The following is a 52,369-nucleotide window of genomic DNA, read 5'->3' as shown; positions in this document are numbered from 1 at the left end:
ACCCACCGCGACGGAACCGACCTGGATCTGCCGGCTCTTGCGGCGCTCGGCGATCTTGGTCGGAACGGACGGCATGCCGAGAGAAATCGCAGTCATCTGCTGTGCAACCCCAAGTCGTGGATCAAGGTCCGGTCCCGTGTCAGCGGCGGGCTCCGAGTCCCGAGATTACGGCACGGTCCTGGACGCGAGCACATCACGCCACCGAAACCCACTCATTGGAGGACGGCCCGGCAGCAGCCTGCCGGGCCGTCGGAAACGCCGTGCGGCTAGGAGATTCTCACCGGGTTAACGACGTCCGCGATCAGCACGAGGATCGTGAAGCAGACGAAGATTCCCGCCACCACGTAGGCCACCGGCATCAGCTTCGCGACGTCGAACGGGCCCGGGTCCGGCCGGCGGAGCACCTTGGCCGCGGTGCGGCGCACGGACTCCCACAGGGCGCCGGCGATGTGGCCGCCGTCCAGGGGGAGCAGGGGGAGCATGTTGAACAGGAACAGGGAGAGGTTGAAGCCGGCCAGCAGCATCACGAAGTTGGCCAGCTGCTGGGACGCGGGGATGTCGAGCGTGGCGATCTCGCCGCTGATCCGGGCGGCGCCGACGATGCCCATCGGGGAGTCCGGTTCGCGCGGGCCGTCGCCGAAGGCCGCGTCCCACAGGGCGGGGATCTTGGAGGGCAGGGCCGCCAGGGAGTCGAGCGCGTCGCCGACCCGGTCGGTCATCCAGGTCACGGACTGGCCGAAGTCCTGCTGGACGACGCCGGTGGCGGAGGTGAAGCCGAGGAAGCCGGCCTGGACGTACTTGCCCTCGACGTAGGCCCCCGCGGCGTCCTTCTTCACGACCCAGTTGGTGGCGATCTTCGCGTGCAGGGTCACCTCCCGGCCGTCGCGCTCGACGACGATCGGTACGTCCTTGCCGGCGCTGTCGCGGATGAGGTCGGAGACCTTGTCCCAGTCGTCGGTGCGCACCCCGTCGAAGGCGACGATCCGGTCGTGCGCCTTCATGCCGGCCGCGGCGGCCGGGGACTTGGCGTCGGAGGGCCTGCACTCGTCGCGGTGCTCGGTCTGGGCGATGACGCAGGGGGAGACGGAGCTGACGGTGGTGGTCTGCTGCGGGATGCCGAAGCCCATGAGCACGGCGAGGAACAGCCCGATGGCGAGGACCAGGTTCATGAAGGGCCCGGCGAACATGACGACGACCCGTTTCCACGGCTTGCGCGTGTAGAACAGGCGGGTCTCGTCGCCGGGCTGGAGTTCCTCGAAGGCGGCCGAGCGGGCGTCCTCGATCATGCCGCGCCACGGCGAGGTGGAGCGGGCCACCAGTCGGCCGTCGTCACCGGGCGGGAACATGCCGATCATGCGGATGTAGCCACCGAGCGGGATCGCCTTGACGCCGTACTCCGTGTCGCCCTTGCGGCGCGACCAGACGGTGGGGCCGAAGCCGACCATGTACTGGGGGACGCGGATGCCGAAGAGCTTGGCGGTGGACAGGTGCCCCAGCTCGTGCCACGCGATCGAGACCAGCAGGCCGACGGCGAAGACCACTATGCCGATGAAGAACATCAAGGTCGTCATGCACGGGCCTCCGCCGTCTGTGCCGCCAGTTCCCGGGCTCGTGCCCGGGCCCAGGTCTCCGCTTCGAGGACGTCCGACACGGTGAGCGAGGTTCCCGCGCCGGGGGTGCCGTGCTCCTCGACCACCCGGGTCACCGTCTCCATGATCCCGTTGAACGGCAGCGCGCCCGAGCGGAACGCCTCCACGCACTCCTCGTTGGCGGCATTGAACACCGCCGGGGCGGTGCCCGCGAGCTCGCCCACGTGCCGGGCGAGGTTCACCGAGGGGAACGCCTCGTTGTCGAGCGGGAAGAACTCCCAGGTGGAAGCGGTGCTCCAGTCGAACGCGGGTGCAGCGTCGGGGACCCGTTCGGGCCAGCCGAGGCCGATGGCGATCGGCCCGCGCATGTCGGGGGGCGTCGCCTGGGCCAGTGTCGATCCGTCCGTGAACTCAACCATCGAGTGGACATACGACTGCGGGTGCACGACCACCTCAATGCGGTCGAAGGGAATGTCGTAGAGGAGGTGCGCCTCGATGACCTCCAGGCCCTTGTTGACGAGGGTGGCGGAGTTGATCGTGATCACCGGGCCCATCGCCCAGGTGGGGTGGGCGAGGGCGTCCTCGACGGTGACCCGGGCCAGCTGTTCCTTCGTGCGGCCGCGGAAGGGGCCGCCGGAGGCGGTGACGACGAGCTTGCGGACGTCGGCGCGGGTGCCGGCGGCGAGGGCCTGGAAGAGGGCCGCGTGCTCGGAGTCCACGGGGATGATCTGGCCGGGTTTGGCGACCGCCTTCACCAGCGGGCCGCCCACGATGAGCGACTCCTTGTTGGCGAGCGCGAGGGTGCGGCCCGCCTCCAGGGCGGCGAGGGTGGGGGCGAGGCCGATGGAACCGGTGATGCCGTTCAGGACGGTGTGCGAGTCGGAGGCGGCGAGCTGGGTGGCGGCGTCGGGGCCGGCGAGGATCTCGGGCAGCGGCTCACCGCCGTACTCCGCGCGCAGCGCCTCGCGCAGGGCGGGGACGACGTCCTGCCGCGCGACGGCGACGGTCCGCACCCGGAGCTGGTACGCCTGCTCGGCGAGGAGGGCGACCCGGGCGCCGTGCGCGGACAGGCCGGTGACCCGGAACCGGTCCGGGTTGCGCAGCACGAGGTCGATGGCCTGGGTGCCGATCGACCCGGTGGAGCCGAGGATCACCACGTCCTTCGGGCCGTCGCCCGCGACGGGGTCGTAGAGGAGGTGCGGGTCGGCGAGGGGGGCAGGACTGTCGCTCATGCCTCCCATTGTGTCCACAACGGCCGCGCCGCAGGACAGGGTGTCCCCCCGACGGGGACACCCTGCCGTGGCGCGGGTCACCGGATCGGGCGGTGGACGTTCTGCTCGGTGGACGGGCCGGGGGTGGTGTCGGCGATCCAGGGACCGTCGTCGGAGGGGTCGATGACGCCGTCCTCCAGCCAGGTGTAGGTGCCGGACAGGACGCCCTTGACGACCTTGCGGTCCAGGTCGTCGGTGTTGGCCCACAGACGGCCGAAGAGTTCGTCGACGCGCAGCCGGGCCTGGTGGCAGAAGGCGTCGGCGAGCTGGTAGGCCTCGCGGCCGTTCTCGCCGCGGGAGCGCAGCAGCTCGGCGCGGACGCAGGCGGCGCTCATCGCGAAGAGTTCCGCGCCGATGTCGACGATCCGGCCGAGGAAGCCCTGCTTGGTCTCCATGCGGCCCTGCCAGCGGGACATGCCGTAGAAGGTGGAGCGGGCGAGTTTGCGGGCGTGCCGTTCGACGAAGCGCAGGTGCGGGGAGAGGTCGACGTGGTGTTTGAACTCGGCGTAGGAAGAGGGCAGCTGCCCCGGTCCGGCGACCAGTTTCGGCAGCCATCTGGCGTAGAAGGCGCCGGCGCTCGCGCCCGCGCGCGCCTTGTCCTGGAGGGACTTGTCGGGGTCGATGAGGTCGCCGGCGACGGTCAGGTGGGCGTCGACGGCCTCGCGCGCGATCAGCAGGTGCATGATCTCGGTGGAGCCCTCGAAGATGCGGTTGATGCGCAGGTCGCGCAGCAGCTGCTCGGCGGGGACGGCGCGTTCCCCGCGGGCGCGCAGCGACTCGGCGGTCTCGAAGCCGCGGCCGCCGCGGATCTGGACCAGCTCGTCGGCCATGGTGTAGGCGAGTTCGGAGGCGTAGAGCTTGGCGAGCGCGCCCTCGATGCGGATGTCGTTGCGGTCCTCGTCGGCCATCTGGGCGGCGAGGTCGGTGACGGCCTCCAGGGCGAAGGTGGTGGCGGCGATGAAGGAGATCTTGGTGCCGACGGCCTCGTGGCGGGCGATGGGCTTGCCCCACTGCTCGCGGGCCGCCGACCACTCGCGGGCGATCTTCAGGCACCACTTGCCGGCGGCGACGCAGGACGCGGGCAGGGAGAGCCGTCCGGTGTTGAGGGTGGTCAGGGCGATCTTCAGGCCGGCGCCCTCGGGTCCGACGCGGTTGGCGGCGGGGACGCGGACCTGGTGGAAGCGGGTGACGCCGTTCTCGATGCCGCGCAGGCCCATGAAGGTGTTGCGGTTCTCCACGGTGACGCCGGGCGAGTTGGTCTCGACGACGAAGGCGGTGATGCCGCCCTTGTGGCCCTCGGACCTCGGCACCCGGGCCATGACGACGAGGAGGTCGGCGACCACGCCGTTGGTGGTCCACAGCTTCACCCCGTCGAGGACGTAGTCGTCCCCGTCCGGGACCGCGGTGGTGGCGAGGCGGGCCGGGTCGGAGCCGACGTCGGGCTCGGTGAGCAGGAAGGCGCTGATGTCGGTGCGGGCGCAGCGCGGCAGGAAGCGTTCCTTCTGCTCGGGGGTGCCGAACATCTTCAGGGGCTGCGGGACGCCGATCGACTGGTGGGCGGAGAGGAGCACGCCGATGGCGGGGCTGGCCGAGCCGGCCAGGGCGAGGGCCTTGTTGTAGTACACCTGGGTGAGGCCGAGTCCGCCGTACTTCGGGTCGATCTTCATGCCGAGGGCGCCGAGTTCCTTGAGCCCGTTGATCACGTCGTCCGGGATGCGGGCGTCGCGTTCGATGCGGGCCGCGTCGACCTTGGTCTCGCAGAAGTCGCGCAGCTTGGCGAGGAACTCCTCGCCGCGCTGGACGTCGTCGTCGGGCGGGAGGGGGTGGGGGTGGATGAGGTCGAGCCGGAAGCGGCCGAGGAAGAGTTCCTTGGCGAAGCTCGGCTTGCGCCATTCCTGTTCCCGGGCCGCCTCGGCCACCTCGCGCGCCTCGCGCTCGGTGACGGCAGGACCAGAGGAGGGGGTTGGTGCGGACATGAGGTTCACCTCGCCGCGAAGAGGGATCAACGGGACCGTCGGTACCGACCGGAGTTACTGGATCGTTGGTACCCGAAACCGGGCGGGGCCACCACCCCGCGCGCGGCCGTTCGGCGGAACCGGCGGCGGGTACCTTGCCGCGTGTCCCGTGCGGCTCCCCCGGCGGCGCCGACCGCGGCAGAAAACAGTCGAAGCGCTTCGACAGCCTATGGACACCCACCGCCACTGAAGCTACTGTCGAACCACCCTCACTCGCCCCCGTTCACCACGCGCACTGTCGAAGCGCTTCACAAAGCTTGGAGAGCTGGATGGTCACCCTCGCCGAGGTCGCCCAGCACGCCGGAGTCTCGGCGAGTACGGTGAGCTATGTCCTCAGCGGCAAGCGGTCCATCTCCGCCACCACCCGGCAGCGGGTCGAGCAGAGCATCCGGGAGCTGGGGTACCACCCGAACGCCGGAGCCCGCGCGCTCGCCAGCAGCCGGTCGAACATCATCGCGCTGATGATCCCGCTGCGCACCGACATGTACGTACCGGTGATGATGGAGATCGCCATCGCGGTGGCCACGACGGCGCGCACCCACGGGTACGACGTGCTGCTGCTGACCGGCGAGGAGGGGCCCGACGCGGTGCGCCGGGTCACCGGCAGCGGGCTGGCCGACGCGATGATCCTGATGGACGTCGAACTCGACGACGAGCGGCTGCCGCTGCTGCGCGGCGGGGGCGCACCCGCCGGGGCGAAGTCGAGAGCCGGGGACGAGCAGCCGTCGGTGCTGATCGGCCTGCCCGCCGACACCTCAGGGCTGACCTGCGTGGATCTGGACTGGAGCGCGACCGGTGCGCTGTGCGCCGAGCACCTGGCGCGGCTCGGGCACCGGGACGTCGCGGTCATCGGCGAGGCCCCCGCGGTCTACGAGCGGCACACCGGGTTCGCCGAGCGCACCCTGGACGGTCTGCGCGCCGCGGCCCGCGAGCTGGGTCTGCGGGTGCTGCACCGGGCGTGCGAGGGCGGCTACGACGCGATGGCCGCGACGCTCGCCCGGGTGTTCGACGAACGCCCCGGCACCACGGGCTTCGTGGTGCAGAACGAGTCCGCCGTCGAACCGCTGCTCGCGCTGCTGCGCCAGCAGGGCCGGGCCGTTCCGGAGGACGTGTCGGTGGTCGCGATCTGCCCCGACCAGGTCGCCGTCCAGGCGTCGGTGCGGCTGACGTCCGTCGGCATCCCCGCCCAGGAGATGGGGCGCCTCGCCGTGGAACGGCTGGTGGCCAAGCTGAACGGGCGGGGCAGTGACGAAGTCGTGCTCATCGCCCCCGAGTTGACGGTCCGGGCGAGCTCGGGACCCGCCGCCCACTGACCCGTAGGTACCCCGGTGGCCCCCCGCGGGGGCACCTCCCTGTCCTCATCCAGGAGTACGCCTCGTGAACCAGCCTGCCGCACCGCAGCCCAAGGTCAGCCTCGCCCAGTCCTCCCCCACCGTCGGCACGTTCCGCGAGCGGGACGGGGCGCTGGAGTGGACCGGCCGTCAGGAGACCCTCCGGATCGAGCCGTGGGGCCCGGACGCAGTCCGGGTCCGGGCCCGGCTCGGCGGCCCCGTGCTCACGGGCCTGCCCGGGGCGCTGCTGGACGCGGCCCCGGCGGCCGCCTCGACCGTGAAGGTGGAGGACGGCACCGGCCGGCTGACCGTGGGAGCGCTCACCGTCGAGGTGTCGGCCGAGGGGACGGTCCGCTTCCTGCGCACCGACGACGGCGGGGAACTGCTCGCCGAGGAGCGCGCCCACTTCTGGTGGCCGGGCCCGCGCCTGTACACGGCCGTCGGCGGCGGCCACCACCGGCTGGAGCAGCGGTTCACCGCCTACGACGACGAGAAGCTGTACGGCCTGGGCCAGCACCAGCACGGCCGGCTGGACCAGAAGGGCCTGGTCCTGGACCTGATCCAGCGCAACGCCGAGGTCGGCATCCCGGTGCTCACCTCCAGCCGCGGCTACACCCTGCTGTGGAACAACCCGGCGGTCGGCCGGGTGGAGCTGGCGCACAACGGCACCCGCTGGGTGGCCGACTCGGCGCGCCAGATCGACTACTGGATCACCGCGGGCGACCCGGCCGCCGCCCAGCGCCGCTACAGCGCGGTGACCGGCCGTACGCCGATGCTGCCGCAGTGGGCGGCGGGCTTCTGGCAGTGCAAGCTGCGCTACCGCACGCAGGACGAACTCCTGGCCGTGGCACGGGAGTACAAGCGCAGGGGGCTGCCGCTCTCGGCGATCGTCTGCGACTTCTTCCACTGGACGCACCTCGGCGAGTGGAGGTTCGACCCCCGGGAGTGGCCGGACCCGGCGGCGATGGTCCGCGAGCTGGAGGACATGGGCGTCAAGCTCGTCGTGTCCGTGTGGCCGTCGGTGTCGCCGCTGTCGGAGAACCACCCGGTGATGGAGCAGCGCGGCTACTTCGTCGGCACCCAGTACGGCCCGATGGCGCACGCCGACTGGCCGGACAAGGGGGTCGCCTCGACGGTCCAGGTGGCGTTCTACGACGCGACCAACCCGGACGCCCGGGAGTTCGTCTGGTCGAAGGTCAGGGAGAACTACCTCGACCCCTACGGCATCACGGCGTTCTGGCTGGACGCCTGCGAGCCGGAGCTGAAGCCGGGCTTCCAGGAGAACCTGCGCTACTGGGCGGGCCCGGGCCTCGAGGTCGGCAACATCTACCCGGCCGACAACGCCCGGACCTTCTACGAAGGGCTGCGCGCGTCGGGCCTCGGCGACGACGAGATCGTCTCCCTGAACCGTTCGGCGTGGGCGGGCAGCCAGCGCTACGGCGCCGCCCTGTGGTCGGGAGACATCGGCACCGACTTCGCGACGCTGCGCCGCCAGATCGCGGCCGGCCTGAACACCGCGCTGTCCGGCATCCCGTGGTGGAACACCGACATCGGCGGCTTCCACGGCGGCGACCCGGACGACCCGGCCTACCGCGAGGTCATGGTCCGCTGGTTCCAGTTCGGCGCGCTGTCCCCGCTGATGCGCCTGCACGGCTTCCGCGACCCCGGCATGCCACTGGGCCCGGACATGACCGGCGGCCCGAACGAGGTGTGGTCGTACGGCGAGGAGGCCGGCGCCATCCTGGAGAAGTACCTGCGGCTGCGCGAACGTCTGAAGCCGTACGTCCTCAAGGTGATGCGGGAGGCCCACGAGGAGGGCCTGCCGGTGATGCGGCCGTTGTTCCTCGAGTTCCCGCGGGACCTCCCGACCTGGCAGGTCGCCGACGCGTACATGTTCGGCGCGGATCTGCTGGTCGCGCCGGTCCTGGAGCCCGGCGCGACGACCCGGACGGTGTACCTCCCGGCCGGGGCCCGCTGGACGGACGCGTGGACCGGCGAGGCGTACGAGGGCGGGGAGGCGGTCACCGTCGACGCCCCGCTGGACCGTATCCCGCTGTTCCTGCGGGACGGGGCGCGGCTGCCGGTCTCCGGCGAGTAGCCGCGCTCGCTGCGGGCCGGGGCCGGACCGCGCCTGACGGTGCGGGCCGGCCCCGGCCGGTGGTGTGGGGTCAGCCGCCGCTGACCGAGTAGCCGTTGGTGCGGAAGTCCAGCCCGCCGGAGGACGAGGTGATCTCGAAGCCGAACTGGAGGTCACCGATGGTCTCGTCGCCCATCCAGCGCTTGGTGTCCTTGAGCCACTTCAGCACCGGGAGGATCTGGACGGTGCCGGAGGTGGAGTCGGAGGTACGCAGGAACGAGAAGACGTCCCAGTAGGTGCCGTCCGAGCGGTACACGCGGCCCTTGTGGACGTTCCAGTTGTGGCCGCCGAGCGACACGTTGCCCTGGTAGCTGCCGAGCGCGCCGACGGCGCCGTTGTAGTTGACCCAGAGCATGATCTCGTAGTCGTGGTCCGTGTCCCAGACGTCGTACGAGGTGTTGTACGCGCCGGCGGACGGGACGGTGACGTTGTAGCTGCTGCTGAGCGAGGAGAGCGAGGTGATCGACTTGTTGACCACCTTCTTGGCGTTGGGGTAGGACTTGATGCCGCCGGTGTTCGGGTGGTCGGCCCAGACGCCCCAGTTGGTGCCGGAGTTGGCCCAGACGCACTGGGCGCCGGCGCCGCCGCCCCAGATGTTGTTGTAGAGCGTGTAGCCGTTGAGGCTGGTGTTGCCCCACTGGTCGCAGGAGCTCCAGACGGCGGCGGAGGCGGGGGCGGAGGCGAGGCCGATGACCGCGCCGAGCGCGAGGCCCGGTGCCGGCAGGGCCCTGGTGATCCTGCCGAGCGTGCGTGATGCCATGGTGTCGTCCTTTCCATGGGTGGGGGGAATGGCGGGGAGTCACCACGTCCCGAGCGTGAGGACGTGGTCTTCTCCGGCGACGAGGTCGAGCGGCTGTGCGCCGGAGGAAGTCCGGAGTTCGATGCGGCGGGTACGGTGCGGCCTGAGGACGGCGCGGGCGCCGTCGGGGCCCCAGGCCAGATCGAGTTCGGCGGCGAAGCGGGTGCGGACGCCGGTGAGGCGGCCGGCCGCGAGCGCCGGCGGCGGTGCGGGCAGCAGCACCAGCCGGTCGGGCGTGGACTGGACGAGCGCCTCGATCAGCACGGCGGGCAGCGTGTGGGCGGCGTCCGCGTTGTAGACGGCGCGCCGGGGGTAGTGCGCGCTCATCAGGGAGACGTGGAAGAAGTCGCCGCCCAGGACGTTCGACAGGGCCCCGGCGACCCGCTCGGCGTCGCGCAGGCGGGCCGCGATCAGCGCGTGGTGGAGGTGGCCGTGCGCGGAGTCGTTCTCGGCGCCGCGCAGTTCGAGGGCGCGGTGGGCGGCCGCGGCGAGGCCGGGGGTGTCGTAGGGGTTGATCTCGTCGAGCGGCCAGACACCGTAGAGGTGGCTGAGGTGGCGGTGGTCGTAGGTGTCGCCGAGGCCGGGCCAGGCCCATTCGGCGAGGGCTCCGTCGGCGTTGATCCGGTGCGGCGGGAGCCGGTCGGCCAGCGCCCGCCAGCGCTCGGCGTCCTCGGTGTCCGGGTGGTGGTCGGCGGCGGTGCGCAGGGCGTGCCGGGCGGCGGAGAGGTCCATGGCGGCGTTGATCGCGCCCCAGCTGCCGCCCGCCGGGCGGTTCTCGGGCGAGTAGGACGGTACGACGACGAGGTGGCCGTCGGCGTCGGTGCGGGTGAGGAAGTCCTCGTAGAAGCGGGCGGTCTCGGCGAGCGCGGCCGCGGTGCGCGGGTCGCGATGACCGCGGGTGTCGTCGTGGTCGACGAGCGGCTTGAGCAGCCAGTCGGCGCCCGCGGTCCACAGGTGCAGGGGGTATGCGCGGCTGAAGTGGTACGCGTGCCCGGACTCGCCGTCGCTGTGGGCGGGGGCGACGACGCCCCGGGTGCCGAAGACGGCACGGGCGTTGTCCCGCCAGTCCGGCAGCTGGCGGTGCACGAGGCGGGCGTGGGCCGCGGTCACCTCGGGGAGGGCGGCGGCCGCGGCGGAGGCGGTCTGGAGGTTGAGGTTGGCGTCGTAGGTGAAGGCGCCCGACCAGGCGGTGTCCCAGTCGCCGGTCCACAGGCCGGTCAGGCGGGGCGGGAAGAGTCCGCTTGCCGACAGCAGGTGGTAGCGGCCGGCCGCGAAGAGGCGTTCCAGCAGGGCGGGGCTGTCCGTCCTGGCGAGCAACTCGGCGCCGGACAGTGAGCGTTCGGCCGGGTCGGCGCACAGGTCGAGGGTGACGCGGCGGTAGGCGGTGCGGTGGGCGGTCAGATGCCGGTCGAGGAGGTCGGTGTACGTCGAGTCCGCGAGCAGGTCACGCAGGACGCGGCTCTCGGCGGTGGTGTCGAGTTCGCCGGGGTGGCGGCGTACCCGGGTGAGCAGCAGGACGGCGTCGGCGTTCTCGATCCGCACGCCCTGGGGGCCCAGGCGGGTGCTGCCGCCGGTGACGGCGGCCACGGTGACGCCGGTGACGGCGAGGTCGCTGTCCGGGTAGCGGGCGCGCAGGGTGAGCTGGGCGCCCTCCGGGGTGAGCAGCGCGCCGTGGCCGACGCCGAGCCCGGCGGGCGCGCCCGGCAGCCGGTGGTCCAGGGCCACGTCGAGGACGGGGCCGGGCGCGGTGACGTACTGGACGATCACGTCGTCGGCGCGGGAGACGAAGACGCGGCTGCGCCAGTCGCCGCGGGTGGCGTCGGTGACGCCGGTGGTGAAGTCGACCGAGCGGCGGTAGCCGGGGCCGTCGTCGTCGGCCTTGCGGCGGGTCAGGCGGATCTGGAAGGCGGGGTGGAAGGGCTTGACCCACTGCAGGCCGCGGCCGTCGGTGAAGCCCTCGGCGGCGGTGAGGTCGCCGGCCAGCAGCCGTTCCTGGAGGGCGGGGAGTTCGGCGGCGAGCTGGGGCGCGCGGGCGTCCTCGGTGCCGTTGGGGCGGACCAGGGTGTGGTGGGTGACGATGACACGGTCGGCGTTCGGATCGCCGAACACCAGGGCGCCGTGATGGCCGTTGCCGGTGAGGAAGGCGTCCTCCCAGCGGGTGGCCGGCTCCGGCTCCCAGGTGGCGTGGACGGGGCTCGCGCTCATGGCCGCAGCACCGCCACGCCGTAGCGGCCGAGGGTGAGGCGGTCGGTGACGTCCTCCCGGGTGAGCAGGTCGTGGTGGCGGCCGGGGACGTCGACGGTGACCGGCTCGCGGCCGTGGTTGAGCAGGAACAGCAGCTCGCCCCGGCGCACGGCCTCCACGCCGGCCGGCAGGCCCTCCAGCACCGGGCGGACCCCGGCGTCGGCGGCGATCCGGGCGAGGAGCGCGCGCAGGGCGGCCGGCTCGGGCAGCGTGGACACGTACCAGGCGCGGCCCCGGCGCAGCACCGCGGGCAGCCCGTCGAGCTCGCCGCCCTTGTACGGGATCGTCTCGTCGGCGGTGTCCGGGTCGGCCTCGATCTCCTCCGACCACAGGGTGCCCTCGAAGCCCTCGCAGGGAGCCGTCTCGCCGGTCTCCAGGGGCCACCACTCGTGCAGGACGCGGATGCCGAACAGCGCGCGCAGCCGGGCGTCCATGCCGCCCTCGCGGACGCGGTCGTCCTGGTCGGCGACGCCGGTGAGGAAGCCGCTGACCAGGGTGCCGCCACCGCGGACGTAGGCGAGCAGGTTGTCGATCGCCGCGTCGGTGAGGGCGTACAGCTGCGGGACGACGACCATCCGGTAGCCGCCGAGGTCGTGCTCGGGGTGGGCGAAGTCGGTGGTGAGGCCGCCCTCCCACAGGGCGCGGTGCCAGGCGTGCAGCAGGTCGGGCAGGTCGAACCGGGTGGACGGGCGGCCCTCCTGGTCGCCGGCCCACCAGGAGTGCCAGTCGTGCAGTACGGCGATCCCGGCGTGCGACCGGGTGCCCGCCACCTCGGCACCGATCGCGGCGAGGTCCGCTCCGATCCGCTTGATCTCCTGGAAGGTGCGGCCCCGCTCCCCCGCGTGGCCGACCATGCCGGAGTGGAACTTCTCCGCGCCCTGGCGGGACTGGCGCCACTGGAAGTAGCAGACGGCGTCGGCGCCGCGCGCCACCGCCTGGAGGGACCACAGGCGGTTCAGGCCGCGCGGCTTGGGGTGGTTGACGCCGCGCCAGTTGACCGGGCCGGCCGCCTGTTCCATCAGCATCCAGGGGCCGCGGGCCTGGGAGCGGGTGAGGTCCTGTACCAGGGCGCCGTGCTGGGCGCCGCGGGGGCCGAGCGGGTCGGCCGGGTCGGGGTAGAGGTCGACGGAGACGACGTCCTCCTCCTCGGCCCAGCGCCAGCCGTCCTGGCCGGCCCACAGCGGCATGAAGTTGGTGGTGACCGGGGTGTGCGGGGTGTGCCGGCGGACGATGTCCCGCTCGGCGGCGTAACACTCCAGCAGCATGTCGGAGGTGAAGCGGCGGAAGTCGAGCGTCTGGGTGGGGTTCTTCAGGTAGTGGGCGTGGCGCGGGGGCAGGATGCCGTCCCAGCTGTCGTAGCCCTGGCTCCAGAAGGCGGTGCCCCAGGCGGTGTTGAGGGCGTCCAGGGTGCCGTACCTCTCGCGCAGCCAGTGGCGGAAGGCGGCGGCGGCCTCGTCGCCGTAGTCGAAGGTGCAGTACTCGTTGTTGATGTGCCACATCGTGAGGGCGGGGTGGCCGGCGTAGCGGGCGGCCAGGTCCTCGGTGATGGCGGCGGCGTGGCGCCGGTAGGCGGCGCTGGAGTGGGAGAAGTGCTGGCGGCCGCCCCACCACTCGGTGCGGCCGTCGGCGTCCCGGGGCAGGGTGTCGGGGTGGAGGCGGCCCAGCCAGGGCGGGGGCGAGGAGGTGGGGGTGGCGAGGACGACGCCGACGCCGTTGGCGTGCATCAGGTCCATCAGGGTGTCCAGCCAGCCGAACTCCCGTGCGCCCGGCTCGGGTTCGAGCTTCGCCCAGGAGAAGACGCCGAGGGTGACGGAGGTGACGCCGGCTTCGCGCATCAGCCGGACGTCCTCGTGCCAGGTCTCCTCGGGCCACTGCTCGGGGTTGTAGTCGCCGCCGAAGAGGATCCGGCCGCGGGTGGTGTCGGCGAGGGTCGGCTTCACGCGGGCTCCCCGTACTGCACGCCGCGTCCGTTGGTGGCGAGGTAGACCCGGCCGTACACGCGCGGGTCGCCGGTGATGGTCTCGCCGGTCCAGCCCCACTGGTGGGCGTCGTCGTTGATGCGGGTCCAGGTCTTCGCGCCGTCGTCGGAGCGGTGGACGGCGGTGACGGTCCCGGTCGAGCCGACCTGGTAGACCGCCGGGTAGTCGGTGCCGTCGGCGGCCTTGCCGAAGCCGAGGGTGTAGGAGGCCCGGCAGCTGTCGACCTTGGTGAAGGCGGCGCCGCCGTCGGTGGAGCGGTACAGGCCGTTCCCCTTGGTGGACAGCCACAGGTCGCCGGTCCGGCCGGGGGCGGCGACCAGCTTGAACTGGGTGTCGCCGGAGGGCAGTCCGGTGGCCCGCGCGGTGAAGGTGAGGCCGCCGTCGGTGCTGGCGAGCAGGGAGCCGGTGTCGGTGTCGTAGGCGTAGAAGCGCGCCGGGTCGGCCGGGTCGGCGACCGGGGTGGCGCCCTTGGGGAAGGTGGGCACCTCGGTCCAGGTGGCGCCGTTGTCGGCGGAGCGGTGGGCGGGGTACCGGGTGCCGTCCCAGTGCACGAACACCCACAGCAGCACGCTGCCGTCGGCGTTCACGGCGATCGGGCCCGGGGCGTCCGAGGCGAGGGCGGGCTGGGCCGGGAAGGGCGACCAGGTCTGCCCGCCGTCGGTGGAGAAGGCGCCGTTGCCGTGGTCGCCCCAGCCGGTGCGCACGACGTACGACGGCTTCGCGGCGGCCTGGGCCAGGCCGGTCGCCGAGCCGAACACCGGGTCGGTCGCCATGCCGCGCGCGGGGGACGCCGTGAGCGACTCGTGGTACATCACGCCGACGTCCCCGTTGCCGCTGATCAGGTGGGCCGTTCCGGTCGGGGGCGAGATCAGCTGGCGGACCGAGGTCTCCTCCAGGCCGCGGATCCGCGGGGCCCAGTGGGTCAGGTCCCGGGTGCCGTAGACGGTGGCGCCGGTGCCGTACAGCACGTTGCGGGAGTCGTACGGGTCGACGGCGACGGTCTGGATCCACCACCCGAACTTGGGCGCGTCGGCGCCCCAGTTGAGGTACGGCGTCTCGGAGACGTCGAGGACGGCGGTGTCCTTCAGGGAGCGCCAGGTGCGGCCGCCGTCGGTGGAGCGGAACACCGTGTCCTGCGCCGCCCAGCGGTTGTTGGTGGACACCACGAGGGTGCCGGGCCGGCGGGCGTCGACGGCCACGCCGCCGTAGCCGAAGGTGTCGGCCGGGCCTTCCCCGTCGGTGGTGCCGCCGGGCTCGACCGGCGTGACGTCGGTCCACCGGCCGCTGAGGAGGCACAGCCGGTGCACGCTGCCGTCGGTCTGGCCGTTGGGGCCCGGCGCGTCGGCGTACGTCACGTACAGCCGGTGGGCGCACCGGTCGTGGGCGGCGCGGATCGGGACCCGGGCGGCGGTGCCGCCCGGCTGACCGGGGACGGCCTGCCAGGTGGTGCCGTCGGTGGTGCGGTACAGGTTGGGCGTCGTGCCGTCGCCGTCGCCCCACCCCGCGTACAGGGCGCGGCCGGCGGCGACGAGCAGGGTGACGCCCTGGCCGGTCGCGCTCGGGGTGGCGGGGAAGCCGGTGGCGGGGGCCCAGGTGGCGCCCCGGTCGGTGGACTTCAGCAGTCCGTCGTGGCGGGTGCCCAGCCACAGGGTGTCGCTGTCGCGCGGGTCGACGAGCAGCCGCTCGCCGGTGCCGCGCCCGTCCTCGTTGGCGCCGAGCCGCACGGTGAGGTCGGTGCGGGCCCAGGTGGCGCCCCGGTCCTCGGAGCGCAGCACCGCGCCGTTGCCGGCCCAGGGCTGGGTGTAGGTGCCGAGCGCCAGGTAGAGGCGGTCGGGGTGGGCCGGGTCGACGGCCATCGCCTCGACGCCGAGCAGGTTCCAGTCGTCCCAGCCGAGGTGGTCGGTCAGGGGGGTCCAGCGGGCGGTGCGGTCGTCCCAGCGGTAGGCGCCGCCGATGTCGGTACGGGCGTAGGCGAGGCCGCGTACGGACGGGTGGAACAGGATGCCGGTGACGAAGCCGGTGCCGCCCATGACGGCGTTGCGCCACCGGTAGGCCGCGCTCGCCGGGCCGTCCGTGCTCTCGGCCGCGCGGGCCGTGCCCTGGAGCACGGGGAGCGCGGTGAGCGTGGTGGCCGCGGTGCCCGCGGCGAGGACGGCACGACGGGACAAGGGGGGCGTGTGCATGACATACCTCGGGGTAGGGGGTCGCGAAATGGATGTGGACAGGTCGAACCCAGGGCGGGGAACCGGGCGACCGGCCCCGCGCACCCGCTGAACGGCGAGAGGACCGGGCACCCCGCTCGAACCGGACCGGCGCCGCGCTTCAGCCCTTGATCGCGCCGGTCAGCATGCCCTTCTTGAAGTGCTTCTGGACGAACGGCGACAGCACGGCCACCGGCAGCAGCGCCAGCACCATCACCGCCATCTGGATCGCCACCGCCGACAGCTGCCCGGTGTTGACCTCGGTCTGCAGCCCCACCGGCCGCTCCCGCTTCTGCACCAGCTGGATCATCACGTTCTGCAGCGGCATCATGTCCTGGTCGGTCAGGTAGATCGACGCGTTGAACCACGCGCTCCAGTACCCGACCGCGTAGAACAGCGCGATCACCGCGAGCACGGCCCGCGACAGCGGCATCACGATCTTCCACAGGATCCGCCAGTCGCCGGCCCCGTCGATCCGCGCGCTGTCGATCAGCTCCTGCGAGATGTTCATGAAGAACGCCCGCAGGACCAGGATGTTGAAGACGCTGACCGCGCTGGGCAGGATCAGCGCGAGATACGTGTCGGTGAGCCCCAGCGCCTGTACCAGCAGATACGTCGGGATCAGCCCGGCGCCGAAGAACATCGTCGCGAGCAGCGCCATCAGGATCCAGCGGTGGCCGAGCGAGCCCACCCGGGACAGCCCGTAGGCGCACAGCACCGAGACCGTCATGCTGAACAGCGTGCCGACCACGGTGATGCCCACGCTGACCAGCGCCGCCCGCTGCACCTGGCCGCCGCTCAGCAGCTCCTGGTAGGCGACGAACGTGACGCCCCTGGGGACCACCACCAGGCCGCCGGCCTCGTCGATGGTCTCCTTGGTCTGGAGGCTGGTGACGATGACGATCCACAGCGGGAAGAGGATCGCGAAACAGGCGAAGAACAGGGCGATGCCCTTGCCGGCCAGGCCGGCCCGGGACGGCTCCTCCTCCCACACCGGGCGGGGCGGCGCCTGCCACCAGCGCGGCGCCGCGGCGGGCCCGCCGCCGGCCGTCCCGCCGCCGTCGGTCCTGCCACCGTCCGTCCTGCCGAGAACCGCGCTCACTTCTTGTACACCCCCTGCTCACCCATGAGATGGGCGACCTTGTTCGCCGTCAGCACCAGCGTCAGGCCCACCACGCCCTTGACGAGTCCGGCCGCGGCGGCGTAGCTGAAGTCCTGGTTGCGGATGCCGTTCCACCACACGTAGGTGTCGAGGACCTCGGAGGCGTCCGGCCCCACCGCCTGCCGCTGCAGGAGCAGTTGCTCGAACCCGACGGTGAGGGCGTCACCGACGCGCAGGACCAGCAGCAGGGCGATCACCGGCCGCAGGGCGGGCAGGGTGATGTGCCACATGCGCCGCCAGCGGCCGGCGCCGTCCATGGCGGCCGCCTCGTACAGGTCGCCCGGGACGGACGACAGGGCGGCGAGGAAGACGATGATGCCCCAGCCCGCGTCCTTCCAGATGGTCTCGCCGGTCACCAGGAACTTGAAGGTCTCCGGGTCGGTCATCAGGTCGAAGCCGGTGTGCCCGTGCTCGCGCAGGGTCTGCGCGATGATGCCGGCGCCGCCGAAGACCTGCATGAAGACGGTGACGACGAGCACCCAGGAGAAGAAGTGCGGGAGGTACATGACCGCCTGGGCGACCGCCCGCACCCTCGGCCTGACCACGCTGTTGATGAGCAGCGCGAGCAGGATCGGGACCGGGAAGTAGAGCACGAGCTGGAGGAAGAACAGCACGAAGGTGTTCTGCACCGCGTGCCAGAAGGCCGAGTCCTCGAAGATCCGCTCGAACTGCTCGAAGCCGATCCAGGGGCTCTCGAAGATCGCGACGAAGCCGTTCTCGCTGAGATACGGGTCGTAGTCCTGGAAGGCGACCACATTGCCCAGGATCGGGATGTAGTTGAACACCAGGACCAGCAGCAGCGCCGGCAGGACCATCAGGAGCAGCGTGCGGTCGCGCCGGAATCTGAGCCGGAGACTCGGCCTCCCGGCACGCTCGGTGCCGCTCGGTGGGGGTCCGCCGGTGTCCCCGGACGCCGTCGACGGATTCATCGTGGTCGCCGCCCCGGCCTTCGACCGGGGCACCGTGCTGTGGGACACGGCCTCCTCCTCGCCTCGGCCGCCGGTCAGCTCGCCGAGCCGTTGTCGTCGAGCAGCTTCTTGTACCAGTCGCGCAGTTGGTCGCCGCCCTTGCTCCTCCAGTCGGACACCGCCTGCTGGACGTCGCCGATCTTCTTGCGGCCGCGTACGACGTCGTCCTCCAGCTGCTCGAAGTCGTCGGCGAGGTTGGTCCAGCGGGTCGGCTCGGTGACGGTGAGGCCGAAGAAGGAGGTCTTCTTCGTGAAGGCGCCCATGCGCTGCTGCCACTCCACCATGGCGCGGGTGATGTCCGGGAAGTCCGGGTGCGCGATGAAGGGCGCCGGGTCGCCGGTGAGGTCGAAGGCGCTGTTGACCTCGTTGACACCCTGCTCGGTCTTGGTCGGCAACCCGTTCTTCATCTCGAAGTCGGTCCCCTCGACGCCGAAGTTGGTGAGCATCCACTCCTTCGTGCCGTACGGGCTGGCGCAGAAGTTCGCGACGGCGAGGAAGTCCTTGATCTGCCGCTCGGACGCCTTGTTGCTGATGAAGGTGAAGATGTTGGCCGGCTGGCCCGCCCACAGCGTCGGGTCGCCGCCGTCGGGGCCGAAGATGTCGAACGCGGCCATGTCGAAGTCCGGCTTGGAGGTGCGCTGTTCGGAGGTGGCACCCCACCAGGCGGAGATGTTGTCGTTGAAGACGAGGCACTGGCCCGCGGTGAACCGGTCCTTGGCGTTGCCGCCCGCCTTCCCGGAGATGGCGTCCGGGTGGACCACCTTCGCCGCGTAGAGCTTGCGGGTCCACTCCAGGGCTTCGAGGTACTCGTCGGTCTCGACGCGGTTGACCAGCTTGCCGTCGACCATGTTCCACCACAGCGCCTTGTCGCCGCCGGGGAAGACGCCGTAGATGTTGAACGCCGTCCACTTCATGTCGTCGCAGGCCCAGACCTTCGACCTGGCGTCGGTGGCCTCCTTGGCCCAGGCGAGGAACTCGTCGGGGCTCCTGGGGACGGAGTAGCCCTTCTTCCCGAAGACGTCCTTGCGGTACATCGGCGCGATGTCGGTGACGTACGAGCCGGGCATCGGTATCGCGCGCAGCCGGCCGCCGAAGATCGCGCGCTGCCACGCCTCGGTGGGCACGGCCGCGAGATTCGGGTACTCCTTGACCTTGTCGCCGGACAGGTGGGGGCCGAGGTCGGCGAACTTGGCGTTGATGGCGCTGGGGATGCGGCCCATCATGTTCCAGCCGGGGACGACCACCGCGTCGGGGATGTCGCTGGAGGCGAGGACGGCGCCGAGCTTCTGGTCGTAGGTGACGCCGTCCTGGTTCTGCCAGGAGACCTCGACGCCGATGGCCTCGTTCATGGCCCGGTAGTACGGGTTGTCGTCCGCGGGCGGGGTCCCCCAGAACGGCGACATGATCTTCAGCTTGCCGCCGCCGCCCAGCTTCTCGGGCACCGCGGTCTTCAGCTGGGCGGTCGGGATGGCCCTGGTGAAGCCGGCCGCCGAGCCGTTCTTGGCCGGGATGTCGGGCGCCACGACGCTGGAGGCCACGAAGGCCGGGAGGATCTTCTGGGCGTCCTTCCCGGACGTGGTCCCCTCCTTGCGGCCCTTCTTGCCGTCGCCGCCGCACGCGGCGAGCAACGGCATGCCCCCCGCCACCGCTGCGGTGGCGACCGCGGTGGAGGCGAGGAAGCTTCTCCGGCTGGGCCCGGAGGAGACGGAAGCGGCGTTCGGCGTCATTGCGTCAACCCTTCGTGGCGCACCAGGACACCCGGCGGTGGCCGTCGGCTGCGGTGTCGTGTCTGGAACTGGCTGAGCCGAAGCGATCCCCTCCGCCCCGGACGTCGGAGGACTGCGCACCCCCGGTGGGCGGTCCTGGTCGAACGAGGCAGTCGAAGCGCTTCGATGTTGCTGCGAGGTTAAGTGAAGCCATGGGGGCGCACAAGGGTCGCCTGCGAGATTCCTCGGAGGTGTCCGGTCATCCACGTTTCATGTGCGGCGCTTGAAGTAACGGTATGGAGTCGGACGCGTTGCGCCGGAATGTCTTGACACCCACCCCCACCCCGAACGAGCATCGAAGCGCTTCGAAAGCGTCTCCCCGCTCCAGTGCAAAGGGAACTCCCACGTGACCGAACCCACGCCGCCCACGCCGCCGTTCCGCGACCCGCAGCTGCCGCTCGCGAAGCGCATCGACGATCTGCTCTCGCGGCTGACCACGGCCGAGAAGACCGCCTTCCTGCACCAGTTCGCCCCGGCCGTCGAGCGTCTCGGCGTCGGCGCGTTCCGGACCGGCCAGGAGGCGCTGCACGGGGTGGCCTGGATGGGGCCGGCGACGGTGTTCCCGCAGGCCGTGGGGTTGGGCGCGACCTGGAACCCGGACCTGGTCCGCCGGGTCGGCGAGGCGGTGTCCCAGGAGGTGCGGGCGATGCGCGCCCGGGACGAGCGGGTCGGCCTGAACGTCTGGTCGCCGACGGTCAACCTGCTGCGCCACCCGCTGTGGGGGCGGGGCGAGGAGGGCTACTCCGAGGACCCCGAGCTGACCTCGGCCATCGCCACCGCCTACACCCGCGGGCTGCGCGGCGGCCATCCGACGTACTGGCGCACCGCCCCGGTGCTCAAGCACTGGCTGGCGCACAACAACGAGACCGGCCGGGACGTCACCTCCTCCTCGGTCCGCCCGCGCGTGCTCCACGAGTACGACCTGCGGGCCTTCCGCAAGACGGTGGAGGCGGGCGCGGTGGCCGGCGTGATGCCCGCCTACAACCTGGTCAACGGCCGCCCCAACCACGTCTCCCCCTACCTGCGCGAACACCTGCGCACCTGGACCGACGAGGAACTGCTGGTCTGCTCGGACGCGGGGGCGCCCTCCAACCTGGTCGACTCCGAGCACTACTTCGACACCCACGAGGAGGCGACGGCGGCCGCCGTGATCGCCGGCGTGGACAGCTTCACCGACCACGGCACCGACTCCTCGAAGATCGTCGCCCGGCTCACCGGCGCCCTGGAGCGGGGCCTGCTGAGCGAGGCGGACCTCGACGCGGCGGTCCGCCGCCAGCTCTCGGTCCGCTTCCGCCTCGGCGAGTTCGACGGGTACGACGAGCCGGGCGCCTTCGACACCCCCGAGCACCGCGCGCTCGCCCGGGAGGCCGCCGAGCAGGCGGTCGTGCTGCTGCGCAACGACGGGGTGCTGCCGCTCGCCCCCGGCACCCGGATCGCGGTGGTCGGCCTGCTCGCCGACGAGTGCAAGCTCGACTGGTACAGCGGCACGCTGATCCACCGCTCGACGCCGCTGGAGGGCCTGTACGAGCGGTTCGGCGCCGAGCGCGTGGAGTTCGCCGAGGGCGTGGACCGGGTCCGGCTGAGGACGTCCGCCGGCACCTTCCTGCGGGTCCCGGAGACGGACGCGGACGACGAGGTGCGCGGCGCCGAGGGCGCCCTGGACCCGGCCCTGCTGGCCGGGCGGACCGATCTGCCGCCGCTGACCACCGACGAGGTGGGCACCGAGCTGGCGCTCGCCGACTGGGGCGGGGGCGTGCTCACCCTGCGCGCTCCCGACGGCCGGTACCTCTCGGTCGCCGAGGACGGCCGGCTGCGGGCCTCCGCCGACCAGCCGGGCGGCTGGGTCGTCCAGGAGACCTTCCGCCTCGAGCCCCATGCGAACGGACACCTCCTCAGGCACCTGGGAACGGGTCGCCACGTCACGGTCGCCGCCGACGGCGTGAAGGTTGCCGAGGACGACGCGGGCACGGCGGAGGTCTTCGAGCTGGTCGTCACCGAGCGCGGCGAGGACGCGGTGGCCCGGGCCGCCGCCGGGGCCGACGTGGTCGTGGTGGTGGCGGGCAACGACCCGCACATCAACGGCCGTGAGACCGAGGACCGCACGACCCTGCGGCTGCCCGCCCACCAGGAACGGCTGCTGGCGGCGGCCCGTGCGGCGAAGGCGCGCACGGTGCTGGTGCTGGTGTCGGCGTACCCGTACGCGTTCGAGCCCGGCCGGCTCTCGGCGGCCCTGTGGACCGCGCACGGCGGGCAGGCGGCGGGCACCGCGCTGGCCCGCGTGCTGGCGGGCGACGTCTCCCCGGCCGGCCGGCTGCCGCAGACCTGGTACGCCGACGACGCCGACCTGCCCGACCTCCTCGACTACGACGTGATCGGCTCCCGCCAGACGTACCTGTACTTCGAGGGCACCCCGCTCTACCCGTTCGGCCACGGTCTGTCGTACGCCTCCTTCCGCTACGCGGACCTGGCGGCGCGGGTCACGGACGACGGCGTCCGGGTGACGTTCACCGTCACCAACACCGGCGAGGTACCGGCCGGCGAGGTGGCCCAGCTCTACACCCGCGCGGTGGACCCGGCGGTCCCGCGTCCACGCCGTGAGCTGCTGGCCCACCGCAGGGTCACGCCGGCACCCGGCGAGAGCGCGCAGTTGGCCTTCGACGTGCCGCTGTCGGCGTTCGCCTTCTGGGACGTGGCCCGGGGCGACTGGCGGGTGGAGCCGGGCCCGTACGAGCTGCTGGCCGGCGCGTCCAGCACCGACATCCGGCTGCGGGCCACGGTCGTGCTGGACGGTGAGCCGGGGGTGCCCCGGCCGGTGCGGGAGCGCGGCCTGGCCGCGGCCGACTTCGACGAGCAGAGCGGCGCGGAGATCGTCGACCGTACGAAGGTGTCGGGCGACGCGGTGACCCCGGCGGGCGGCGCCGGCGCCGAACTCGTCTATCGTGCCTGTGACTTCGGGCCGGGCGTGACCGGGGTGTCGGTGGAGGTGGCCGGCGAGGGGGAGGCGGAGCTCTCGGTGGCCGGCCGATCGGTGACCCTCACCGCGCGCACCTCGGGGCCGTACGCCTACGCCAAGGTCGAGGCGCCGCTGTCCGCCGACGGCGTGCACGACGTCCACCTAGGGCTGCGCGGCCCGCTGCGGCTCGCGCACGTCGGCTTCTCCGGCTGAGGGTCCGGAGAGGCCGGCCCAGAAGAAGGGGCCCGGCACGATCTCGGGTAGGGATCGTGCCGGGCCCCTTCGGGCGGCCGGCGGGGACACCCCGCCGGCACGGTGTCTAGAGGGCGAGCCCGGTGAGGACCAGGACCCGCTCGTAGGTGTAGTCGTCCATCGCGTAGCGGACGCCCTCACGGCCGACGCCGGACTGCTTGGCGCCGCCGTACGGCATCTGGTCGGCGCGGTAGGACGGCACGTCGCCGATGACCACGCCGCCGACCTCCAGCGCGCGGTGGGCGCGGAAGGCGGTCTGGAGGTCGTGGGTGAACACGCCGGCCTGCAGGCCGTACTTGGAGTCGTTGACGGCGGCGAACGCCTCGGCCTCACCGTCGGTCCTCTGCACGGTCAGGACCGGGCCGAAGACCTCCTCGCAGGCGAGGGTGGCGTCGGCCGGCACGTCGGTGAGAACGGTCGGGGCATAGGTGGCGCCGTCGCGCTTGCCGCCGGTGAGCAGGGTCGCGCCGGCGTCGACCGCCTCCCTCACCCACGACTCCACGCGCTGGGCGGCGTCCTCGCTGACCAGCGGGCCGACGTCGGTGGCGGCGTCGGACGGGTCGCCGGTGACCTGTGCCTCGACAGCGGCGACGATGCGCGGCAGCAGCCGGTCGTACACCGAGGCGTCGGCGATCACGCGCTGCACCGAGATGCAGGACTGGCCGCCCTGGTAGTTGGAGAAGGTGGCGATCCGGCCGGCCGCCCAGTCGAGGTCGGCGTCGCTCGCCCAGTCGCCGAGCACGACGGCGGCGGCGTTGCCGCCCAGCTCCAGGGTGAGGTGCTTGCGCGGCACCGAGTCCATGATCGCGTAGCCGACCTTGTCGGAGCCGGTGAAGGAGATCACCGGCAGCCGCTCGTCCTGGACCAGGGCGGGCATCTTGTCGTTGGCGACCGTCAGCACGCTCCAGGAGCCGGCCGGCAGCTCCGTCTCGGCCAGCAGCTCGCCGAGGATCAGGCCGGACAGCGGGGTGGCGGGCGCCGGCTTGAGGATGATCGGCGCTCCGACGGCGATGGCCGGGGCGACCTTGTGGGCGCACAGGTTCAGCGGGAAGTTGAACGGCGCGATACCGAGCACGACGCCCTTGGGGAAGCGCCGGGTCAGGCCGAGCCGGCCCTGCCCGCCGGCGTCGGTGTCGAGGCGCTGTGCCTCGCCGCCGTTGAACCGCCGGGCCTCCTCGGCCGCGAACCGGAAAACGGAGACGGCCCGGCCGACCTCACCGCGCGCCCACTTCACCGGCTTGCCGTTCTCGGCGGAGATCAGCAGGGCGATCTCCTCGGTGCGCTCGGCGAGGCGCCGGCTGACGTGGTCCAGGGCGGCGGCGCGGACGTGGGCCGGGGTGGCGGCGAACTCGTCCCGCACCGCGTACGCGGCGGCCACCGCCTCCTCGACCTGCGCGTCGGTCGGCACGCTGACCGTACCGACGAGACGGCCGTCCCAGGGGGACGTCACGTCGAAGCTCTCCTCGCCGGTGGCCTGGCGGCCGGCGAGCCAGAAGGCGTGGGTGGAAGTCATAAGGGAGTCCCGGCCCTTCCGCGTTGGGGGTGTGCTGTGGCTTTCGGCTCCACGGTAGGCGCGGGACGACGACCCGGCGTTTGTCCGGTCCGTAGGAGTGCGGCCCAGGTCCACTACGGTTTGGACATCGGTTCCCGGAACTCGAACGACCCGGGGTTCGCCGGCGCCGGACGCGGGGCGGGGCCCGGGGGCCGGGGACTCGGCCGGGTGCGGTACGGCCCGGTGCAGCAGCCACCGCAGCGCCAGGAGCAGGGTGGCGCACAGGCACCAGGAGGCCACCACGTCCAGGGGCCAGTGGTAGCCGCGCCGGACGAGGCCGTACGAGACGGCGAGGACGAGGAGGCCGGCGGTGGCGGCGGTCAGGCGACGGGCGCGGGCGGTGGACAGCCAGGGCAACAGCAGGAGGGTGGCGGCTCCGTAGGCGATGCCCGCGGTCGCGGTGTGGCCGGACGGGAAGTACCCGGTGGCGGGCGGTTCGACCGGCGTCGCCGGACGGTCGGTCCACTCCTTGACCGGGACGACGAGCAGCGGCACCAGCGCCATGAGGGCGAGCCCGGCGAGGGGCGGCAGCCACCAGCGCGAAAGGGCCGCGGCGCGGCCCCGGAACCCGGCCCATGCCGCGACGAGAACCAGCACCGGGACGGCGACCGGCACTCCCCCGAGGTCGGAGAGGAGTTCCGAGGCCCGGTCGGCGTGGACCAGTGCACCGCTGAGCCGGGCGTCCAGGTCCAGCAGCGGTCCGTCGACGAGCACCTGCCAGGTGAACAGCGCGAAGAGGAGGGCGGGCAGGCCGGACAACACGGCCGGCAGCAGGACGCGCGGTCGGGCCTGCCCCGGCGTGGGCGTCGGCGTCGGCACCGGCGTCGGCACCGGTGTGGGCGTCGACCCCCCGGGATTCCGCGCAGGCGGACTGGTCGTCATGGATCCAGCTTGTCAGGAACGCGGGACGACCCCGTTGCCGGCCACGGCGACGGGGTCGTGAGGAGGAGAGGGAGGAGAAGGAGGCCGGCCACCCCGGAACAGGGGGGGTGGTTTCGGGGTGGCCGTCCGGATCGGAACGTCGCGCGCCCCGGGGGGTTTGGGGCGGGCGACCGTCCGATCGGTGAGGAGATCCGGAGCCTCACGGCTCCGCTGTGCGCGAGGGCACGACCAGGTCGAAGCTGGGGAGGCCCCGGCCTGTGCCGCCCACAGTGCCCTGTGGGCGGGGGGTGTATCTCTCATCTGCTGACGAACCTACGGCAGGCGCAGGCCGTACGACAGGGCCGATCCCGACCCGCCATGTACCTCGCACACGTTCTTCACACGCTCTGCGGCCGGAGACTCCCAGATGGGAAACATCCCTGCTCAGATGCGCGCGAACGCCTGCTCGATGATGTCCAGGCCCTCGTTCAGCAGGTCCTCGCCGATCACCAGCGGAGGCAGGAAGCGCAGCACGTTGCCGTAGGTGCCGCAGGTCAGGACCAGCAGGCCCTCCGCGTGGCAGGCCTTGGCGAGCGCGGCGGTCGCCTCCGGGTGGGGCTCCTTGGTCGTACGGTCCTTGACCAGCTCGATGGCGATCATGGCGCCGCGGCCCCGGACGTCGCCGATGACGTCGTACTTGTCGGCCATGGCGGTGAGGCGGGACTTCATGATCGCCTCGATGTTCTTCGCCCTGGCGTTGAGGTCGAGCTCCTTCATGGTCTCGATGGCGCCGAGCGCACCGGCGCAGGCGACCGGGTTTCCGCCGTAGGTGCCGCCGAGGCCGCCCGCGTGAGCGGCGTCCATGATCTCGGCGCGGCCGGTGACGGCGGCCAGCGGCAGACCGCCGGCGATGCCCTTGGCGGTGGTGATGAGGTCCGGGACGATGCCCTCGTCCTCGCAGGCGAACCACTGGCCGGTGCGGCAGAAGCCGGACTGGATCTCGTCGGCGACGAAGACGATGCCGTTGTCGCGCGCGAACTGCGCGATCGCCGGAAGGAAGCCCTTGGCCGGCTCGATGAAGCCGCCCTCGCCGAGGACGGGCTCGATGATGATCGCGGCGATGTTCTCGGCGCCGACCTGCTTGGTCATCTGGTCGACGGCCTGGGCGGCGGCCTCGGGTCCCGCGTTCTCGGCACCGGTCGGCCAGCGGTAGCCGTAGGCGACCGGGACGCGGTACACCTCGGGGGCGAACGGGCCGAAGCCGTGCTTGTACGGCATGTTCTTCGCGGTCAGCGCCATGGTGAGGTTGGTGCGGCCGTGGTAGCCGTGCTCGAACACGACGACGGCCTGGCGCTTGGTGTACGCACGGGCGATCTTGACGGCGTTCTCGACGGCCTCGGCGCCGCTGTTGAACAGGGCGGACTTCTTGGCGTGGTCGCCCGGGGTCAGCTCGGCCAGCGCCTCGGCGACCTCCACGTAGCCCTCGTAGGGGGTGACCATGAAGCAGGTGTGGGTGAAGTCGGCGAGCTGCGCGGAGGCGCGGCGCACGACGGCCTCGGCGGAGGCGCCGACGGAGGTCACCGCGATGCCGGAGCCGAAGTCGATCAGGCGGTTGCCGTCGACGTCCTCGATGATGCCGCCGCCCGCGCGCGCGGTGAACACCGGCAGCACCGAGCCCACGCCCTGCGCGACGGTGGCGACGCGGCGGGCCTGCAGCTCCTGGGACTTGGGGCCGGGGATGGCGGTGACAACGCGGCGCTCCTGCGGAAGGGCGGTCATGCGGGCTCCTGGGGGTCTTGCGGGCACGTGTCTTCTGTTCTCGCAGGCTAGGCCGGGGTGGGAGGGGTCGGCATGCTCCATGTGGGCGTTTTCCCTGCCGCTCGTTGTCCGCCGTGGACATAGCCGGACCGCCCGCGTCACCTGACCGCCTCACGCCGATTCACCCGCCCCCCGGCCGTGTACCGGTGAACTCCCCTTGCCGGGGCGTTAGATTGACCGCTGACGGTGGACGGCACGGCTGGTCGGGGGCAACACGCCATGGACAGGGACGGTACGCAGGACACCCGCGGCATCACCGACCGCGCGATCCCCCGCCCGGCCGGCCCGCCGCCCCAGGTGCCCCCGCCCCCGCAGCACCGCCCGAAAGCGGCCGCACCGGTGGCGGAGTGGCTGGACGCGCCGCGCGGGGACGCCGGGCCGGGCATCTGGCGGTTCCGGTACACGTCCCCGCCCCCGGAGGAACCGAGCCGCAGGCTCGCGCCCGAGACGGTGCTGGGCGTGGCCATCCCCCTGGTCGTCGGCATCGTGCTGCTGACGCTGTGGGCACAGGGGGCGTTCCCGTACAAGAACTGGCTGATCCACATCCTCACCCCGGACGACTGGTTCTACCCGGGCACGCTCTGGCCCAAGGATCCCTCGGCGTGGGAGCCCTGGGCGGCACGGCAGACCATCGACCGGCTGTTCTACGTCGTCGTCGTCTGTGTCATGGGCTACCTCGGCAGCTGGCCGGCCCTCGTCCGGCACTTCCTGGCGCGCTGGCCGTGGCCGAGGCGCGCGGCCGTCACCGCCGCCGGCGCCCTCGTCGTCCTGGCCCTGGTGTGGCCCGGGGCGTTTCCGCTCGTCGAGGGCAACCACCTGCCGGTCGCCTCGACGGTCTTCACGCTGGTCGCCCTGGTCGGCGGCGGCTGGGAGACCGCCACGTCACCGCTGGTCACCTTCACCGTACGGACCCTGGTCACACTCGGCGTGCTCTATCCCTTCGCCCGCCTGGGCGACTGGATCCCGCTGATCAAGCAGTGGGGTGCCGCCCGGGCTGCCGGTCCCCGTCCGGCCGTCGGCCCCTCGCTCACGCCCCCCTCCCGCTGGCCCGCCCTCCGCGAAGCCGGGCAGGCGGAGGTAGCCGAGGTGTTGGCCGGGGAGGTCGTCGGGGGGCGGATGAACGACGTGGACTGTGTGCGGATCGAGGACGCGTTCGCGGCGGCGCGCCGGGAGGCGCGGCTCGGGGTGTTCCGGGACACGGTGCTGCGCGACCGCGGGGCGGCGTGGACGCACCCCTCCGGCGCGCGGGACCTGCCGCACCGGGCCGCCCGCCACGACCTGCTCACCGGCCAGGTGAGGATCGGCCGATGGGTGGCCGCGGAGCGCGCCCCCCGGCCGTACCACGACGCCGGCGCCGCGCTCGGCCCGGAGGTGCTGGGGACGTCGCTGCTGGCCGTCGGCCCCTCCGGGGCCGGCAAGACCCGTACGCTCGTGGAGCCGGTGGCCGAGGCGCTGGCGCTGCAGGCGCTCACCGGCCGCTGCGCGGTCGTCGTCGTGTCGGCCCCCGGCCGTCCGGTCGGGCCGGACGCCGCGTTCGACGTGGTCGTCCGGATCGGCGACCCCGCCTCCACCCACGATCTCGACCCGTACGCCGAGTCCCAGGATCCGGACGAGGCGGCCGACCTGCTCGCCGAGGCGCTGGTCGGCGATCTGGACGCGGTCGGCGCCCGGAGCGCGGCCACCGCGCTGGCCCAGTTGCTCGGCCCGTACCGGGCGGTGCACGGCCGCTTCCCGACCCTGCCGGAGCTGCGCGAACTGCTGGAGGGCGAGGAGACGGCCCTGGGCGGACTGCGGGACGCGCTCGTCGCGCGCGGCGACGACGTGATGCGGCGCGAACTCGACGCCCGGATCCGGCAGACGGGCACGGCGGGCGACCCCGGCGGCCCGCTCGCCGACCGGCTGGCGCTGCTGAACCGGCCGGTGTTCGCGGACTTCTTCGGCGGTGGCGGCCCGGCCCGGCCGTTCTCGCTGCGTGCGGTCGCCCACCACCCGCTGCGGGTCCGCATCGATCTGCCCGAGCGCGGCCACGAGGAGGCGGGCCGGCTGATCACGCGGCTGGTTCTCGCCCAGTTCCACACGGTCGTCCAGGAGCCGGGGCGAGCCCACTTCGCCGGGCTGGTGCTGGACGACGCGACCGGTACGGTCACCGCCGGGTCGGTGCGCCGCGTCCAGCGGCTGCGTTCCCAGAACGCGGGCGTGCTGCTCGCCCTGCGCTCCCTGGGCGACGTCCCCGAGGCGCTGCACGGTCCGCTGTACGGGGCGGTGGGCTGCCGGATGGCGTTCTGCGGGGTGACCACCTGGGACGGCAGCCGGTTCGCGCAGTCGTGGGGCACCGAGTGGGTGGAGACCACGGAGGTCGCCAAGCACACCGTCTTCGCCGACCAGCCGATGACGCGGGCCATCCACGCGCTGCGCAAGCTGGTGACGGGCAAGGCGGTGACGACGGACGCGGTGACCGTGCGCGAGGTGGAGCGGGAGCGCTGGTCGGCGTCGCAGCTGGCGCACGAGGTGCCGCCCGGGCACGCGGTGCTGTCGCTGACCCGGATCGACGGTGAGCACACTCCGCCGCTGCTGGTCGATCTGCGGGGCTGAACGGGAGCCGCGCACCCCTCCGGTGAGGCAGAATCGACCCAGGCCGTTCATACGTGGCGGCCAAAAGATCATGACCCGACGGTCACGGCCGGAAGACGACGGCCGGGAGACGTCGGCCCGGAAGACGTCGGCCGGAGGTTCGCCTTCGGAAGATCGCGACGCGCACGCCTCCCCGGTCCGGGACTCGTCCCGCCGCCCCGTCCCCCGACCTGAAGGTCCCATGCCGCCGACCCTCGCCTCGCTCGTCCACCACTCCGCGCTCAAACTGACCGTGCGGGCAGGCGGGGACCGTCTCGACGTGCCCGTGCGCTGGGCGCATGTCAGCGAGCTCGCCGACCCCGTGCCGTACATGGAGGGCGGGGAGCTGCTGCTGATCACCGCTCTGAAGCTGGACGCCGAGGACCCCGAGGCGATGCGGCGCTATGTCCGCCGGCTGGTCGGGGCCGGTGTCGTCGGCCTGGGCTTCGCCGTCGGGGTGAACTACGAGGAGGTCCCCAAGGCGCTGGTCGACGCGGCCGAGCAGGAGGGGTTGCCGCTGCTGGAGGTGCCGCGCCGCACCCCGTTCCTGGCGATCAGCAAGGCGGTGTCGGCGGCCATCGCGGCCGACCAGTACCGGGCGGTCACGGCCGGTTTCGCCGCCCAGCGGGAGCTGACCCGACAGGCGCTGACGGCCGGCCCGGAGGGACTTCTGACCGCGCTCGCGGCGCAGGTCGACGGCTGGGCGGCGCTCTACGACGCGTCGGGCGCGGTCGTCGCGGTCGCGCCCGAGTGGGCGAGCCGTCGGGCGGCGCGGCTGACGGCCGAGGTGGAGCGGCTGCGGGACCGGGCGGCGCCCGCGTCGGCGGTGGTCGGCGGCCCGGAGCACACCGACCACGACGACCGCGTGGAGTTGCACTCGCTCGGCACCGGCCGGCGTCCGCGCTCCGCGCTCGCGGTGGGTACGGCGGCCGCCCTCGGCACCGCCGAGCGGTACGCCGTGCACTCGGCGATCGCCCTGCTCACCCTCACCACCGAGCGCTCCAGCTCGTTGCGCGCGGCCGAGCAGCGGCTCGGCACGGCCGTGCTGCGCATGCTGCTCGCGGGCGAGCCGGACCACGCCCGGGCGGTCGCCGGTGAGCTGTACGGCCCGTTGCTCGACGCGCCGTTCCGGATCGTCGTCGCCGAGTCGGCCTCGGCGTCGGCCGCCCGGGCGCAGGCGGACGTCCAGCCGCACCCCGGCGGCGGCCGGGCGGGCGGCGGGGAGTTCGCTCCCCGGGGTACGGCGGCCAGGCCGTCGGCCGCCGCGCTGGCCGCCGGCGATCCGGCGGGTGATCCGCTGGACCGGCTGGCGGAGGTGGTGGAGTCGTCCGCCGCCCGCTCCGGGGAAGCGGTGCTGGTCGTCCCGGAGGGGGAGCGGCTGGTGGTCCTCACGGCGGACGGGGGCTCGGCGGTCACCTCGTGCCAGGAGTACGCCGCCGCCCTGGAGGCCGGGCGCGCGTCCGGCGGAGTGCGGGAGGCGGCCGAGGACGCCGAACTGGTGCTCGGGCTGTCGGCGCCGGCCGGTCCGATCGCGGCGGCCGCGGCCTACAAGCAGGCCGAGCAGGCGCTGTCGGTGGCGCGGCGCCGGGGCCGGGTGTGCGTGGAGCACGAGCAGCTGGCGGCCGGTTCGGTGCTGCCGCTGCTCGCCGACGACGCGGTGAAGGCGTTCGCGGACGGGCTGCTGCGTGCGCTGCACGAGCACGACGCCACCGGGCGCGGCGATCTGGTCGCCTCGCTGCGGGCCTGGCTGTCCCGGCACGGCCAGTGGGACGCAGCGGCGGCGGACCTGGGCGTCCACCGCCACACCCTGCGCTACCGGATGCGCAGAGTGGAGGAGATCCTGGGCCGCTCCCTGGACGACCCGGACGTACGCATGGAGCTGTGGCTGGCGCTCAAGGCCACCTCGGCGGAGTGACGAAGGAGCGCCGCGGCGCCCGTGCCGGGGGGCGGGGGTCGGCGCGACCCGGCGGGCGGGGAAGCAGATCACCGGGCGCACCCTGCCCGCTCCCGGACAGGGCATCGCGCCCCCGGGGGCCTTGACTGCGAGCCCCCGGAAGGGGACAGTGAGGGATACGTCGTAAACGTACCTCGTAACCAGCGCACACGAGAGCATCTTCGCCATGGCCCGCAGCGAACAGTTCTCGGCTCCCTCGGGCAAGGAACGCCGACTCGTACGGTTCGCCGCCGACGAGGTGCCCCGGCCCGGTCCGGGCCCCGGCGGCGCCCCATCCGGGCGCACGCCCGCGGCCCCGCCGTCCACGGTCCTCGTCACCGGCGGCGCCGGCTTCGTCGGCAGCCACGCCTGCGTGGAACTGCTGGACCACGGCTACGAGGTGATCGTGGTCGACGACTACTCCAACAGCACCCCCCAGGTGCTCGCCCGGGTGGAACGGCTCGCCGGCCGCTTCGTCGGCGCGGTCTACGAGCTGGACATCCGCGACCGGAACTCCCTGTCGGCCGCCTTCGGCCGGCACTCCGTGGACGCCGTCGTGCACTTCGCCGGGCTCACGTCCACGGACAGGTCGACGCGGTTGCCGGTCCAGTACTACGACTCCGTCGTCGGCGGCACGACCACCCTGCTGCGGACCATGCACGACCACGGGGTGCACCAGCTCGTGTACTCCTCCTCCTGCTCCGTCTACGGCGACGCCGGAGGCGGCCCGCTGCCGGAGGGCACGCCCGCGCGTCCCACCAACCCCTACGCGGCCGCCAAGCGGCTGTGCGAGCAGATCCTCGCCGACGTCTGCCGTCGCTGCCCGGAGTACACCGTGCTGTGCCTGCGGTCCTCCAACGCGGCCGGCGCCCACTCCAGCGGGCTGCTCGGCGAGGACCCCCTCGGCGCACCCTCCAGTCTGATGCCGTCCGTGGCTCAGGTGGCCGCCGGCCGACGCAGGCACCTGAGTGTCCACGGTGACGACTACCCCACGCACGACGGCACGCCGGTCCGCGACTACCTCCACGTGATGGACGCCGTCGAGGCGCACCGCGTCGCGCTGGACCATCTCGCCGACGGACCGGGCATGCACACGTACAACCTCGGTACAGGGAAGGGACGTTCCGTCCTCGACGTGGTCTCTGCCTTCTCCCGGGCATCCGGCAGGCCCGTTCCGTACGAGGTCGTGCCCCGCCGTCCCGGAGACGTCGCCGAACTCGTCGCCGACGCGACCACCATCGAGAATGCCTGGGGCTGGCGCCCCGAGCGGGACCTCGCCGACATGTGCCGTGACGCCTGGCACTTCCAGCGGCTCAACCCGCACGGCTACGCTGGCTCCGCGCGGCGGCCGGAGAGGCAGGAGTGGTACGGCCCGTAGGCGAGCAGCGGTCGGTGAGCGCGCGTCCCGGCCCGGGGCCGCCTGCCGAGATGCAGTGGATGCGCGTCGTCTCTATGCTCGATACGGGCGAAGCGGTTGGTGTCCCGATGCAGCCCCGGTGTCCTGCGCCCAGGGGAGGCAAGTGCCTTGCTGCTGCCCCATCGGCTGATGGCAACCTGTGTCGCGCTGGTCGGTGTGGTGACCGCCCTGGGCGCGACCTTCTCGGAGCTGCGTGCTCCGCTGTGGGCCGTCGCCGGACTGACAGCCGTCGTCGCCGTCCTGACCGGGATCCGCGTCCACCGGCCCGGGCACGGCTGGCCGTGGGGGATGCTCGCGGCCGCGCTGCTGGCCTTCACCGCGGGCGACTGCCGCAGCGCGCAACTGACGTACTCCCCCGGCCCCGATTCGTTCCCCTCGCCGTCGGACGCCTCCTGTCTCGCGGTCTACCCGCTCCTCGCCACGGCCCTCTTCGGCCTGGTCCGCTACCGCTGGGCCGACCGCGACCTGCCCGGCACGCTGGACACGCTGATCATCACGGTCGGGCTGGCCCTTCCGGTGTGGGCGTACCTGATGAGGCCTCTGGCCCGGCCGGAGGACCTGACCTGGCTGCAGGAAGCGGTCAGGATCTCCTACCCGCTGGGCGGCGTCCTGGTGCTGGCGCTGCTGGTCCGGCTGCTCACCTCACGCCCGGGTTCACACCGCAACCGCTCCGTACACCTGCTCGTGCTGGGCACCCTCACCCTGCTCTGCTTCGATGTCGCCTACGGGGCCCACCGGATCGCCGGACGCTGGGAGGCCGCCGCACCGCTGGGCGTCGGAGGGATCGTCTTCTGCACCGCCTACGGGCTGGCCGCGCTGCACCCCTCGATGGTGGAGCTGACCGCGTCCGAGCCCCGGTCCCCGTCCCTGCCGCCGCCCTGGCGCTGGCTGCTGGTGGCCGGCGCCACGCTGATCGCACCAGCCGTCCTGGCTCACGAGGCACTCGACGGCAACATGCACGAGGCGCCGGTGGTGGCCGCCTTCTCCGCTCTGCTCTTCCTGCTGGTGGTCCTGCGAACGGGCGCCATGGTGACCGCGCACCGGGAGATCGTCGTACGGGAACGCGAGGTGCGCACCGCGGCCGCCGCCCTGAGAGCGGCGGCCCGGCCGCAGGACATCGCACGCGCCTGCGACGCCGCGGTCGGTGCGTTGCTCGGGCCGAAGGTCCCGCACGCGACGGTCCTGCTACCGGCCCGGGAGTCCGCCGTGCTGCACCCGCTGCTCCGCCCCGCCGGCACCGCGGACCGGGACGGCGTGCAGAGCGCCGGGCCGCGTGGGAACGGGCCGGCAGGGCCTGCCCGGTACCTCGACGTGATGGTCCCCGTCCCGGCACTCGGCCCGGCCCTCGCCGAGCGGCTCGGGGAACTGCCCATGGCGCTGCTGTGCCCCCTGGTCCAGCCCGAGGGGCCGGGGGGCGGCGTGCTTGCGGACTTGCTGGTGGCAGCGGGGCCCGAGCGCCGACTGACCGAGATACGCGACGCGCTGGAGATCCTCGCCTGGCACGCCGGCCTGGCGACGGAACGCCTCGCCCTGCGCAACGAGACCATCCGCAACAAGAACGAAGCCTACTTCCGCACCCTGGTGCACAACGCCTCGGACGTCATCATCATCGTCAACGAGGACACGACGGTCCGCTATGCCAGCCCGTCGGCGCGTGCCGTCTTCGGGCGGGCCGATCTGGCCGGTACGCGGCTGCGGGAACTGGTGGACCCGCCGGACCGGGGCCAGGTGGACCGCACCCTGGAGGCCCTCGACGAAGACGGGCGGCAGGAAGTCCACGATCACTGGTGGGTCACGCCGGCCCCGCAGGACGCCGAGGGGGTGGAGCACATCGAGGTCGAGGTCAGATGCCGCGACCTGCGGGACGACACGACGGTGGCCGGTCTGGTCGTCACCCTCCGGGACGTCACAGAACAGCGGCGGCTGGAGTTCGAACTCACCCAGCGGGCCTTCCACGATCCCCTGACCGGCCTTCCCAACCGCACCCTGCTGCTGGAGCGGGCCGAGCGCGCCCTGTTGCGCGCCCGCCGGGATCCCGCCGTCACCTGTCTGCTCTTCATCGACCTGGACGACTTCAAGAACGTCAACGACACCTTGGGCCACTCGGTCGGCGACCGACTGCTGTGCGCCGTGGGTGAGCGTCTGTCGAGGATGCTGCGCCGCAGCGACACCGCCGCCCGGCTCGGCGGCGACGAGTTCGCGGTCCTGATGGAGGACGTGAAGCAGTCCCTCGACGGCGAGCTCCTCGCGGCGCAGGTGATCCAGACCCTGAGCCAGCCCTTCCACCTCTCCGGCGACCTGGTGAACGTCTCCGCCAGTGTCGGCGTGGCCACGGCCCGGGACAGCACGGACGCGCACGAGTTGCTGGGCCTCGCCGATCTCGCCCTGTACGCGGCCAAGGCCGCCGGGAAACGGCAGTGGCGCCGCTTCCGGCCCCAGCAGCGCACCCGCATGGCGGAACGGCACGAACTCCTGGCGCGCCTGAACGAGGCGGTGAGCAGGGGGCAGTTCGCCCTGCGCTACCAGCCGGTGGTGGACCTCGCCACGGGCGACGTCGCCGGGTTCGAGGCCCTGGTCCGCTGGCGGCACAGCCGGTACGGTCTGGTGCCGCCGGAACAGTTCATCCCGCTCGCCGAGGAGACCGGGCAGATCTCACCGCTGGGCGCCTGGGTACTGCACCACGCGGCGGCAGACGTCGCCCGGCTGCGGCACAACACCTCCCGGCGGTTCGCGGCGCCGTACGTCAGCGTCAACGTCTCCGCCCACCAGTGGCGGGGCGCGGAGTTCCTCGACGAGGTGTGCGGCGCTCTCGACGCCGCCGGTCTCGCCCCCGGGGCACTGTTGCTGGAGATCACCGAGTCGGTGCTCATGCGGCGCGACCGGGAACTCGACAGGCTCGTCGGCGAGATGAAGGACCTGGGGGTGCGCATCGCGGTCGACGACTTCGGCAGCGGCTTCTCGTCGCTGCGCTACCTCCGAGAGCTCCCCGTCGACGTACTCAAGATCGACAAGACGTTCATCGACGACCTCGCACACAACACCCGGCAGGTGGCGCTCGTCCAGGGAATCATCCACCTCGCGGACGAACTGGGCCTCGAGGTGATCGCCGAGGGCATCGAGGAGTCGGCGCAGCAGGAGTTGCTGACGGGCATCGGGTGCCGGTTCGGGCAGGGCTACCTGTTCGCGGCGCCGATGACGGTGGAGCAGGGCGAGGAGGTGCTGCGCCGGCAGGACGGGGGCGGGCGGCCCGAGGGGGGCGGGGCGTGACCGTGCCAGACCAAGGAGTTCTGGGGGCTGCGCTCTGATCGGATGCTCCGCGTACAAGGGCCCCCGGGCCGCCCGAGGATCGGCCTACCGTGCTGCCGTCCTGCGCCCGCCGAACAGCGCGAACGCCGTCTCCACCAGCGCGATGTGGCTGGACGCCTTGGGTGCGTTGCCCAGTTGGCGACCGGCGTCCGGGTCCCACTGCTCCGACAGCAGCCCCACGTCGTTGCGGACGCCGAGAACCCGCTCGAAGACCTCGCGGGCCTGTGCGCCGCGACCGGTCGCGGCGAGGGCGTCGGCATACCACAGGGAGCACGTCACGAACGCGCCCTCACGGCCGTCCGCGCCGCCGCCGTCGGGGGCGTACCGGCGTACGAAACCGCCGTGCTCCAGTCGACGCATCTCACGGACGGTGCACCGCACCCTCGGGTCCCGGCCGGGCAGGAAGCCGAGCCGGGGCATCAGCAGGGCGGAGGCGTCCAGACCGGCCGAACCGTAGGACTGCACGAAGGACCGCCGCTCGGCGTCCCAGCCCCTGCGCAGGACCTGCCGGCGCACCTCGTCGCGCAGGACCCGCCACCCGGCCGATGATCCGTTGCGTCCCAGCAGCTCCGCCATGAGCAGCGCCCGGTCGGCGGCCACCCACACCATGACCTTGGAGTGGACGAACTGCCGCCGCGGGCCCCGCTCCTGCCACAGCCCCTGGTCGGGCTCACGCCAGTGCCGTTGCAGGAAACCCATCAGCGCTTCGATCACGTCCCACCCGTGGGCGGGCATGGGGATCCCCGCCCGCAGGCACAGCAGGAGCGTGTCCAGGACCTCGCCGTGCACGTCGAGCTGGAAGTGGCCGGCCGCGGAGTTCCCGAACCTCACCGGGCGGGACCCCTCGTACCCGGTCAGCCAGTGCGCCTCGGTCTCGGGCAGCAGCCGCTGGCCGCCCAGACCGTACACGGTCTGCAGATCGGCCGGGTCTCCCGCTACCGCCCGCATGAGCCACCCGAGCCAGGCGCGTGCCTCCTCCCGGTACCCGCTGCGCAGCAGGCACGACAGAGTGAGGGTGGAGTCGCGCAGCCAGCAGCACCGGTCGTCCCAGTTGGCATCACCGCCGATGCACCCGGGCAGCGAGGTGGTGGGTGCGGCGACGATGCCCCCGGTAGGAGCGCAGGTGAGCGCCTTCAGGGTGATGAGCGAGCGCACCACGGCGTCCCGCCACGGCCCCTGGTACCGGCACCGGCCCGCCCAGTCGCGCCAGAAGTCGTCGGTCTCCTTCAGCAGCGTCTCCGCCGGGACGCCCATCGCGGCGGGCGGCCCGGGGTGATGCGAGGGCGCCCACACCAGGGTCAGGGCGAGCCGCCGGCCGGCCGGGACGGTGACGTCCCAGACGGTGGAGCCCTCCCGGCCGAGCGCTTGCACCGCACCGTCCGCGGCCAGCCACACCGCGTCCGGCCCGGCGACCGCGACGCTGCCCTCGTCGCGGGCCCGGACCCAGGGCACCACGCGGCCGTGGTGGAAGCGCAGGCGCAGCTCGCTGCGCACACGCACGGCCCCCGACACCCCCTCGACCACGCGGACCATGCACGGCGCCTCGGTACGGGGCGGCATGAAGTCGGTGACCCGGACGACTCCCTCGGCGGTCTCCCACCAGGTGTCCAGGACCAGCGTGTCGGGCCGGTAGGCGCGGCGGGCGCGGGCCCCGGCCGCGGCAGCCGGGGCGACCCGCCAGAAGCCGTTGTCCTGCGTGCCCAGCAGCGCGGCCAGGCAGGCCTCCGAGTCGAACCGGGGCAGACACAGCCAGTCCACGGAGCCGTTCCGGCCGACCATGGCGGCCGTCTCCAGGTCGCTGAGGAGGGCGTAGTCCTCGATGGGAGCACTCATGAACGCGTCGCCGTCCTCTCGAACCGGTCGGCCGAAGAGGCGGAGGGCCGGACGTCCGGAGAGTGCGGCCGCGGCGCCTGCGCGTGGTTCGCACGCATATTTACGTTGTAAACATACAGTTTCACCCTTCAGTCGGGCAAGTCGGCACGAGCCCGTGAGCGGCCCCCACGCCCCCTGCCCCGCCGCCTTCTTCACGGCCCTGCATGACCCCCCAGCCTGGACGGAGGACGTAGAGGCACACCCCAACGGGCTCGCCTTGACTCCACGGAAAGACCGGACGAAAGTGTATGTATACGCCGTAATCATCTCTTTAGGTGCCATTCATGAAGTCTCTTGCTGCGGCCGGCCACTCCCCGACCGCTGTCGTTCCCCACCCACTGCGCCGTGCGACCGACTGGCCGAGGCGCGCGTCCTCCCGCCCCTCCGCCGCCCAGGCGGGCAACGTCCGGTGCCGCCGTGCGTCCGACAGGATCACCGAGGCGACGACGAGCGAGGTCTGCAACGTGCCCAGGCGCTGGTCGCCGATATGCCGCCACCGGGCCCCCGGAGCCGCCCCGCGGACGGCCGGGCGTCGCCGCCCGGGCGGCTCGGGCACCGCCCCGGGCGGCGATCCGGAACCCGGAGAACATCACCGGGCCGCCCTCCTCCGGCGTCCATGGGAAGGCGGCGATCCGTGATGGCTTTCAGGCTCGTGCGTCCGATGGTGGATCTGGAGCTGATCCTCCCGGCGTTCAACGAGGAACGCCGTCTGCCGTCCACCATCGGCGTCACCGTCGACCACCTCGCCGCCCGGCCCTGGACCTCCGCCGTCGTGGTGGTGGACAACGACAGCGCCGACGGCACCCGCGACGTCGTGGAGCGCTTCGCCCGCGCACCGGTCCCCGTCCGCACCATCGGCTGCAGCGATCACGGGAAAGGAGCCGCCGTCCGCCGGGGCATCGCCACCTCTTCGGCCCGGTACGTGGGATTCGCCGACGCCGACAGCGCCACCCCCATCGCAACGCTCGACCAGATCATGGTCCTGCTCGAGCAGGGCCACCCGGCGGTGATCGCCTCTCGGCGCGCCCCCGGAGCCCGCTACGAGACGGAGCAGCCCTCGCTCCGCCGCTGCGGCGGCTGGGCCTTCAGGCAGCTGGCCCGGCTGACGATCCCCGACGTCGCCGACACACAGTGCGGCTTCAAGTTCTTCGACGGACCGCTCATCCGCGAGGTCGTCCGTGACTGCCGCGTCGACGGTTTCGCCTTCGACGTGGAGATACTCGCCCGCCTCGAACGCCGGGGACACCGCGTGACCGAAGTGCCGGTCAGCTGGTGCGACGTGCCGGGATCGACGTTCTCGGCACGCCGGGACGGTCTGCGTTCGATGGCCGATCTGATCAGGATCTCAAGGGTCCGGGGGTGACCGCCATGACTGCACTGAACGAGCTCGCTCGAGCCGACATCCTCTTCCTCAACTGGCGTGATCCCTCCCATCCGCAGGCCGGCGGCGCCGAGGAGTACTGCTGGCAGACCGCCCGCCGCTTCAGCGAGGCGGGCGCCCGCGTCACGGTGTTCACCGCGCGCCACCCGGGATCGCCGCCCAGTTCGATGTCCGAGGGCATACGGATCTTGCGCGGCGGCGGCACCTACGGTGTCTACGCCGCGGCGGCCCGGCACCTGCTGAGCCACCGGCACGCCTACGACGCCGTCATAGACTGCCAGAACGGCATTCCCTTCTTCTCACCGCTCTTCAGCCCCCGCTGGACCGCTGACCTGTGCGTGGTGCACCACGTCCACCAGAACCAGTTCGACATGCTCCTGCCCCGGCCGCTGAACATCGTCGGCCGGCTCCTGGAGAAGCAGGTCAGCCGCGCCGTCTACCGCGGGCGGCCGGTCGTCGTGGTCTCGCCGTCCACCCTGGAGGGGATCCGGCGCGAACTGGGCTTCCACAACCCCGCCTACATCGTGCCCAACGGGTCCCCGCCCGTCAGCGCCTGTGACGGACCACGGGCCGCGCTCGGTGTGCCACGCAGCCGCACGCCCGCCATCGCGGTCGTCAGCAGACTCGTCCCGCAGAAGCGGCTGGAACTGCTGGTGCGGGCGATGCCCACGCTGACGCAGAAGATGCCGGACATACACCTCGACATCGCCGGTGACGGAAGCGAACTCGACCACCTGCGGGCCCTCGCCGTGCGCGAGGGGGTCGGCGGCGCCGTCTCCTTCCACGGCCGGGTGAGCGAGGCACGCAAGTGGGAGATGCTGGCCCGGGCGTGGCTCACGGTCGCCCCCTCCGTGGCCGAGGGCTGGGGCCTGACGGTCATCGAAGCCAACGCCGTCGGTACCCCTGCCGTCGTCTACGACGTGCCCGGTCTGCGCGACGCGGTCCGGCCCGGCCGGACCGGATGGCTCCTGCCCCCGGAATCGGATCTGGCCTACGGGATCGCCGACGCGCTGGGCTCACTCGCCGACCCCGCCGCGCGGGAGCGGGCGGCGGCCCGGTGCCGGTCCTGGGCGGCCACGTTCTCCTGGGACAGCAGCGCCGAGCGGCTGGCCGCCGTGGTCCTGGAGGAGATGACGCGGACGCGACGGCACCGGCACTCGCGCCGCCGGCCGAGCGATCTCTCGGTCATCGGCAGCTTCCTCGTGGCGGACGGCGACGCGATGGAGCGCTTCCTCCGCAACGCCCTGCGGCTGACCGACGCCTGGGACCGCCAGGGGAACACCTTCCGGGTGCTCCTGCACGGCTGCGACGAGGTCCGCGCCGTACGGGCACTGGGGCGCCTGGGGGTCGACCCGGACGAACTCTCCCTGGCGAGCCGCCAGGACGTCCTGGTGGGAACGATCGTTCCCACAGGGCCGGAACCGGCGGCCGGCCCGCTTCCCGTCCGCCTCGGCGGCGCTCTCGGCGACAGCGACCGGACCACGCCATGACATCCCTCAGCACCTCGGTCCACCGCGCGGGCGCCCGATCCGACGATGTCACCGCCGTTCAGGGAGCGCGCTGGATCACCGCGGCATGGCTCATCATCGGTGCACTCAACTACGGCTACGCCCTGCTGCTGACACGGCTGCTGAACGTCGACGACTTCGCGACCTTCGCCGCGGGGCAGGGGCTGGTGCTCTGCGCCGCGACCGTGGCGCTCGTCGCGATCCCCTGGGTGCTGGCGCAGGCTCTGGCACGCGCCCGTTCGCAGGCCGACCGCAGCGATGCCGTGCGATTCTCCGTGGTGATCGCGGTGACCGGCGGCGTTCTGGCGAGCGCGGCGGTCGCCCTGGTCGCCACCCGGTTCGCCGGCGCGGGCACGGTCGCCGCCCTGGGCGGTGCCACCCTTCTGATCTACGTCACGCGGGTCAGCGGCGGCTGGCTCCAGGGCACCGAGCGGATGCGCACCCTGGCCTGGGCCCTCACCGGTGAGGCGGTCCTGAAGGTCGTGGTCGGCCTGTTCCTCGTCTCGGTCCTCGGGTTCGGGGCCACGGGTGCCCTGGCAGCCTTCGGGGTCGCCGCGGTCCCCCTGCTGATCTGGTGGCCGTACCGGATGACTCGCGGGGGCGGATGGTGGGCGGACGCACGCGCCAACCGCGACCTGTGGCGACGTGCGCTCGGGCTGGGCACGGTGCAGAGCCTGGTGGCCCTGATGGCCTCCGTCGACCTCGTCCTGATCACCCTGCTCCCGGCCGACGGCCCGGCCACGGCCAGCTACCAGGCGAGCGTGATGATGGGCCGGGCGCCCCTCTTCCTGGCGGGCGCCATCTCGGTCGCCTTCTTCCCCGCGCTGTCCCGGCGCCGCATGGGAACTCCGCTGGCCGGGAGTGCCATGCGGATGTACCTCATCGTGGCCCTTCCCCTCACGGCGGTGTACGCGACCACACCACCCGAGGTGTTCGACGTGGTCTTCCCGTCCGACTACGGCCTGATCAGCCGGCTGGTGGTGTTCACCGCGGTTTCGGGATTCGCCGTCGGCGGCATCAACCTCGTCTCCACCTTCTTCCAGGCGGTCAACGACCAGTCCTGCCAGTACCGTCAGGCCGTCGGAGTGCTGCTCTTCGTCGCGGGTCTGCTGGCCGGCTGGAAGGCTGCGGGAGTGCTCGGGCTCGCGATCGGCGGCTGTTGCGGCGCGGTGGCGGCGCTGCTGCTGGTGGCACACCTGCTGGTACGCAGGCAGGGCTTCCACGTCTTCGCGCAGTTGCCGATGGTCGAACCGATCGTCGTCATCGGCGTGCTCGTGGCGCTGCGCCCGGTCCCCGTCGTGTGGCTGATCGCCGCGACGGCCGTGGCGGTCCTGGCGACCGTTCGTTTCCTGCGCCACCGCACCACGGCCGCCGCGCAGGGGCCGTCGGAGGCCTCGGGACCTGCGCAGGACACCCCGGCGCGGCCCGCACGAGCATCCACGGCGACCGCGGGTGCCGCGCACGCACCCGACGCGGTCGGCGTCAGGCACGGCGGCGGCCACCCGGGCGACGGGCACCCGAACGGCGACACCGCACCCCTCCGGCTCCTCCTCGACGCCGTGTGGCGCCGCGACGCGCGGCCCGCGGGGGACGACGAGCTGCGCGACGCCATGCGGGTCGCCCGAGCCTGCCGGACGGAGGCCCTGCTGGCCCGGGCCTACCCGCGGCAGCTGGCCGCGGCCGTGACCGAGGTGGAACAGCGCGACGCGGTGTTTCGCAGCACTGTGCTCGAGGCTACGCAGCGTCTGCTGACCGCTGGTGTCCCGAGCGTCCTCATCAAGGCCGACGAGCCGGGCGAGCACCTCGGCGGCGACTTCGACCTGGTGGTCCCCGACGGGCAGTGGGCGGCGGCGGAGAGAGCCCTGTCCGGCTGGTGGGTGCGCCGCGAGCGGTACTGGCTGGAGCGCTCGTCGAAGGTGTTCCTGTGGCCTGCGAGCGGGCCTGCCGCCCATCTGCACGCGTCGGTGGGTTGGTTCGGCGTCCCCGTCATGCCCAACGCCCGGCTGTTCGCGGGCGCCCGCGCCGCGCAGGGCGCCCCCTGGCTGGAGCCCTGTCCGGCCGACCGCCTGCGCATCTGGCTCGCCCACGCGCTCTTCCAGAACCTGTCCTTCGAGCTGTCCGAACTGCTTGCCGTCCGGCCGCTCCTGCGGCCCGAAGTGGTTGCCGAGTCCCGACGGGAAGCGGGCCGGGAGGGCTGGGGCACCGCCCACAGCCATGCCCTGTCGACGGCCGTCGCGGCCATCGGAAGGCTCGACCGCGGCGAGGCCCTCGCCCTGCCCGTGCCGCTTCCCGTCCCGGTCTCGCTTCGCGTGGCGGCGGAGCACACCCCCCGGCTGCTGCGCGAGAAGCACATCGCGGGCGCCGTACGCGAGGCAGCGCTCAGGGTGCCGCTGTGCGTTGCCAAGTCCCGGAAGCGAGGTACCTCATGAGCCTTCGACACGCTTCCCGCAAGCCGCGCCGCGGCCCCGCACCGAGCGTCGGTACCGGGCTGAGGAGGCACCTCGGCTCTTCCGGCGGCCTCCTGGTGGCGGTTTCCGGCCCCGACGACTCCGGCAAGACGACCCTGGTCCACCAGGTGGTCGCGACGCTGCGTCGACGCGGCTACACGGTCACGAGGACCTACTGCTACGGCTGCGTGCTGTGCCGCCGCTTCCCCGGACGTCCCCGGTCGGCGCAGCCGGCGGGCTCGCGGTCCCCGGCGGGGGCCTGGTTCGACGCCGTCCACGCCCGCATCGACGCGTCCGAGATCGCGGCGCGGCTGGGCGCGGCGCGGCTCCGAGCCGCGGTGCGCGGCCTCACGGGCCGCCCGAGCGTGATACTCACGGACCGAGGGCCGCTCGACTGCCTGGCGAAGTTCGACCCCTCGGCCGGCTCACGGACCGCCGCGCTCTTCAGCCGCCTGGCCGGTGCCTACGATGTGACGCTGCTCCTGAAGAGCGCGGCAGAGGCGGACGGCGGCGCGGACGACGGCAGGGAGCCGGGTCGGCGCTGGCAGGAACGCTACCGCCGTTGGGCGCCCGCCGCGGGCGGCGTCGTCCCACTCGACGCACTCGCCACCACGCCGGCCGCCGCCGCGGACACCGCCGTGCGGTCGTTCGCCTCGCACGACGGCACGCTGCCGCGCCTGCGAGCGGGCCACGACGGCACCGGCGACGGCGCCGCCCCCTCCCGGCGCGGGCAGGTGGTGATCTCGAACTTCGACGACAGCCGGAACACGAGCTACCGCGGCGGCGGATCGGTCGTCGTCGAACACGTCGCCCGGCGGCTTGCGAAGGAATTCGACGTCACCGTGGTCACCGCGGCGCGACACGGCGGGACCCTGGTACGCGACGGGCTGCGATACCGCTTCGTACCGGTCTGCTGGGCCGGTCCGCGAGCCGCCCAGCTGCTGTTCCAGGCCGCACTGCCCCTCATCGCGCGGAGGGTCCGGCACGACGTGTGGCTGGAGAACCTCACGCCGCCCTTCACCACCGGCCTTCTGCCCCGCCTCTCCGGGCGGCCCGTCATCGGGATCAACCAGTGCCGCTGCGGGGAGGCCACCTGGCTGAAGTACCGCATTCCCGCCTTCCCCCTCGAGCACCTCGGCTTTCGCAGCTACCGGCACCTGGTGGTCCTGAACCGGGCGGACGCCGCGGACGCCCGGAGGCACAGCCCCAAGGCGGCGGTACACCTCATCGAGAACGGCGTGGACCAGCAGTACGTCGACGACTCCTCCTTCGGCGGCGGCGGGCACATCCTCTTCCTGGGCCGGGTGGACGTGCGGTTGAAAGGGCTGGACCTGCTGCTCAAGGCCTACGAGGCGGCCGCCCCGGAGCTGCCCCTGTACATCGCCGGACACGGCACACCGGCCGAGGAACGCAAGGTGAAGGCGATGCTCGCCCGGACCGGCGGCGACGCCCGCTGGCTCGGCTACCTCGACCACGAACCCAAGCAACGACTGCTGGCGGAGAGCGCCTTCATGGTCATGCCCTCACGCAGCGAGACCTTCGGCCTCGTGGCGCTCGAGAGCATGGCGCACGGCAAGCCGGTGATCCACTTCGACCTGCCCTCTCTGCGCTGGATGGACGGCAAGGGGAACGTCAGCGTTCCCCCCTTCGACGTCGAGGCGCTGGCCAAGGAGATCGGCCGCCTCGCCGGGGAGCCGGACGTCCGCCGTGCGCTCGGCCGACAGGCGCATACGGCATCGCAGCAGTACACCTGGGAGGGCATGACCGAACGGTATGCGGATCTGGTGCGCGGCGTGCTGGCGTCCACCGCTGCCGCCACGGGACGGCGGGAGGCGATCCGCGATGACTTCTGAGGCCGTCACCGACACGGTCGCACAAGGCGGTCCGATCGTGGTGCTGTCACCCCACGCCGACGACGCGGTGCTGTCCTGCGGGGCACTGATGGCCCACGCCCGGCGGCAGGTGCCCGTCACCGTCCTCACCCTGTTCACGAACGGCGGCCCGCCGCCGTACACCCTGTCCGCACGCCGTTGCCTGCGACTGGCGGGGGTGCGGGACGCGAAGGAACTGTACGCGGCACGGCGCGCCGAGGACCGTCAGGTACTCGAGGCCATGGGCGTCGCCTGGCGGCACGCGGGATTCACCGACGGGCTCTTCCGCCGCAAGACGGAGGGCGGCCGCCGGGCTAGCCGGGTGCTGCCCGAACGGGATCACGTCTACCCCACGTACCGCGCGCATCTCGCCGCCGGGAGCATCTCACCGCACGACGACGGCCTGCTGCGGGACCTCACCCGTGTCGTCAGGGCGCTGGACGTTTCCGGGACACCGGGCGGCAGCGGGCCGCTGATCCTGGCGCCGCTCGCAGTCGGCGGGCACGCCGACCATCTGCTGGTCAGGACCGCAGCCGAGCTGAGCGGGCGCCGCGTGGTCTACTACGCCGACTTCCCCTACGACCAGAGCGGTGTCCCCGACGCCGCCTTCGTACGACGCAACAACCTCGGCCGGCCCGTGGCCTGGACCCTGGGGCTGCAAGCCAAAGCGGCCTCGATCCTCGGTTACCGCACGCAGGCCCGGGCCATGTTCCCCGGCGGGCAGGTCCCGCTCGCCCCCGAGTTCTACCTCTTCCCCGGAGACTCCCCATGACCGTTGCGGAGGCACCCCACGTGCGGACCCTGCCCCGGCAGACCTCCCGGAGAGTGTCGACGCCGGTCCTGGCGGGCGGCGTCTTCCTGTTCGCCCTGGCCCTGCGCCTGGTGAACGTGGGCCGCTCCGCCGACCTCTTCGTCGACGAGCTGATCTACCGGAAACTGGGCGTCAGCGCCGCGCAGGGCGGATTCCCCCGCACCTCGGAGGGTCTCTTCTTCCTGCATCCGCCGGGCTACTTCTACGTGCAGGCGGGCTGGGGCAAACTCGTCGGCTTCAGCCCCGACCTCGTCACCGGCGTGTACCAGGCCCGGCTGGTGAACGTTCTCCTGGGTGCCGCCACGGCCGTCCTGGTGCTGCTCCTGGTCACCATGGCCGGATCCCGCACGGCCGGCGTGGCGGCCGCCCTGCTGTTCGCGCTGGACCCGTACATCATCCGGCAGAACGACCGGGTGATGCTGGACACCCAGACCATGCTGTTCGTACTGGCCGGATACCTGGTGCTCCTCACCCTGTCCCGCGAGCCGCTGCCGGGTCGGCCCCGCCTCAGGGCCGCGGCGGCCGGTCTGCTCTTCGGGCTGGCGCTGCTGACCAAGGACCACTCGGCTCTGATCACTCTCCTGCCGCTGCTCATCGCACTGTCCCTGGGCTGGGGCGCGCCGCGGCGGCTGATGCTCATCACGCTGGGAGTGAGCCTGCTGCCGTACGGCCTGTACGTGGGCCTCGTGGGCCTGAGCGGCCATATCTCCCCGTTCTGGTACGCCAAGTACCACGGGGCGGCCCGCCTGATCGGGATCGTCCAGGAGTCCGGGTTCAACGCGCCCGGCACTCCGGCGTTGACCAGTCGGCTCACCGACCAGGTGACGACCTACGCGTCCACGTACGCGCTCCTGCTCGCGGGACCGATCGCTCTGGTGGTTCTGCTGCGCCGCAAGGACCCCGTGCTCAGGATGCTGGCGCTGTTCCACCTGTGCGCCGGGCTCACCCTGCTGTTCGCGCTCGCCCAGGGCACGCTGGAGGAACAGGCGCTGTACCTGCTGATCGTGCCGACTCTCGTGGCGCTGGGCGCCGCCCTCTCCGTCGGGATGCAGTGGTACCGGCAGCGGAACGGCCGGGGCAAGCGGCGCCGTGTCCTGCTGCTGGCCACCGTCGGCTTCCTCGCCGCGGCCCTCGCCTTCTCCGGCACCTCCTACGCCAAGGTGCGCACCGGCCACGACGACGGTTACGCCGAACTGCGCGACTACATGGACAAGCACGTGCCCGCGGGCAGTGCCGTCATCGCAGCCGACGGCGGGGCCAGCGGCGGCGTCTCGTCATGGGCGCTGCGGGACAAGTACAGGATGGGCGACTGGGTCACACGCCAGGACCGGTCCCGCGCGCACGCGCGCTATCTGGTCGTCCCCTGGAAGGTGATCGACCAGGGGTACGGCCGGATGGACGCCCGTACGGCCCGGGCCCTCGCGGACGAGGGGCGCCTGGTGTTCTCCTTCTCCGGGCGCTCCTACGGCACCCTGGCGCTGTACGAGCTGCCGCTGCCACCGCCCGGGACGGAGCACGCGCCCTCGCCGGCCTGGGGCCTGCGTACGGGGGCCGACCATGGCCGCTGACGACCGCTGCCGTCCTCGGGTCCTGCTCCTCACCAGCGGCCCGGTGGACGGGGGGCTGGGAGGGGACACCGACCTCGCGATGGCCCTGGCGCGGGGCGTCCCGAACGTGCGCTACCGCTGGTTCCGGAAATGGCCGCGACCTGACGCGATGGTGCGGGACATCCCGGGGACGCCGGTGCCCCTCGCCTCCCGGGACGGCGTTCCCCACCTGCCGGAGCGGGTGCAGGCGGCGGCCGCCGGAACGGTGCTGGGCCGGCGGTGCGATCTCGTGCATGCCGTGCTGACGATCGGCAGCGGCTTCCCCCGGTTCTCCCGAGTCTGGCCGAGGCTCCTCGGCGGCACTCCGGTCCTGCACACCGTCCCCGGCGTCATGGACCCCGCTCTTCTCGCGCAGTGCCATCCGCTCGGGCCCACCGTGGCATTGTCCGAGGCCACCGCGAAGGCATTGCGCACCGCCGGGTTCCAGGACGTCCGCGTGATCTCGCCCGTCGTCCCGCTCGACGCGTGGCCCTGGCGGCCCCGTCCGTCCGCGGAGCCGCCGACCGTGCTGGTCACCGGACACCACGACGAGGGGGGCGGTGCCGAGGAAGCCCTCGCTTCGGCGGCGGTCGCCTCGCGTGCCGGAGCCCGCTTCCGGCTGGTGCTTGCCCTGCGAGACCGGCCGGGGCAGGACACGCGGGCGCGGGAGCGCGCGCTGCGGGCCCGCGCGGCCCGTGCGGGCCTGCCCGAGACGGAGGTGCTGGGGCACGTTGACGACATGCACGGTCTCATGGCCTCCGCGGACGTCCTCCTCTACGTCCCACGGACGCTCGGCGGCAAGGCGGACATTCCACTCACGGTGCTCCAGGCCCTGGCCACCGGGCGCCCCGTCATCCTGAGCGGGCTTCCGCAGTTCGAGTCACTGCACGACACCGTGGTGCGGTCCGCACCGGGAGACTGCCTCGGCACCGGCCGCCTCCTGGTGCAGTTGTGGGAACGGCCCCGGTGGTGGCGGCAACTGGCGGAGCGGGGCCGCGCGGTGGTCGAGGAGCACTTCGGCGAGGCGCGGTTCCTGGCGCAGTACACCAGCCTGTACGAGGAGTTGCTGCCATGACGGACCGGTCCGGGTGCGCCGGGAGGCGCCTGCGCAGCCGCCGGTGGGCCGTGTGCCTGGCGGTCGCCGTCGCCGTCGCCGTCGTCGCCGTCGTCGCCGCAGGGCTCTCCTTCAGCCGGCTCGGCAACGACAACGGCCACCAGGAGAGGTACTTCTTCGGCACGCTTCAGACGAGCCCGCGCACCGCACGCGCGAGCGCGGACCACGGGATCGGCGTGGCCCATATGACGGTCCACTGGAACCGGTTCGAACCGGCTCCCGGGCAGGTGGACCAGGGCTACGTCGCCACGATCAAGGAGAAGGTGCGGGTCTTCCACGACGCGGGCCTGCGTGTGGAGGCGGGCCTCGGCCTCAACAGCCCGCCGGCCTGGCTCTTCGACAGGTATCCGGACGCCGCCTTCACCGACCAGGACGGCGCACGCTTCACCGAGGCCCCGAACCTGGTGTTCAGCCAGGAGGTCCGCAACGAGGTGGCAGGTTATCTGCGACGTCTGGACCGGCAGATCGGCCTGGGCAGTTTCTGGGCCTTGCGCATCGGTGTGAACGACACCGGAGAGTTCACCTATCCGCGGCCGGCCCCGGACACCCGGGGCCACGCGTCGTACTGGGCCTTCGACCGGCACGCGCAGGCGGGCGGAGCGGATCCCGGCCGGCCCGCGACCGTGGCGCCGAATCCCTTCCCCGGGTGGCGGCCGGGGCAGCCCGAGTATCGGGGCGCACCCATGGCCACGGGGCAGGTGTCCCGGTGGTACGACTGGTATCTCAGCGCGCTGGCCGATGCGGTGAACTGGCAGATCCGGCAGTACGAGGCGCTGGGCTACACCGGACGTCTGCTGGTGCTGGTCCCCGGCGCCGGGTTCTATCCGGGCGACCTGTCCGCCGCCCTGCGCGACCACCTGGGGGCCACCGCCGTCGGCGGGCTCCTCAGCCGAGGCGCCGGCTTCTACCGCACGATCGGGCTCATCGATCACCGGCCCGGCGTCCAACTGGTGTCCACGGCCCTGGTGGACGGATCCGGCACGCCGAGGAACAACGCCTGCCGGTCTGCGGACCGCGCCGTCGACCTCGACGCCCTCGCCCGGGGCAGCGGGCCGGAGGCCCGTGTGCGGGCGTGGTCGTCGGTGCGGTGGGTTTCCCGGATCGCCGCCCACTACGGCTTCCACGTCAGCGGAGAGAGCGCGGGACCCCACGTGGCCGCGTACCACCCGGGCGTCATGAACGAGGCCGGGCGCCAGCTCAAGGCCTGCGGACTCACGGGACTGATGTGGGCCTTCGACCACAATCTCCACGACGGCACTCCCGGATCCTCACTCCAGGACTACGCCCTGCTCATCGCGCGGTTGCAGAGAGGAGGCACCCCATGACGGTGACCGTGCACACCCCTGACGGCCTCGCCGCGGGAGACCTCGCCGCCTGGAGCGCATTGCAGCAGTCGTCTCCGGCGCTGGCCAGCCCGTTCCTGTCCGCGCAGTTCGCCCAGGCCGTGGGACGGCAGCGCCCCTCGGCACGGGTCGCCGTACTCTCGGACGCGGCCGGACCGGTGGGCTACTTCCCCTTCGAGCGCCACAGGCTGGGTCTCGGGATGCCCATCGGCAGCGGTCTGTGCGACACCCAGGGGCTGATCCACGCCCCGGGGCTGGACTGGGACGTACAGGAACTGCTGCGGGCCTGTCGCCTGTACCTGTGGCGCTACGACCATCTCACCGCGGACCAAGGGCCTTTCGACAGGGGAGTGGTCCGCCGGTCCGCGTCGCCGGTCATCGACCTGGCGCAGGGCTTCGAGGCGTACGCGGCGGAGCTGAGGGCCAGGTCCCGGGAACGGACCAGACAACTGGAGGCGAAGGAACGGCGGTTGCGGCGCACCCTGGGCGAGGTTCGGCTGGTGTTCGACGACCCGTCGCCCGTGTCCCTCGACACGCTGATGCGGTGGAAGTCGGCCCAGTACCGGGCCAAGGGGCAGGTGGACCTGTTCGCCGGTCCCTCGGTCGTGGCACTGCTGCGGGAACTGCACCTGACCCGGGCAGCCGACTGCTCGGGCATCCTGTCGACGCTGTACGCGGGCGAGCAGCCCGTCGCCGTCCACTTCGGGCTGCGCTCACGCCGGGTGCTGCAGTACTGGTTCCCCGCCTACGCCCCCGAGGCCGCGCGCTTCTCACCCGGCATCCTGCTGCTGCTGAAGATGGCCGGGGCGGCGGCGGCCCAGGGCGTCGAGTGCCTCGACCTCGGAAAGGGCGACGCGCGGTACAAGCATGAGATGAAGACGGGCGACCGGCCCCTGGGCGAGGGGTGGGTGTCCCTGGGCACCGTGCCGGCGGCGCTCCGGCACGCCCAGATGGCGTCGGTCCAGCGTATGCGGGCGGTGGTGGCGGGAAGTCCGGCGCTGAGGCGGATCGCGCTCAAGGCCCTCGACGTCCGTCACCGGGCCGCAAGGAGGAGCTGACGCGCGGCGGGGTCAGCCCTGGAAGCCGATCACGCGTTTGACGGCCTTCCGCAGGCCCTGGTCGACGGTGGAGACGGGAAGCCGTTCCCGGTAGTAGCGGGGAGAGGCGACGACGTCCGCTCCGAAGCCGTCCTTGAACCGGGCCAGGGACGCACCCTGGCGGGACCCGCCCAGGTCGTACTCCCGGCAGCCCGCCGCGCAGGCGTCCTCGATCGCCAGCGAGTGGAGCAGGGGGGTGGCCCGGACCGGATGGGCCAGGTCCCTGTTCATGGCCGCGTGCCACATCTTGGCGTGCGTTCCGTGGCGCAGGACGACGATCGCCGCCGCAGGCTCCCCGGCGTGCCGGGCCACCCAGATCGCGCACGCCTCTCCCAGCCGCTCGGCAACCGTCTCCACGCGCTTCCTGGGGAAGGCGCGCGTTCTGCGCCACCGGGCGAGCGCCAGCGGCTCGTGCTGCTGGGCCGCCCAGCGTTCGATCGACTGCTGGAACAGCGCGTAGAACTCCGGGACCAGACGCCCGGTGCGGTCCACTTCCACCTCGACGTCCGAGCGCTGGGCGCGGCGGACGTCGCGCCGCATCCTCGGGTGGAAGCGCCGCTCCCAGACGGCGCCGAACCCGCCGTCGAGGCCGAGCACATGGACCGTGTGCAGATCCTCCCGGAAGCCCGCCGGCGCCGCGTGTGCCCACGTCGCGGCGTCCTCGGGACGCAGCCGCAGGCCGACGCGGAGGGCCGGTCGCCGCGCGAGGTCGTCGAAGACCGCCCGGGCCTGCCGCGGGCCGACGCCCTCCGGGGACACGGGACCGCCCACGCCCCACTCGGCCGGCCAGGACTCCTCCGTCTCCAGCCATCGCGGGCGCCGGCGCCGGGACACCAGAGGGAGCACCAGTCGGGTGCCGCCCTCGAACTCGTACAGGCGGCTGGTGTCCTCGTACGGCCCGCCGGCACGGACGCAGTCGAGCCAGGCGGGGGTCTGGGTGACCTTGGTCGCCGGGTCCTGGTCCGCGAGCCGCCACCAGGTCTCCCGAGGCGCCGGAGTGGTCACGCGCACGGGTCCGGCGGACGTGTCCGTCAGGAGCACAGCGGGTGCGTTCACGGCCTTCTCCTGCCTGCATGAGGCCGGGGCCCGCGGCGTCCGGACCCGCGGCCGGGCGGCTGCCTCCACGCAAGGAGCCTAGCCGGGGTGGACGACAAGGGCATTCCGGCCTTTTCCGT

Annotated in this window: 30 protein-coding genes and 1 pseudogene; 16 read left to right on the top strand and 15 right to left on the bottom strand. The window is 72.8% G+C overall.

The features are described from left to right. Positions 1 to 266: 266 nt before the first annotated feature. From AC3ET3_RS31410 to AC3ET3_RS31400, 3 genes are all read right to left on the bottom strand, one after another. On the bottom strand, positions 267 to 1,559 hold the full coding sequence (locus AC3ET3_RS31410) for a M50 family metallopeptidase (RefSeq protein ID WP_432137999.1): 1,293 nt from the start codon (positions 1,557 to 1,559) through the stop codon (positions 267 to 269). Positions 1,560 to 1,567: 8 nt separating this feature from the next. Continuing rightward, complete coding sequence (gene dxr / locus AC3ET3_RS31405; protein WP_432137993.1) at positions 1,568 to 2,821, bottom strand: 1-deoxy-D-xylulose-5-phosphate reductoisomerase; 1,254 nt, start codon at positions 2,819 to 2,821, stop codon at positions 1,568 to 1,570. Positions 2,822 to 2,898: 77 nt separating this feature from the next. Further along, positions 2,899 to 4,836, bottom strand: a complete 1,938-nt coding sequence (locus AC3ET3_RS31400) for an acyl-CoA dehydrogenase family protein (protein ID WP_432137992.1) — start codon at positions 4,834 to 4,836, stop codon at positions 2,899 to 2,901. A gap of 308 nt (positions 4,837 to 5,144) precedes the next feature. On the opposite strand from AC3ET3_RS31400, the gene AC3ET3_RS31395 reads away from it, so the two are divergent. Both AC3ET3_RS31395 and AC3ET3_RS31390 read left to right on the top strand, forming a co-directional pair. Then, positions 5,145 to 6,188 carry a LacI family DNA-binding transcriptional regulator gene (locus AC3ET3_RS31395; protein WP_432155608.1) on the top strand — a complete coding sequence of 348 codons (1,044 nt, stop codon included), beginning with the start codon at positions 5,145 to 5,147 and terminating at the stop codon, positions 6,186 to 6,188. A 64-nt stretch (positions 6,189 to 6,252) separates the two neighbouring features. After that, positions 6,253 to 8,304: a glycoside hydrolase family 31 protein gene (locus AC3ET3_RS31390; protein ID WP_432137990.1), complete on the top strand. Its 2,052-nt coding sequence runs from the start codon at positions 6,253 to 6,255 to the stop codon at positions 8,302 to 8,304. Positions 8,305 to 8,374: 70 nt separating this feature from the next. On the opposite strand, the gene AC3ET3_RS31385 is transcribed toward AC3ET3_RS31390, so the two are convergent. The 7 genes from AC3ET3_RS31385 to AC3ET3_RS31355 form a co-directional block, all read right to left on the bottom strand. Further along, entirely contained in the window at positions 8,375 to 9,103 is a 729-nt protein-coding gene (locus AC3ET3_RS31385; protein ID WP_435613334.1) for a glycoside hydrolase family 12 protein, read from the bottom strand. Between the two features lie 39 nt (positions 9,104 to 9,142). After that, positions 9,143 to 11,347 (bottom strand): glycosyl hydrolase family 95 catalytic domain-containing protein, encoded by a 2,205-nt coding sequence (locus tag AC3ET3_RS31380; protein WP_432155606.1) that lies wholly within the window; start codon positions 11,345 to 11,347, stop codon positions 9,143 to 9,145. Continuing rightward, positions 11,344 to 13,326 (bottom strand): beta-galactosidase, encoded by a 1,983-nt coding sequence (locus AC3ET3_RS31375; RefSeq protein ID WP_435613333.1) that lies wholly within the window; start codon positions 13,324 to 13,326, stop codon positions 11,344 to 11,346. Before AC3ET3_RS31375 ends, AC3ET3_RS31380 begins: the two co-directional genes overlap by 4 nt. Continuing rightward, positions 13,323 to 15,548 (bottom strand): 1,4-beta-glucanase, encoded by a 2,226-nt coding sequence (locus AC3ET3_RS31370; RefSeq protein ID WP_435613332.1) that lies wholly within the window; start codon positions 15,546 to 15,548, stop codon positions 13,323 to 13,325. The genes AC3ET3_RS31375 and AC3ET3_RS31370 overlap by 4 nt, the downstream gene beginning before the upstream one ends. 139 nt (positions 15,549 to 15,687) lie before the next feature. Beyond that, on the bottom strand, positions 15,688 to 16,668 hold the full coding sequence (locus AC3ET3_RS31365) for a carbohydrate ABC transporter permease (RefSeq protein ID WP_432137985.1): 981 nt from the start codon (positions 16,666 to 16,668) through the stop codon (positions 15,688 to 15,690). After that, entirely contained in the window at positions 16,665 to 17,705 is a 1,041-nt protein-coding gene (locus AC3ET3_RS31360; protein WP_435613331.1) for an ABC transporter permease, read from the bottom strand. Before AC3ET3_RS31360 ends, AC3ET3_RS31365 begins: the two co-directional genes overlap by 4 nt. Positions 17,706 to 17,731: 26 nt before the next feature. After that, positions 17,732 to 19,423 (bottom strand): extracellular solute-binding protein, encoded by a 1,692-nt coding sequence (locus AC3ET3_RS31355; RefSeq protein ID WP_435613330.1) that lies wholly within the window; start codon positions 19,421 to 19,423, stop codon positions 17,732 to 17,734. A 385-nt stretch (positions 19,424 to 19,808) separates the two neighbouring features. Between AC3ET3_RS31355 and AC3ET3_RS31350 the strand changes: the two genes are divergently transcribed. Next, complete coding sequence (locus AC3ET3_RS31350) at positions 19,809 to 22,628, top strand: glycoside hydrolase family 3 C-terminal domain-containing protein (protein ID WP_435613329.1); 2,820 nt, start codon at positions 19,809 to 19,811, stop codon at positions 22,626 to 22,628. A 106-nt stretch (positions 22,629 to 22,734) separates the two neighbouring features. Here AC3ET3_RS31350 and AC3ET3_RS31345 read toward each other — a convergent pair whose 3' ends face one another. The 3 genes and pseudogenes from AC3ET3_RS31345 to gabT all read right to left on the bottom strand — a co-directional run bounded on the left by AC3ET3_RS31345 (position 22,735) and on the right by gabT (position 26,859). Then, a complete protein-coding gene (locus tag AC3ET3_RS31345) occupies positions 22,735 to 24,180 on the bottom strand; it encodes an aldehyde dehydrogenase family protein (protein ID WP_432137998.1) in 1,446 nt (481 codons plus the stop codon). Between the two features lie 279 nt (positions 24,181 to 24,459). Further along, positions 24,460 to 24,723: pseudogene (locus AC3ET3_RS31340) on the bottom strand (phosphatase PAP2 family protein); the annotation flags it as partial. Between the two features lie 801 nt (positions 24,724 to 25,524). Beyond that, positions 25,525 to 26,859: a 4-aminobutyrate--2-oxoglutarate transaminase gene (gene gabT / locus AC3ET3_RS31335; protein WP_432137981.1), complete on the bottom strand. Its 1,335-nt coding sequence runs from the start codon at positions 26,857 to 26,859 to the stop codon at positions 25,525 to 25,527. A gap of 258 nt (positions 26,860 to 27,117) precedes the next feature. Between gabT and AC3ET3_RS31330 the strand changes: the two genes are divergently transcribed. From AC3ET3_RS31330 to AC3ET3_RS31315, 4 genes are all read left to right on the top strand, one after another. Then, positions 27,118 to 29,490, top strand: a complete 2,373-nt coding sequence (locus tag AC3ET3_RS31330) for an ATP/GTP-binding protein (RefSeq protein ID WP_435613328.1) — start codon at positions 27,118 to 27,120, stop codon at positions 29,488 to 29,490. A 220-nt stretch (positions 29,491 to 29,710) separates the two neighbouring features. Beyond that, complete coding sequence (locus AC3ET3_RS31325; protein ID WP_432137979.1) at positions 29,711 to 31,423, top strand: PucR family transcriptional regulator ligand-binding domain-containing protein; 1,713 nt, start codon at positions 29,711 to 29,713, stop codon at positions 31,421 to 31,423. A gap of 205 nt (positions 31,424 to 31,628) precedes the next feature. After that, positions 31,629 to 32,819 carry a UDP-glucose 4-epimerase GalE gene (gene galE, locus AC3ET3_RS31320; protein ID WP_432137978.1) on the top strand — a complete coding sequence of 397 codons (1,191 nt, stop codon included), beginning with the start codon at positions 31,629 to 31,631 and terminating at the stop codon, positions 32,817 to 32,819. A gap of 168 nt (positions 32,820 to 32,987) precedes the next feature. After that, positions 32,988 to 36,125, top strand: coding sequence for a putative bifunctional diguanylate cyclase/phosphodiesterase (locus AC3ET3_RS31315; RefSeq protein ID WP_435613327.1), 3,138 nt, complete (start codon positions 32,988 to 32,990; stop codon positions 36,123 to 36,125). Between the two features lie 84 nt (positions 36,126 to 36,209). Here the strand turns inward: AC3ET3_RS31315 and AC3ET3_RS31310 are convergent, their stop codons facing one another. Then, a complete protein-coding gene (locus AC3ET3_RS31310) occupies positions 36,210 to 37,997 on the bottom strand; it encodes a glycoside hydrolase family 15 protein (RefSeq protein WP_432137976.1) in 1,788 nt (595 codons plus the stop codon). Positions 37,998 to 38,673: 676 nt separating this feature from the next. Between AC3ET3_RS31310 and AC3ET3_RS31305 the strand changes: the two genes are divergently transcribed. Genes AC3ET3_RS31305 through AC3ET3_RS31265 form a run of 9 tightly spaced genes read left to right on the top strand, consistent with a single transcriptional unit; the run spans position 38,674 to position 51,155 of the window. Beyond that, positions 38,674 to 39,399, top strand: coding sequence for a glycosyltransferase (locus AC3ET3_RS31305; RefSeq protein ID WP_435613326.1), 726 nt, complete (start codon positions 38,674 to 38,676; stop codon positions 39,397 to 39,399). Between the two features lie 5 nt (positions 39,400 to 39,404). After that, positions 39,405 to 40,907, top strand: coding sequence for a glycosyltransferase family 4 protein (locus AC3ET3_RS31300; protein ID WP_432137974.1), 1,503 nt, complete (start codon positions 39,405 to 39,407; stop codon positions 40,905 to 40,907). After that, positions 40,904 to 43,354 carry a lipopolysaccharide biosynthesis protein gene (locus tag AC3ET3_RS31295; RefSeq protein ID WP_432137973.1) on the top strand — a complete coding sequence of 817 codons (2,451 nt, stop codon included), beginning with the start codon at positions 40,904 to 40,906 and terminating at the stop codon, positions 43,352 to 43,354. Before AC3ET3_RS31300 ends, AC3ET3_RS31295 begins: the two co-directional genes overlap by 4 nt. After that, positions 43,351 to 45,225, top strand: coding sequence for a glycosyltransferase family 4 protein (locus tag AC3ET3_RS31290; RefSeq protein ID WP_435613325.1), 1,875 nt, complete (start codon positions 43,351 to 43,353; stop codon positions 45,223 to 45,225). Before AC3ET3_RS31295 ends, AC3ET3_RS31290 begins: the two co-directional genes overlap by 4 nt. After that, on the top strand, positions 45,215 to 46,015 hold the full coding sequence (locus AC3ET3_RS31285) for a PIG-L deacetylase family protein (RefSeq protein ID WP_432137971.1): 801 nt from the start codon (positions 45,215 to 45,217) through the stop codon (positions 46,013 to 46,015). Before AC3ET3_RS31290 ends, AC3ET3_RS31285 begins: the two co-directional genes overlap by 11 nt. After that, positions 46,012 to 47,622, top strand: coding sequence for an ArnT family glycosyltransferase (locus tag AC3ET3_RS31280; RefSeq protein ID WP_435613324.1), 1,611 nt, complete (start codon positions 46,012 to 46,014; stop codon positions 47,620 to 47,622). Before AC3ET3_RS31285 ends, AC3ET3_RS31280 begins: the two co-directional genes overlap by 4 nt. Further along, positions 47,612 to 48,715, top strand: coding sequence for a glycosyltransferase (locus AC3ET3_RS31275; RefSeq protein WP_432155595.1), 1,104 nt, complete (start codon positions 47,612 to 47,614; stop codon positions 48,713 to 48,715). Before AC3ET3_RS31280 ends, AC3ET3_RS31275 begins: the two co-directional genes overlap by 11 nt. Beyond that, a complete protein-coding gene (locus AC3ET3_RS31270; RefSeq protein ID WP_432137968.1) occupies positions 48,712 to 50,079 on the top strand; it encodes a beta-galactosidase in 1,368 nt (455 codons plus the stop codon). Before AC3ET3_RS31275 ends, AC3ET3_RS31270 begins: the two co-directional genes overlap by 4 nt. Beyond that, entirely contained in the window at positions 50,076 to 51,155 is a 1,080-nt protein-coding gene (locus AC3ET3_RS31265; RefSeq protein ID WP_432137967.1) for a GNAT family N-acetyltransferase, read from the top strand. Before AC3ET3_RS31270 ends, AC3ET3_RS31265 begins: the two co-directional genes overlap by 4 nt. 12 nt (positions 51,156 to 51,167) lie before the next feature. Here the strand turns inward: AC3ET3_RS31265 and AC3ET3_RS31260 are convergent, their stop codons facing one another. Further along, positions 51,168 to 52,250, bottom strand: a complete 1,083-nt coding sequence (locus tag AC3ET3_RS31260; RefSeq protein WP_432137966.1) for a GNAT family N-acetyltransferase — start codon at positions 52,248 to 52,250, stop codon at positions 51,168 to 51,170. Positions 52,251 to 52,369: the final 119 nt, after the last annotated feature.

Source organism: Streptomyces sp. bgisy159 (assembly GCF_057707805.1).
The sequence above is the reverse complement of the archived record's forward strand: the minus strand, read 5'-3'. Positions and strand labels throughout refer to the sequence as shown.

Excerpts from the sequence above, each read along its gene's own strand:
- AC3ET3_RS31400 (WP_432137992.1), bottom strand. The coding sequence starts at position 4,836 with ATGTCCGCACCAACCCCCTCCTCTGGTCCTGCCGTCACCGAGCGCGAG.
- AC3ET3_RS31355 (WP_435613330.1), bottom strand. The coding sequence starts at position 19,423 with ATGACGCCGAACGCCGCTTCCGTCTCCTCCGGGCCCAGCCGGAGAAGC.
- AC3ET3_RS31395 (WP_432155608.1), top strand. The coding sequence starts at position 5,145 with ATGGTCACCCTCGCCGAGGTCGCCCAGCACGCCGGAGTCTCGGCGAGT.
- galE (WP_432137978.1), top strand. The coding sequence starts at position 31,629 with ATGGCCCGCAGCGAACAGTTCTCGGCTCCCTCGGGCAAGGAACGCCGA.
- AC3ET3_RS31295 (WP_432137973.1), top strand. The coding sequence starts at position 40,904 with ATGACATCCCTCAGCACCTCGGTCCACCGCGCGGGCGCCCGATCCGAC.
- AC3ET3_RS31285 (WP_432137971.1), top strand. The coding sequence starts at position 45,215 with ATGACTTCTGAGGCCGTCACCGACACGGTCGCACAAGGCGGTCCGATC.
- AC3ET3_RS31310 (WP_432137976.1), bottom strand. The coding sequence starts at position 37,997 with ATGAGTGCTCCCATCGAGGACTACGCCCTCCTCAGCGACCTGGAGACG.
- AC3ET3_RS31265 (WP_432137967.1), top strand. The coding sequence starts at position 50,076 with ATGACGGTGACCGTGCACACCCCTGACGGCCTCGCCGCGGGAGACCTC.
- AC3ET3_RS31270 (WP_432137968.1), top strand. The coding sequence starts at position 48,712 with ATGACGGACCGGTCCGGGTGCGCCGGGAGGCGCCTGCGCAGCCGCCGG.
- AC3ET3_RS31315 (WP_435613327.1), top strand. The coding sequence starts at position 32,988 with ATGGCAACCTGTGTCGCGCTGGTCGGTGTGGTGACCGCCCTGGGCGCG.
- AC3ET3_RS31275 (WP_432155595.1), top strand. The coding sequence starts at position 47,612 with ATGGCCGCTGACGACCGCTGCCGTCCTCGGGTCCTGCTCCTCACCAGC.
- AC3ET3_RS31300 (WP_432137974.1), top strand. The coding sequence starts at position 39,405 with ATGACTGCACTGAACGAGCTCGCTCGAGCCGACATCCTCTTCCTCAAC.
- AC3ET3_RS31380 (WP_432155606.1), bottom strand. The coding sequence starts at position 11,347 with ATGAGCGCGAGCCCCGTCCACGCCACCTGGGAGCCGGAGCCGGCCACC.
- AC3ET3_RS31410 (WP_432137999.1), bottom strand. The coding sequence starts at position 1,559 with ATGTTCTTCATCGGCATAGTGGTCTTCGCCGTCGGCCTGCTGGTCTCG.
- AC3ET3_RS31330 (WP_435613328.1), top strand. The coding sequence starts at position 27,118 with ATGGACAGGGACGGTACGCAGGACACCCGCGGCATCACCGACCGCGCG.
- AC3ET3_RS31370 (WP_435613332.1), bottom strand. The coding sequence starts at position 15,548 with ATGCACACGCCCCCCTTGTCCCGTCGTGCCGTCCTCGCCGCGGGCACC.
- AC3ET3_RS31345 (WP_432137998.1), bottom strand. The coding sequence starts at position 24,180 with ATGACTTCCACCCACGCCTTCTGGCTCGCCGGCCGCCAGGCCACCGGC.
- dxr (WP_432137993.1), bottom strand. The coding sequence starts at position 2,821 with ATGAGCGACAGTCCTGCCCCCCTCGCCGACCCGCACCTCCTCTACGAC.
- AC3ET3_RS31280 (WP_435613324.1), top strand. The coding sequence starts at position 46,012 with ATGACCGTTGCGGAGGCACCCCACGTGCGGACCCTGCCCCGGCAGACC.
- AC3ET3_RS31325 (WP_432137979.1), top strand. The coding sequence starts at position 29,711 with ATGCCGCCGACCCTCGCCTCGCTCGTCCACCACTCCGCGCTCAAACTG.
- AC3ET3_RS31290 (WP_435613325.1), top strand. The coding sequence starts at position 43,351 with ATGAGCCTTCGACACGCTTCCCGCAAGCCGCGCCGCGGCCCCGCACCG.
- AC3ET3_RS31305 (WP_435613326.1), top strand. The coding sequence starts at position 38,674 with ATGGCTTTCAGGCTCGTGCGTCCGATGGTGGATCTGGAGCTGATCCTC.
- AC3ET3_RS31385 (WP_435613334.1), bottom strand. The coding sequence starts at position 9,103 with ATGGCATCACGCACGCTCGGCAGGATCACCAGGGCCCTGCCGGCACCG.
- gabT (WP_432137981.1), bottom strand. The coding sequence starts at position 26,859 with ATGACCGCCCTTCCGCAGGAGCGCCGCGTTGTCACCGCCATCCCCGGC.